We start from the raw sequence: 55,188 nt of genomic DNA on the forward strand, positions 1-55,188 counted from the left end.
CATCTACACCGCGGCGCTCATGGAGCACAATGCGCACCCGGATTACAAATACGACCTGGAAAACGCCACCGACGAGCACGAGGGCGTGAACCCCAGCTGCGGCGACGAGCTCGTCTTGAAGCTGCGCGTGGAAAACGGCGTGATCGAGGAGGCCGCCTTCACGGGCCACGGATGCGCCGTGTCGCAGGCGTCTGCCGACATGATGGCCGACCTCGTGACGGGCGAAACCGTCGAGGAGGCGCGCCGTCTGTGCGGGCTGTTCCTGAAGATGGTGAAGGGCGAGGAGCTCACCGAGGACGAGCGCGAGGACCTCGACGAGGCGGCCGAGCTCGAGAGCATCTCCCGCATGCCCGCCCGTGTGAAGTGCGCCGAGCTTGGTTGGCGCACGCTGTCCGAGATGATCGGGGAATAGCGAGATTTTCCCAGGGGCGCCGGCGGGAGCTTCCGGGCGCCACTAGAGGCTTCCTACTGGAGGCTTCCTGCGGCACCTGCAATCCCTAGCGCCGGCGGGAGCTTCCTGCGGCGCCTGGGCCCCTTCGCGAAATCCGATTGAATAAATAGGGTAGTTTTTCCAAATTCCTAGTTAACAAATAGGCAACAAACCGTTACACTACCACCTTGTCCTAGTTTCGAGCCGCATCCCAACCGGGTGCGGCTCGTTTGTTTTCGCAGGAAAGGTTTGGAAATGAAAGTACTTGAGAAAATCAGCGACTTCGCCGGCAAATGGATGGCCATCATTGCACTGCTGGTCGCCATTATCGCGATGGCTGTCCCCGAACCGGTTCATGCGATCCTGCCTACAAGCTGGGTGAACCCTCTCCTCGGCATCGTCATGTTCGGCATGGGCATGACGCTCAAGCTCTCCGACTTTAAAGTGGTGTTCACCAAGCCGAAGGCCGTGATCACCGGTATCCTGTCGCAATTCATCATCATGCCGCTCATCGCGTGGGTGCTCTGCCTGGTCTTCCAGCTGCCCACCGAGCTCGCTGTGGGCGTTATGCTCGTCGGCTGCTGCCCGGGCGGTACGTCCTCCAACGTCATGACGTACCTGTCCAAGGGTGACGTCGCGCTTTCCGTCGGCATGACCGCGTGCACGACCATCATGGCGCCTGTCGTCACCCCGGCGCTCGTGCTCCTGCTCGCCGGCCAGGCGGTCGATGTGTCCTACGTGAGCATGCTCATGTCCATCGTCCAGGTCGTGCTCGTGCCGATCGCCTTGGGCTTCGTTATCAACGCCGTGGCCTCCAAGGTCGCGCAAGCCTGCTCGAAGGTGCTCCCGCTCGTGTCCGTTATCGCGATTTCCCTCATCATCATGGCAGTCGTGTCCGCTAATGCCGCGAAGCTCATGACAGTCGGCTGGCTGATCATCGTGGTCGTCATGCTGCACAACGTGTGCGGTTACGCGCTCGGCTATGGGGTTGGCCGCGTCCTCGGCCTGTCAAAGGCGCAGATGCGCACCTTGTCCATCGAGGTTGGCATGCAGAATTCCGGTCTTGCAACTTCGCTCGCGACCATGCACTTCGCCACCATGCCGCTTGCCGCCGTACCTGGCGCTGTGTTCAGCGTGTGGCATAACATCTCTGGCGCGGTTTACGCGAACATCCTCGCCCGCACCGCAAGCGACGCCGAGGAAGAAGCGCCTTCCCCGAAAAAAGCCGCTTCTGGCGCAAAAGCGTAAGAGAATTCGCCCCACCCCCACCCCGACAAGCTTCTCCTTCCCTTCTGGACAAAATACGCCGTTTAGGGGGGTGGGAGCCCTTGCGCTCTGGCTTCAGTCGTCGACTTGAGGACATGTTATTCCCCATATTTGAAGTAAATGGGGAATAACACTCCGATAAACCAGCAAAGGGAAACGACCCTAAAGGACCCGACCCCCTCAAACGGCGTTTTGCCCCACTCGGTGATTTGACTGTCGGCCTGCTCACCACGAGGAACCGAGCCTCTTACGACTTTTCTCTGCATCCAAGAAATGGTTGCGCTAGAGTAAGCGGGAACAACAAGGGCATCCGAAAGAAGCATCACCGTGAACAAGGACATGACGATCCTCTACCGCGTGCACCACGGGCTGTACGTGAACCTGACCAATCGCTGCTCATGCGCGTGCACTTTCTGCGTGCGCGGGCTTTCCGACAGCGTCGGCGAGGCGGAGAGCCTCTGGCTTTCCCGCGAGCCGACCTACGAGGAAGTAATTGCGGCATTCGATGGGTTCGACATGAGCCAGTTCACGGAAGTCGTGTTCTGCGGCTTCGGCGAACCGACCGAAGCGTGGGATATGCTCGTACGCGTCGCACGTTACGTGAAGGAAGCGTTTGGCCTGCCCACACGCGTAAACACCAACGGCTTGGGGTCGCTTATCTGCGGACGAGACATCGCGCCGGAGTTCAAGGGGGTCATCGATACGGTATCCATAAGTCTCAACGCCCCCGACGCAGTAACGTATCAAAACATCGTGCGCAGCTCGTTTGGCGAGAAATCGTTCGACGCCGTGATAGATTTTGCACGAGAAGTCAAGCGCTACGTCCCCAACGTCGTCATGACCACCGTCGAGACCACCATCTCGCATGAGGACGAGGAGAAATGCCGCGCCATCTGCGAGAAGCTCGGTGTGCGCTACCGCATCCGCGCCTGGGCAGGATAGCATGCAGGGGAAGAGGGCGCACTAAACCTAGCAGCCCGCAGCTCCGCCAGCCCTCGCGACCTCACCCGTACGCCTCCACCCACCATCGCACGACGGGCGGCTTGCCAAGCGTCGCTTCGAACACGTGCCTCTCGAGGAAAAGATTGGTCACGTGATTCCCGATGCGCACGCGATAACGCGCGGTCGACACACCGCGAAAGGCGGGGCCAAAGCTTCCCCGATCGAGCACTTCGGAAATCGGAAACGCCCGCCCATCAGGCCACATAACGATAAGCGGGTCAAAGCGCCCCTCGTCGGTAAGACGCATGAACACATCGACGTAGCGCTTGTGCGCCCGCCGTCGCCGCCCTTCCCCATCTTTCACCCAATCCTCTTGCATAGTCTGTTATTATCGAACATGGGTTCGAAATTTAACAGCGAACAGACTATGGAGATTGAAGGGGGCGCCTTGAGCGGCAATTCGAAAAGCGAGAGAAAAACCTACCTGTGCATCGACTTGAAGTCGTTCTACGCGTCGGTCGAATGCGCCGACCGCGGGCTTGACCCCTTCACCACCAACCTCGTCGTGGCCGACCCCTCCCGCAGCGCCAACACCATCTGCCTCGCCATCACCCCTGCCTTGAAGGCGCAAGGCGTGAAGAACCGCTGCCGCCTCGGCGACATCCCCGACGGCATCGAATTCACCTGCGCCATTCCGCGCATGAGCCGCTATATGGAGGTGTCCGCCAATATCGTAGGCACCTACCAGCGGTTCGTTTCCGCAGATGACATGCATGTATACTCGATCGACGAGTCATTTGTCGACGCAACGCCGTACCTGAAGCTCTACGGCATGGACGCGAAATCGTTCGCAAGGACGCTTATGAATGCAGCTTTCGAGTGCGCCGGCGTCACCGCCACGGCGGGCATCGGACCGAACCTCCTCATGGCGAAGGTGGCGCTCGACGTGTGCGCAAAGCACGCCCCCGACGGCATCGGCGTACTCGACGACGACTCGTGGAAGCGCGAGATTTGGTTCCATCGCCCCATCACCGACATCTGGGGGATCGGCCCTGGCATCGCGCGGCGGCTCGAGCGGCGCGGCGTTTTCGACCTCGCGGGCATATGCGCCCTGCCGCGAAAATCGATCGTGAAGGAATTCGGCAAGAACGGGTTGTTCCTGCTCGACCACGCATGGGGCCAGGAACCCTGCACGATTTCCCAGGCCAGAAACTACAAACGGCGCGGACATTCCATCTCGAACGGGCAGGTGCTCATGCGCGATTACAGCTTCAGCGAGGCGCAAACGCTCATCCGCGAGATGGCGCTCGTGTCGTGTCTGGAGCTCACCGAGAAGGGGCTCGCCGCGACGGGCGTCGGCCTCTACGTTGGCTATTCGTCGTCGAACTTCAACCACCATGCCTGGGGCGGCGGGCGGGCGCCTTTCCTAGGGGCGGGCGGCAGCGCGAAGCTTCCGAAGCCGACCGACTCCGCGTCGCAGGTCACAAGCGCACTGCTTACGCTGTTCGGGGAACACGTCAACCCTGCGCTCGCCATACGGCGCGTGAACATCTCGCTCGGCGAGCTCGTCGAGAAGGAAGATGTGCAGCCCTCCCTCTTTGACGAGCCGGGGAAAGACGCCAAGGAGACCGCCCTTGCCCAGGCCATGGTAGCCGTGCGCTCGCGCTTCGGGAAGAACGCGGTGCTTGCGGGCACGAGCCTGCTTCCCGAAGCCAACGCACGGGAGCGTAATCTGCAGATCGGAGGTCATCGCGCATGATGAAAGCGACTTCGGATGACGAGCGTCGGGCGGAGGGCCGGACAGCGGCACGGACGGCGCTCCGAACGGCAATCCAGGCGGCAGGAATTCCCTCACCCGATATCTGGGCCGGTATATCCGCTGATGAGCGCGCCTATCGCTCACGCGTGCTCAACGACATCGCGCGAAGGGTGGCCGAGGAAGGCGTCCACACCGCTATCCCCAGCGACGATCGCGGCAGGCAGTTCATGCCGTTCGCCGCGCTCAAAGGCTACGACGACATCGTAAGGGATTCCCAGGAACCTACAAAGTAGATGCGCGCATTCAGCCCAATTTGCAAATCGCCCATTTGCGCAGGCTTTGCGTTGCACTGTTTGATTTTTCTGCAGGTGAGCTGATTTTCGCAGGCACGCAGTAGCGCGCGAGTATAATGGGGCGGTTAGAGCCAACGCGCGCGGTTCGCGCTCTGCGGCCGTGTGTGCAAAGAATAGTGGGAGGAACTGGCAAAGATGGCAATCTCTACCGCCGATTTCAAGAACGGCATGTGCATCGAGTACAACAACAAGCTCTGGACGATCGCTGAATTCCAGCACGTGAAGCCGGGCAAGGGCGGCGCATTCGTGCGCACCAAGCTTCGCGACATCAAGACCGGCCGCGTGGTCGACTACACCTTCAACTCCGGCACGAAGTTCGACTCCGTGCGCCTGGAGACCAAGAAGATGCAGTACCTCTACAACGACGGTGCCGACTTCAACTTCATGGATCCCGTCTCCTTCGAGCAGATGCCCATCTCCGCGGAGACCGTGGGCGATCAGGCCAAATGGCTCAAGGAGAACGACGAGGTCAGCTTGCTGTACGCTGGCGAGGAGCTCATCTCCATCGAGCCGCAGATGTTCGTCGAGCTCGAAGTGACCGAAACCGAGCCGGGCTTCAAGGGCGACACGGTACAGGGTTCCACCAAGCCCGCAACGCTCGAGACCGGCGCCACCATCCAGGTCCCGATGTTCGTGAACATCGGCGATGTCCTGCAGGTGGACACCCGCGACGGCCGCTTCATCAAGCGCATGTAGCCCAAAGCAAGCGAACGTGTTTTCTGGAAAGCCCGACAGCTTGAACGCTGTCGGGCTTTCTTGTTATGTGGCGGCTGCGGTAACGGCGCGTGTGCCAAAGACGCGCGGCGGAATCAGTCTTACAGCACAATCATCTCGTGCGTTGATTGCGTGAACACCTCGTAGCCGTTCTCGGTGATCACGCCGAAATCCTCCAGGCGCATGCCGAAGTCGCCCGCCAAGTACACGCCAGGCTCCACCGTGACGACGTTGCCGGGCGCAAGCGGCGCGCCATTGCGAAGCGAAAGCAGCGGCTCCTCGTGGATGTCGATCCCGACGCCATGTCCCAGGCTGTGACCCATCTTCCCCGAAAACCCGTGCTCGGCAAGCACATGCTCAGCGAGCTCGTGCGCCTCCTTGCCCGTCATCCCCGGGCGAAGCACAGCTTCTACCTGCTCATTTGCATCGCGAATGGCCGCATAGCCCGCGCGAAGCTTCTCCGACGGCTCGCCGATGAACACGGTGCGCGTCATGTCGGAGCAATACCCCTGCGCCCGCGCGCCAAAATCCATCACGACGCACTGCCCCGCCTCGAGCTTCGTAGCTCCGGGGACGGAATGGGGACTTGCGCCATTCGCGCCGCACGCCACGATCGAGGGGAATGCAAGCCCCTCGGCGCCATGGCGTACCATGAAGTCCTCCAGCTCGATCTGTACCTCGCGCTCGGTCATGCCAGGCTTCATGAAGGTGATGATATGGGAAAACGCCGCGTCAGTGATGGCTTGCGCCGCCTTCATGCGGGCGATCTCGTCCGCATCCTTCACACCGCGAAGGCCCACGATGAAGTTCGAGGTCTCACGCAGCTGCACATCGGGCAGCGCCTCGACGAATGCCTTTTCGAGCGCGCGAAAGCCCGAAAGCGCCATTGAGTCCTCGATGCCGAGCGAGTACGATTTGCCTCCCGCAGGTTCGCACGCACCGCCGAGCGCTGCCGCTGCGAACTTCGCATGCGAGACGCGCTCATCGTTCACCTCCACGACGCCGCCATGAGTTCCCGCCGCCTTCTTGCAAGCCTCGGAATAGCGCGAATCGGTATGGAGCATCGTGCCATTGGGCGTGACGAGCATCGCATGCGCGTCTTCCTCGTCGAACACGCCGTCGAAAGCCGAAAGCCACTGGATATTCGACGTCTCGCGCACGAAAAACGCGTCAATCTCCGCATCGGCACACGCTTCACGAAGCTTGTTTACCCTGTTCAAGCTAATGTTCTCCATATTCGAAGCCTCCAATAGAAAGGGACGCCCAAGCGCCCCGTAACACGTTATTTCAGCGGGGCCGCGATGACCTCACCCGCGGGATAGCGCTCTTCGAACCCTTCCCCAAGGCGCTCGCGCGGACCCTCGATCAGGATGTCGACAGCGTCGCAATAGCCCTTGAAGCCTCGCCCCTTCACCTGCGCCACGCACGCCGGCGCGATGACCGAGATATGGCGGAACGCCTCGCGCGCATCCACGTTGGAGATATGCACCTCGACGCACGGCGTGTCGATGCCGCCCACCGCATCGCGCAGCGCGTAGGAATAATGCGTGTGCGCGCCGGGGTTGTAAACGATGCCATCGTAGGCCGTATGCGCCTCGTGAATCTTGTCGATGAGGCAACCTTCGTGGTTCGATTGATAGCACTCTACAGAAACACCTTTGGAAGTGCCGTAGTCGATCACGAGTTTTTCCAGGTCAGCAAGGGTATTGCTACCATACACCGCAGGCTCGCGAACGCCCAGCATATCCAAGTTCGGCCCATTCACCAGAAGAATCTTCATACTCTGCTTCCTTTTTGTCCTTATCCAAAAGCGGAAGACGACGTTGCCGCCCGTCCGTTCCATCCCTCACGCTGCAAGTTGATTGCGGCTCCTTCAGTCGCTCGGCAGTCCTGCTCGCGCAAACAGCCCACTGGGCTGTTTGGCTCGTGCGGAACTCGCTTTGCGAAGGAACCGCAATCAACTTCTCGTGCCAAGAACAAGCCAATCGTTCACGCCCTAACAGCAAGTGGAAGGCGCACGGCGGCGCTCACGAAACGACCCACAGCGCAGCGAGGATCGTCCGAGCGGCCGGGCGCGTTGCCCAGGTTGCCCTAAGCTGCCCCTACCCACCCGACCCCGACGAGCGGAGGACGCGCGGCGGCGCTCACCAAGCGAGTTCTGAGGCGTTGCTAGGACTGTCTTAACGACTGTGCGCTGTCAGGCCGCCCCCGTCCCTCCAACTCCCGACGAGCGGAGAGCGCGCGGCGACGCTCACAAAGCGAGTTCCGCAGCGCAGCGAGGACTGTCTGAGCGACTGAGTGTTGCCGCGTGCTCTCCGCGGACCCGCAGGTCGTGCGTTGCCGCGTGCTCTCCGCGGACTCGCAGGTCGACCGCAACCCCGCTAGCTACTTGCTCCGCGCCCACGCAGCGAGATGCTCGAGAATCACGGCGTCTTCCACTTCCCTCAACTCCCATTGTCCGATATCAATCGGCAGCACAAAATTCACCACGCCGCCGCGCACTTTCTTATCGCGCTTCATCACCGCAAGCATATCCTCTGGCGCCGCCGACCAAGAAAGCGAGGGAAGCCCCAGCTCATCAAGGAGATCGTCCTGCGCGTGCACCACATCGAGCGACGTGCCCGCAATCGCTGCGCCCAAGCGCGCCGCAAAGCGCATGCCTTCCGCAACCGCCGCGCCATGGGAATACGTGCCGTAGCCAGCGAGCGATTCCACCGCGTGCCCCAGCGTGTGTCCATAGTTCAGGCACTCGCGCACGCCGCGGCTTTCCGTCTTATCCTGCGCGACAACGTCGGCCTTAAACACGACGGATCGCGCGATGGCCTCGGCAGTCACGTCGTGGTCGCGCGAAGCGAGCGCCGAGGCATTATCGGTCAGCCAGAAGAAGAACTCGTCGGAATCGATTACCGACGACTTCGCGATTTCCCCGCAGCCGCATGCCCATTCACGCGCGGGCAAGGTGGAGAGCGTCTTGGTCGAGGCGCAGACGTAGGCCGGCTGCGTGAAGGTGCCCACAAGGTTTTTACCTGCGGAAAGATTCACGCCCGTCTTGCCGCCGACGGAGGAGTCGACCATGGCGAGAAGCGATGTTGGCGCCTGCACCACGGTGATGCCGCGCATAAAGGTGGACGCGGTGAATCCGGCAAGATCGCCCACTACCCCGCCGCCAAGCGCTACGACAGCGCAATCGCGGCCGAGCTTCAAGCCCGCCATCGCTTCCCAGATCTCGCCCGCAACCTCGACGGATTTCGATTGCTCACCTGCGGGAACGACAATTTCGCTCACGCGATAGTCCGCCGCTCGAAGCGACGCCTTCGCCTCTTCGAGATACAGCGGGGCCACATTGGTGTCAGACAGAACCAGGATGCGCGGCGCGTTCGCCGTCGCCTCGACGCGACGCAGGTAATTCCCCAGCCCGTCGAGCACGTCGGCGCCGATGCGAACGTCATAAGGCCGCTCACCGGGGATGTTCACGATCACTTTCGTCGCTGGCACAATACGCCTTCTTTCTCGAGTGCGCGCTGAACCTCGCGCGCGATTCGCGGCACGCTCTTGCCCGCCGTGTCGACTTCTATATTCGCCACACTTGAATACAGCGGCGCCCGCGCCAAGCACCGCTCGCGCGCAGCGTCGATATCCTGGAACAGCGGACGACTCGACTTGTCGGAGATGCGGCTCGCCGCCTCGTCCACCGTCACCTGAAGATGCACGACATACCCCGATTGGGCAAGAATCGCGCGGTTTTCCTCGCGCAGGACGACACCGCCGCCACATGAGATGACGAGCGGCTCCTCCTTCGAGGCAAGTTCACGCAGGACATCGGTCTCGATCGCGCGAAAGGCCGTCTCCCCGCCTTCCGCGAAGATGTCCTTCACACGCTTGCCCTCGCGACGCTCAATGTAGGTGTCCATATCGACCGACGAGATGCCGCAAGTACGCGCAAGGCGGCGCGCGACACTCGTTTTCCCCGCGCCCATGAAGCCCACGAAGAACACGGGGCGGGCAAGTTGCATAAGCTCCATCGTCATCGGGACATCGTCCTCAGGCGAGCCTTGTACGACTTGATGTTTGCCTTGATGTCGGCCATGCAGGAGCCGCCGAACATCTCCTGGTAGGCGTTGGCCAGCACAAACGCCATTTCACCTTCGGCCACTACAGCGGCGGCGGGCACGGCGCACACGTCGGAGCGCTCCTTGGATGCGTCGGCAACCTCCAGCGTGTCCATGTTCACCGTGGCAAGCGGGCGCATGAGCGTGGGAATGGGCTTCATCGCGACCGTTGCCACGAGCGGCAGCCCCGTCGTCATGCCGCCCTCAAGGCCGCCCGCGTTGTTCGACGTGCGTGTGAAGCAGTCGCGCTCGCGGTCGAGCACGATGGGGTCGTGAACCTCGCTTCCCAGGCGCCGCGCGACCTCGAATCCCATCCCGAACTCGACGCCCTTCATCGCTTGAATCGAGAAGAGCGCCTGCCCCAAGCGCGCGGTCAGGCGATCATCCGCCGTCGCGTAGCCTCCAAGACCGGGGACAAGGCCCGTCGCCACGACGCGGAACGTGCCGCCGATCGTATCGCGCTCGGCTTTCGCGCGCTCGATTTCCGCGATCATCGCGCGGGTCGCCTGCGCGTTCGGGCAGCGGACCTCGCTCGTCTCGATGTCGAGCGGCGCGTAGTTCACGCAGTCGACAAACGGGTTCTCCTCGCGAAATTCCGCGTTACCGATGCGATTCACGTACGAGAACACCTCGACGCCCAGGTCAGCCAGGAATTCACGCGCAATACCGGCCGCCGCCACGCGAGCAGCGGTCGAGCGGGCGCTCGAGCGCTCGAGGATGTTGCGGCAATCGTCGGTGTTCGTCTTCAGAGCGCCCACCAAATCGGCGTGTCCCGGACGCGGCGTCACCTCACGCACTAGTCCTTCAGGTTCCTCACCGAACACGGCCATGCGGTCGGTCCAGTTTTCCCAATCGCGATTGCGCACCGTGAGCGTCACCGGCGATCCGATGGTCTTGCCGAAGCGCACCCCCGACGTGACCTGCACGGTATCACGCTCGATGGATTGCCGCCCTCCGCGGCCGTAGCCCGATTGGCGGCGAGCCAGGTCGGTGTTGATCTGGGATTCGGAAATCCGCAAGCCCGCAGGCACGTCCTCAACGATAGCGGTGAGGCACGGGCCGTGGCTTTCCCCGGCAAAGACGTAACGCATAGAGAGTCGCTTTCCTATCGAGTTCGTATAGTTTCTGGCACATTGTAGCGCATGAGAACACGAGCGCCCTGTTCAGGCGCATTTGCGCAGGATGATTCCCATATGGAAAACGCGAGCGGCTCGCTCCTACTTCACGCCAAGCTGCTGGGCAAGTCGACTCGAGGCTCCCGTGATCTCACTTGCGTCGTCACCCGCCTCAATGGTCTGCATCATCGTCGCGAGGGCATCTTCGTCGCAGAACACATACGACGCGCTCTTGTACATGCCGGTAATCGACGGCACCATGCACGACGTCATCGAAAGCTCGCCGCCATCCTGGAACTGTGTGGCAAGGCTATACAGGTCGGTCACGGACATATCGGTGGTGATGCTGCCCGCCGCCGTCTGCACGATGCCCGGAAGCTTCGCAAGCGGCATCGAGAGAATCTTCTGCGCGAGCGCCGCGATAAGCTTGCGCTGGTTCGCCGTGCGCGTGAAGTCGCCATCAACATAGGCGCGGCTGCGCGCGAACACGAGGGCCGTCTCGCCGTCCATGTGCTGCTCGCCGGCCTCGATGATGATCTTCTTCTGGCCGATGACCGACCCGTCGGCATCGGGGTCGTTGATGCGCTGGTCAACCGTCACATCGACCCCGCCCACCGTATCGACCAGGCCGATCAGGCTGTCGAAATCGACCTCGGCGTAATGCGAGATGTTCACGCCGAGAAGCTCGCTCGCCTCCTTGATGGCAAGCGCGGCGCCTCCGTAGGAATACGCGGCGTTGAACTTGCAGTAGCCGTAACCGTCGATGTTGATCATCGTGTCGCGGGGAATCGAGACGAGTGTCGCAGAATTGGTCGTCGGGTCCACACGCACGACGATGTTCGTGTCGGAGCGAGCGCCCATCGATTCATCGTCCGCACGGGCATCCGAGCCGATGAGCATCATGTAGAAGGGCTCGTCGAAGCTCGTCGTCTTGACGAGCACGTCGTTGATCTCGTCGAGCTCGGTCGCGCTTTTCTGCCCCTTGGTGAGCGTCTCGTTCACATTGTTTACCCAAAGAGCAGCCGCCGTGCCCGCCCCAACGAACACCACGAGCACAGCGAGAACCACCGCAATCGCGATTTTCTTGCCGCGCGGGCCCTTTCGATTCTTCTTCTGATAGTTAGGGTTCGAACGGGAGTATTGCGAGGTGGTCGGAGGGTTCTGACGCTGGTCTCGACGCTGCGACCCACTGGACGGAACAATCGTGCGAACAACAGGAGAACCCTGTTCGGGAACGCGACGCACCTGACCCGCACCGTGCACCCGCGACCCGCCGCGCGCCTGGCCTGCACTTTGAGCCTGGCTCGACCCGCGCGCGCCACTTGTCCGACTCGTCCCACGAGCTCCGTTCACTTTGCCTGCTCCGTTTGCCGCCTGCGACCCGCGCGGAGTCTTTCCCTGGGGGCTGGGCCCTCGGTAGTGCTGTGGCATTTCTTCTCCTTACATCCAGTCCCCAGAATTATTCTTCTATACGTTGAAATTGGCGGCGTTCGCCATGATCTCGAACAGCTCATCGAACGAAAGCTCGCAATCGATGCCCGACACGTCGCAAACGGCCTGCACCGTGGCAACCGCCTGCGCAACGAGCATTCCACCCCCATCCGAGAAGGTGCATCCCGCTGCCTTGGCTCCCGCTGCAAAGGCGGTTTCGCCATGCGCGTAAACGACGTCGAAGGCACGCTGACCCTCGCGAAAGAGCGCAACATCGAACGGTGCCGGATCACCCTCGCGCATCCCGAGCGGCGTCGCGTTGATAATCAGGTCGGCCGCAGCGATAGCCTGGGTCGACGTGGTGTAGCTGCCGAACTTGAACATGGTCTGCTCATAGGCGGTGAGAAAACTCCTATGCCCATCGACGGCGGCTTGCAAGTCGACCGTCGCATGAGCGAGTGCCCCAAATTCGTCCACATAGCGATCGAGCACCTCGCGCGCGCGCTCCTTGTCGCGCGAAAGTAGCAGCACCTCGGAAGCGCCCGCAATCGCCGCCGCATGAAGAATGGCAAGCGCCGTGGGACCCGTGCCGCAGATAGCCACCTTCGCATCGGAGAACGAGAACCCTGTGCGCTCCAGATACCCCACGCAGCCTCGGCCGTCGGTGTTGAAGGCGATAAGCGCGTCACCCTTCTTCACGAGGATATTCGCCCCATGCGCGAGCTTTGCCGACGCCGCACGCGCCGTGGCAGCTGCAAGCGCCTCGGGCTTGTACGGCGTGGTGATGTTGATGGAAAGAAAGTCGCGCTCTTCGAGAAACGCCTTCGCCTCGGCGGGCGTCGCGCAATCCATCAGGCGATATTCCCAAGGGAAACCGAGCTTCCCGTAAACCGCGTTGTACATCACAGGCGACTTCGAGTGAGCCACCGGATGCCCCAGAACGTAAAGCTTCTGCGGAGTGTTCAAAACGTCGTTTTCCATAGTTAATGCGTCTCTTTCCCCTGTTCACAGGCTATGGGAGCCTCTGGCTGAGCGTCACCCATCAGCACGCGCTCGAACTGGCGCAGGAAAAGCGTATGGGGCAGATCCTGTTCGACGAGCGGCTGGATGAGATACGCCTTGATTCCCACCGTATGGGCGCCGAGCACGTCGGTCATAAGCTGGTCGCCGATCGCCACCGTGTTCTTGCGCTTCGCCCCGATCTTGCGCATCGCGGCGAAATACGCGGGAGGACACGGCTTCATCGCCTTGGCGACGATGGGCAGCCCCACCTCGTCCGCGAAATCGTAGACCACTTTATGCCAGTTGTTGGAAAGCAGGCAAATTGTCACACCCGCCTCTCGCGCGCAACCGAGCCACACGCGAGCATCGCGCGGAATCACCTGCGTGTCGCGAGGGACGAAAGTGTTATCGATGTCGAGCAGCACGTTTTCAAACCCGCACGCAAGAATGTCCTTCTCGATGGAGATCCGGGAAAGACGGGAAAAATATCGCTCGGGTTTGAAATATGCCATGGGCTTCCTTTACGCGAACTGCCGCAACAGCGCCTACGAGTGCGCGGCGATGGTCGCCTGATGCTCGTCGTAGGTCTTGTCGAAGAAGTAGTCGATCATGCCCTGATCATTCGGCCAGAACGAGAAGAAATAGTAGTCGTCGAAATCGGATGCTGGGTTGCAAGCCGCCTGAAGGCTGCCAATGCTCGGGGAACAGATGGGCGTCGGGGGCAGGCCCGCATGGCGGCGCGTGTTGTAGGCGCTGTCTGTGGTCCAGTCGTAGTTGTCGGGGTCGCCACCGATTTCGTAGGCGGTCGTGGCGTCCGAACCCAGAAGGCCATACGTCGGCGCACCGGTGTTGAGCAGGCGGTTGTAGAAGACCGCAGACACCTTCGCGCGGATATCGGCATCCTCGCTCGCTTCCTTCTCGATAATCGAAGCGAGGATAAGCGTTTGATACGCGTTGAAGTTCTTGCTGGTGGGGTACGAATAATCGAGCGTCGCCACCTCGGTCTGATACTGCGAGAGCATGGTGCGGATAAGCGAATCCGCCGTGTCGGAGGAGCTCACCGCATACGTTTTCGGGAAGAGGAAGCCCTCGAGCGAGTTTGTGCCCGCATCCTTCAGGAAGGGGAAGTCGGTCGCGTAAACGCTCGCATCCGATGCCTGCGCCTTGAAGTCGTCGGCCGAGATGCGGCCGTTCGTGGCGGAGCTCACGCGGTCGGCGATATTTGCCAAAGTAAGGCCCTCGGGGATAGTGACGGAAGGACCCGTCAAGCCAGGACCTGCGGAAAGCATCTTCGCGAGGTCCTCAAGCGACGTGCCGCCCGTCAGCGTGTACGTGCCCGGCTGCAGCGAGCCGTCGAGGCCAAGGTCGGACACCTTCTTCGTGAAATCGCCCGCGGACGAGACAAGGCCCGCGTCCTGCAGCGATTGCGCGATGGAAGACGTCGACGCGCCCTCGGCAACTTCAACGGTGACCTGCTGGCCATCGGCGACGAGGTTGCCGGACGTGCAGCCGCGAACAAGCGTGGACACGCCGAGGATAAGAAGGAGCGCCACAACGACGATGACCGCAATGAAGGCGATCATCGGCCCCTTCGAACGCTTCGGCTGCAGCGCACTCGTGTCGTAGGTGCGGAATTGGCGATCGCCCATAGAATGCGCAACGCGCGCCCGATGATTCGGACGCGAAGAATACGTGATTTGGCGTTTGAATGGAGCCATCGGTTACCTTTCGAGATTGCTGGCAGCGCGTTCATCGAGCCATGCCTGCAAAAAAAGACTTGCAGCTATCATATCCACTTTGCCGCGCATGTCCTTCTCGCTTAATCCCTTTTCACGCAAACTGCGCTTGGCTTCGCGCGAACTAAGGCGCTCATCTGCGAATTCGTGGGGAATGCCGCAGTTTTTCGAGATGGTGTCGGCCACTTTGCGGATACGCTTCGCCTGCGGGCCTTCCTCGCCGGCAAGCGTTTTGGGAAGCCCGCACAAAAGCAGCTCGGGCTCCCAGTCCTCGAGCACGCGTTTGAACGGCTTCGCGTTGTCCGTCACTTCCCGAGCAGGAAGAACGCAAACGGGGGAAGCCACGCGCTCGCCGGGATCGCACACGGCGACCCCCACGCGGACTTCCCCGATATCGAGAGCAAGAATACGCACAGCTTAGAGCAGCATCTTTCTGGCCGACTCGAGCGCGGCGTCGATACCTGCCGCGTCCTTGCCGCCTGCCTGGGCCATCGTAGGCTTTCCGCCACCGCCGCCCTTGACGCACGGAGCGATTTCCTTGATCACTGCGCCGGCGTTGAACCCTGCAGCTACGGCCTCGTCGGTGCCCGCAGCCAAAAGCGTGGCCTTGCCCTCGTTCTCGGCAATGAGCACGACAGCGCCCGGCGTTTCCATGCGAGCGCGAACGACGTCCCACATGTTGCGCATCGCGCCCGGTTGCGCGATCTTCACGCGGCTGATGATGACGGGATAGCCGCCCTGCGCCTGCTTGGCAGCGGAAAGGAGCATGTTCACGCCGTCGTCGGAGATGGCGGTCTTCGCAGCCTTGCGGGTCTTCTGGAATTCCTTCAGCACCTTCATGTTAGCGGCCGTGCGCTCGGAAACGTCGAACAGCGGAACGCGCAGCTCAGCAGCGGTTTCCTTCAGTTCGGCCTCGATCTTGTTCACATACTCGAGCGCACCGAAACTCGTCACGGCCTCGATGCGGCGCAGGTTCGCGCCAACGCCGGTCTCGGAGGTGATCTTCACCAGGCCGATCTCGGCGGTGTTGGCCACATGGCAGCCGCCGCACAGCTCGCGAGAGAACCCGCCGCACTCAACGACGCGCACAACGTCGCCGTACTTCTCGCCGAAGAGCGCCGTCACACCGGATTCGCGGGCGGCGTCAAGGGAAGTCTCGTAGATGTTGGTAGCTACGGCGGACATGATCCCCTCGTTCGCCACGCGCTCCACTTCGGCCAGTTGCTCGGGCGCGGTTGCCTCGAAGTGCGTGAAGTCGAAGCGAAGGCGGTCGGGCCCAACGTAGGAACCTGCCTGCTTCACGTGATCGCCCAGCACGCGGCGAAGCGCCGCATGCAAGATATGCGTTGCGGTGTGGTTGCGGGTGATGCGAGCACGGCGCGCACCGTCGACTGCGGCACTAACCTCATCGTCCACAGCGATGGTACCGGATGCGACCTTCGCCTTGTGGCACACAAGACCCTTCTCGGGGGCCTTCGTGTCGAGCACGTCGACCTCGGCGTTAGCGCTGCGAAGCGTGCCGGTATCGCCGACCTCGCCGCCCATCTCGGCGTAGAACGTGGTCGTATCGAGTACGATTTCGCCTTCTTCACCTGCGGAAAGCTTGTCGGTACGCTCGCCATTTGCGATGATGGCGACCACCTTTGCCGCGCATTCCAGCTCGCTGTAGCCCACGAACTTCGTGGCGCCGACTTCCTTCAGCACGTCGGCGTGGATGCCGCCGTAGGTGCTCCAAGCGGCTTCGGCATCCTTCGTGTTGGCGGCACGGGCGCGCTCGCGCTGCTCGTCCATGCAGCGCTCGAAGCCCTCCATGTCGACCTTCACGTTGCGATCGGCGCACATTTCCTCGGTGACCTCGACGGGGAACCCGTAAGTGTCATGCAGGGTGAAGGCTTCCTCGCCCGAAAGCGTGTCGCCCTCGAGCTTGTCGAGCGCCTCGGCGAGAAAGACCTGGCCCTGGCGCAGCGTAGCACCGAAGCGCTCCTCCTCAGAGAGGATCACACGGCGAATGAGCTCGCGGTTTTCCACGACCTCGGGGTAGACCGAGCCCATAAGCTCGACGATCTCGTCGACGTAGTCGTTCAGGAACGGCCCCTCGATGCCGATCATGTGCGCCTTCTGGATGGCGCGGCGGAGCAGGCGGCGCAGCACGTAGCCGCGGCCCTCGTTGGAGGGCAGGATGCCGTCGGCGATCATGAAGGTGACCGAGCGGCTGTGGTCGGCGATGATGCGCAGCGATTTGTCCACCGCCGCGTCCTGCTTGTAGGTCTTACCCGCCAAGCGCTCGCCCACGCCGACGAGGCTGCGAAGCACGTCAGTGTCGTAGTTGTTGGTCACGCCCTGCATGATGGCGGCCATGCGCTCAAGGCCCATGCCGGTGTCGATGTTCTTGGTGAGCAGCGGTGCGAGCGTGCCGTCTTCCTGCCCGTCGAACTGGGTGAACACGCAGTTCCAGAACTCGAGGTAACGGTCGCAGTCGCAGCCGGGCTTGCAGTCGGGGCTGCCGCAGCCAACCTCAGGACCCTGATCGAAGTAGATTTCGGAGCAGGGGCCGCAGGGGCCGGTGGGGCCAGCGCGCCAGAAGTTGTCGTCCTCGCCGAGGCGCGAGATGTGGTCCTCGGGAACACCGAGCGACTTCCAGATCTCGATCGTCTCGTCATCGTCCTCGAACACCGTGAAGTAAAGCTTTTCCGCCGGCAGGCCGAGCACCTCGGTAGAGAACTCGAAGGCCCAGGCGCACATCTCGTTCTTGAAGTACTTGCCGAAGCTGAAGTTGCCCAGCATCTCGAAGAACGACAGGTGACGGGCGTCGCCGATGTTGTCGATGTCGTTGGTGCGCACGCACTTCTGCGCGGTCGTGGTGCCGATGTAGGCCGGATCGAGCTCCTTCTGGTGAAGGAAGTAGGGCTTGAACTGCACCATGCCAGCGCTCGTCAGAAGCAGCGACGGGTCGTCGGGGATGAGCGAGGAAGACGGCATGCGCTTGCATCCCTTCTCCTCGAAGAAGGCGAGGTACTTCTCGCGGATTTCTGCGGTGGTCATGTACTTCATGGTGGTTGTTCTTCCCTTATCACTCAAGAGCGCGTTGCGGTATTGCAGAAGCGCTCGCTTTCACGTTCTCAACAGCGCGAGGGCGCCGCTATTTCTTATCTTCCCTCCCACGCAGGCGCTCTCTGATCTTGCGCCTGTTCTCGGCATTTTCGGCGCGTTTCTTCTCGGCGCGCGCGAATTCCGCCGATCCGTCGGGGTGCGGGGACGTAGCATCGGCGATAGGATTCGGGGCGTCGCCGTCTTCGCTTGGCGAAGGCGTGCCCAAGAAGAACACGCCGTCCTTCGAGACGAGACGTCTGCCCGTTCGCTTCTCGAAATAATACACGAAAACGGATTTCGCGACGGCAACAGCGGGAATAGAGGCCAGCATGCCCACAAGCGAGCCCGAAAGCCCGCCCATCGCGCCGCCGAGCGCCGAGCCCGCCATGAGGGCGATGAGCGTGAGCGCCGGATGGATATCAACCGAGTCAGACATGATCTTAGGCGAGATGAAGGTATAGACGAACTGCTGGATCACGATGGTGCCGAGGATGGCGATGACGGCGACGAGCGGGCTCACGAAGATGCCGACGATCGCAGCGAGGCCGCCGCCCAGCCAGGGGCCGATGATCGGGATGATGTTCAAGATGCCCGTGATGCCGCCCAAGGCCATCGAGTTGGGAATGCCGAGCACAGCAAAGAGGATTCCGCAGGCCACACCGATGATCGCGCACTGTAGAAGCGTTCCCTTGATGTAGCCGCCCATCACACGCGTGAACGTGATGTGGAGCATTTCGAGGTCCTCGGCATGCGCGTCGCCCACGAGGCGCTTGCATTCGCGCCCGAGCTGGGGCAGCTGCATGAGGATCCAAAAAGCAACCACAAGGGCGAAGCCGATGGCCATAAGCGCGTTGGCAAGTCCCGTGCCGAATGCGATGGCGCCCGAAGCGCTATTCTTCGCAAAGTCGCCCGCCCAATCCATGGCGGAGGCCTGCACGTCGGTGACGAATGCGCGGACCGATTCATCCTCGAGCATGTAGGCGTAGCGCGCGTACATGTCGTTCGCCCAGTCGGAGAGGCCCTGCACGTAGACGGGAACGTTCTCGATCAAGTTCGCGAACTGGGTGTTCATGCCGACGCCAGGCGAGAACAGAAGGAACGCCACAAGCGCCAGCACCGCGAACATGATCACGTAGCCGATAGCCGTGCCCACCGTTCGGTTGATGCCGATTTCCTCGAGCTTGTTCACCGTGCCGCGCAGGACGAACACGATGATGGTCGTCCAGATGACGATGGCGACGGGCACCGAGAGGATGTTCAAAAGCTGCACAACGACCCAGGTGAGCGCGATGGCGCCCACGATGGTCCAAACGTTTAGGAAACGCCTGCGAGCCTTGTCCGTCTTATCCAATTGCTTGTTCTGCGCCGCGTCGCTCAATGCCTATTCCTCCGAAGGCGCTGCTTTTCCAGCATCGGACGAGACAGCTACACCCGCATCGGGAGCATAGGTGAAGTACTTGCCTTCATCGGAAGAGGCGGGCTCGATCACAGGCGAAGGGTCGGGCACAGGCTGCGCAGCTGCGGCGGAGGTTGCAGCAGGTTCAGCGGTCGTGGCTGCGGCGGATTCGGCGGTTGCGGTTGCAGTTGCGGCAGCAACAAAAGCCCCTTCGCCGGAGGCCTTCCCAGCAACACGATCCTTACCAGCGGCGACAGCAGCAGCGGCGGCGTCGGCGGTCGCATCGACCAGGTCGCTCACGGGATTGGGCTCGTCGGGCGCGCCCTGTCCAAGTGCGACGGACTCGTCAGAGGCCTTCTTCGTGGTGAACTTGCGGCGGACCTTCTTGGTGACGGAGTTAACAAGCTCGATCGGCGCGTTGGTCACCGTATCGACAGCGTTGACCGCGCTCGATGCCGAGCTGGTGATTTCTCCCACGTCCTCGAGAATCTGATCGAGGCGCATGACTTCCAAATTCGCGGCGTCGACCGTAAGGGAAACGCGATCGACCAAGGGATCGATCTTGTCGCACACGGGCTCGAGTGATGCCGTGATCTTCTCCACGTGCTCGAGCGTGGGCTCGAGTTGCTTCTGCACACTCGTCACCGTTTCGCGAGTCTTGCGAATCGTCATGACAAGCTCGATTACAAACCACACCAAAACGATGCCGACCAGCACATATACCACTGGCAAAGCAACGTTCATCACGCCGAAGAAATCCATCTGCGCCTCCTTTGTTCCGAAGCCCTAACTATAGCACTTCGCTTGTCCCATCAGGCTCTTTCCGCGGTGTTTTCACCTGCTGTTCATAGGCTCCAGAAGCGGGTTGATTCGCGGAAGCGCCGGCGGGGACATCCGCCTGGCGATCGAGCACCGCCGCGCGATCGCGGGCGGCGGCGTCTGCCCGATAGGCTTCCCAGCCCCGCTCGCTCGGGTGGTAGAAACAGCCGCGCTCTAAGCCATCAGGAAGATAACGCTGGTCAACCCACCCTTCCGGATAATCGTGGGGATATTTGTAGGTGCCGTAGTTCTCAGAGCCAGGGCGGTGACGATCGCGCAGATAGTCGGGGACCTTGCGCGCCAGCCCATGGCGAACCTCTGCAAGCGCCGCGTCGATGCCCGCCTCCGCGGCGTTGCTCTTCGGAGCGAGCGCTATGTATATCGCCGCCTGCGCCAGGTTGATCCGGCATTCCGGATACCCGATGACCTCGGCAGACTTGAACGCAGCCTCGGCGATGAGAAACGCCTGCGGGTCGGCATTGCCCACGTCCTCCGACGCCTGGATCATCATGCGGCGCGCGATGAACTTCGGGTCTTCCCCACCGTCGATCATGCGCGCGAGCCAATAGAGCGCAGCGTCAGGGTCGCTCCCGCGCATCGATTTGATGAACGCGGAGATGACGTCGTAGTGCATGTCCTTGTTCTTGTCGTAGGCAAGCGCGCGATGGGGAGTTGCGCGACGCACAACATCGGCGCTGATGAGCGCAGGTTTTTCAGGCGTGCCAGGCGTCACCATCTGCGAGGCAAGCTCGAGTGTGGTGAGCGAGGCGCGACCATCGCCCCCCGCGAGCAACACGATTGCCGAAAGGGCATCGTCGGCAAGCGCGTATTTTCCAGCGAGCCCGCGTTCGTCGGTGAGCGCACGGCGAACGAGCTGCGCGATTTCCCCATCGGTGAGCGAGTGAAGCTCGACCACACGGGAGCGGCTGATGAGCGCGGAGTTCACCTCGAAGAATGGGTTTTCCGTAGTCGCCCCCACCAGCACAAGCACGCGGTTTTCGACTGCATGAAGCAGCGCGTCTTGCTGGCTGCGGTTGAAACGGTGGATCTCGTCGACGAAGAGAATAGTTCGAAGACACTGCATCGTCAGGCGCTTTTCGGCAGCGCTGATTTCGCGGCGCAGGTCGGACACGGTGCCGCCGATGGCGGACACCTCCACGAAGGTTGCCCTCGTGTGCTCGGCGATGACGTGCGCGAGCGAAGTCTTCCCCGTGCCCGCCGGCCCGAAAAGGATGACTGAGCTTAGGCTGTCGCCCTCGATCGCGCTGCGCAACCAGCTGCCGGGACCGACCGCGTCGGACTGCCCCACGACTTCATCGAGCGTTCGCGGACGCATGCGCACTGCAAGCGGCGCCACTTCCGCGCGACGCTCGTTTTCCATTGCTGTAAATAAGGTTTCCATGGCGCGTATCATAACATGCGAACGTTTGTTTGCCTAGAGGCGACGGGAGAAAAGAAATGGCCCGCTGGAAAGGGAGGTCCAGCGGGCCCAAGGAGGGGATTAGACGGTCGGGGTTAGGACCGTCTGCTGCTTTCGAAAGAAGGCAACTGCGGGGTTCTCGAAGGAGGGGGGACCTTCTCACCCGCTGCTTGCAGTATAGCAACCACCCTTGAACCCCTTGTGATTGGCTCGTGGGCATCTTATGAATCAACCTGGGCTTTTGTTACGCTTTCGTTTCTTTTAGCTTCCCTGAGGCAACACGGGTCGCTCAGGGGGTCGGGGCTGCGTCATTCGTGGCTGAGGCCACCGGGCAAGCACTGGGCGCGCGAAAGCTCCCAGTTGCGCATATGTCACCCTCGCCGCTGGGCGGAGTGGGCACAGCGCGGGGCCCATTCGTAAACCTCCTCGTTGGGAAACAATCTCAAGTGATAGAATGCTGGTACTTGCCTATCGAAAGGAAGCTCATGGCTGAAAAGAGCGGTTGCACCCAAATCATCATCATTGCCCTTGGAATCTGCCTCGGCCTCGCACTTTTTGCTACCTGTGGCTAGGCAGCTTCGGTTCATGATGAGGCGACTCGGGCCGGCGCTGTTCTCGTGGAGCAACCTGCTCCCCCTGCTTGCCACCCTTGTTTACCTTATCAACAGGTTCGTCTTCCCGCTGGATTGCGTTCTGCCGTACGAGTTTGCCAACTATCATCTCGCCGATCTCTGCGGCGGCATCGTTTTCCCTGCTTATGTAAACGTCCTGACCAAGGTTGTGTCAGGCAGGGAGATCATCAGCAGCTTGGCGGCGTCCCTTCTTCTCTCCGCGTTGTGCACATTCTGCTGGGAATTCGTCGCTTCGTGCGTCCTCCATTTCGGCACCGCCGATCCCATCGACGCCCTCATGTACTTCATCGGCGGCCTTGTCTATCTCGCTTTCTACAAGATCCTCCCGAGGGAGGGAAAGGCAACCTAGCTTCGCGCGCCACGCCCCGCACCCTACCCCTCGGCAGCGTATACCACTTTTCGAGAGGGAGTGTTCATCGAGAGCGCATCGCCTCAACGGGGGCAGGCAGACAGCCGCGAGCTTGGCGAGACCGTCGAGTCGTCGCATAGCGCATTCGGCGCGGAACAACGAATTGCAGCTTTTGAAGGAGGCTGTTTTGGACAACTTCAACGAGGACGAAAGGCTGGAAGAACTGCTCGGGGGCGTCGTTGACCAGGATGATCGGTTTCTCTCCGTCGCCTTCATGGTGGCAGACGACAACTGGATTCGCGAGGGACTCGCGGCTTTCCTCTCCAGCGGGGCGAGGTCCCAGGAAGAAGTTTGGCTGGAGGTGGCGTCTCTGTGCCAGCTGAGGGTGTATAAGATGAAGAACGGCTCTTCGCTTATCTATCCGCGAGTCAAGAACGTCCGGTTCTGCGTGGACATTCGGCGGGGGCCAATCGGAAGCGGGTCGCTTAAGCGCTTCTCGTCGACGGAAGCCTGCCTAATCGTGCATCTTGACTGCGACGACCCTTGCGCTTGGGGGCCGCTTTTCGATTACCTTGAAGCCGATGCCGTCAACAGCCGTTACGAGTCCGTGTTCGTCCTTGCGGCCGATGACGGAACTCCCGACAAAGGCATCTGCCTGGCTAGGGGCTATACCCCTTCAAGCGGAAAAGACAAGGGCGAGCTTTGCGGATGCCTGGGAGCCCGCGCCGTTTACGATGAGGTCCTCAGCAAGAAGCTGTGATATCGGAGCCACCGCCTTCGCCTTGGGGTTAGCGCGTTTTCGGCCCGCGCAGGACACCCATAGCGCAAATCGCCCGATCCGCCCTCGAATCAAGGGGCTGCTTTCCCAGACTCTTCAACCGCGGAAGCTGCGTCCTCAACTTCACAACGAATTCCTTCTCAATGCAGGCCTGCCCGCTGGTGATACAGTAAAGCGCATCCTCGGCAGCCTCGGCAACATCGCTGGCGGCATTGCCGTGCTGCGCAGCCCGTATGGCACGGGGCACGGCAAGCGGATGCGGCAAACCGGCTAATGCACGGCCTGTGGGATCATCCCGTTGCGCACCGGTTTTCGACTCGCGGTCTTCTCAAGCAACGCTTGCACCAGATTGAAGCGTCGCCTAACGCGCTGGACACCACCGAGACGTTTCTTGCCCCTGGCACCAGTCGTGTTGTTAGTCGATATCCTGCACCTCTATCTCAGCATGAAGCTTCTCAATGTTGTCGAACAGTTCTGACGGCTTCTCGACACCGTCCTCGAACTGCCTCACGACGACGCCAAGCTTCTCCATCTCGCGTTTCATCTTGTTGATGAGCTTAAGCCCAGCGTCGTCAACATAATCGCAGATGAAAATATACTCGTCCTTTGCTGCTCTAGTTTTGATGTCCGCCAAAGAGAGCCCCGTCATCTTCTTGATAATCACGCATGCCTTGGCCGACACATCGCCTACGGGTAGCTTGACAGCGAGCGTGTTGCCCATCACAGAAGCCTCCTAGAATTCAGTAATGGGCCGCCGGCTCAGCTTGGAAATAACGCTTAGGACGATTTTCGCCAAATCCTATTTGAAAAGGCTGCGCCTTCTCGGGACGCTTGCCGCCACCCGAGAAGGCAGCTGCCACTCGCGGACGCCTGCCTCACCTGGGGAGGTTGCCCCCACCCGCAAACGCTTACCCTTGCTTGCGCTCGAAGAGTACGTTGTTGGTGTGCAGCCAGCTTTCCACCGTGCCGGTGTCGAAGCCGTCTTCGAGGTCGATCACGAGCGCGTACATTTCCTCCTCGCGCAGTACCTCGTCGAGCGCGTCGGTCAGCTGGATCTCGCCACCCACGCCAGGCTTCACGTCGGCCAGAAGCTCCATGACGCGCGGGCTCAGCAGGTAGCGCCCAAACACCGCCAGGTTCGACGGAGCATCCTCAAGCGCCGGCTTCTCCACGAGCGAATCGACCCTCCACACGTCGTCGGAAAGCTTCTCGCCAGCGATAATCCCGAAACGATGCACCTGGTCATCGGGCACGGGCATAACCGCAATCACGCTCGCCCTGCCATGCTCGTCGGACACCTTCTGCATCGCGGGCAGCATCTGGTTGTCGGGCACGATCACATCGCCCAGAAGCACGTAGAACGGCTCGCCCGCCGTCTTCTCGTGCGCGCACCAGATGGCATGCCCCAGCCCGAGCGGCTCTTCCTGGTACACGTAGCTCACGTTGTAGTTGCCCACGCGCTCCACCTCGTCGGCGTAAGCATCCTTGCCGCGCTCGCGCAGCGTGGCGACCAGGTCGGGGTCGGGCGTGAAGTGATCCTCAATCGCCTTCTTCGAGCGGCTGTTCACGATGACGACCTCGTCGGCCTTCGACGCCAAGCCCTCCTCAACCACGTACTGGATGACGGGGCGATCGACCACGAGCAGCATCTCTTTCGGCTGCGCCTTCGTGGCGGGAAGGAAGCGCGTGCCCAAACCGGCGGCAGGAATAAGTGCCTTCATAGGAAACCTTTCTTCGCGAGGCAACATACAAGGAAAGCGCCCGCTCGGCGCTTTCCGGAAACTCACGGGACAGATTGTAGCACGGGGCAATTGCGCTACCCGCGACGGCGGCAAATGCGACTCGAAGGCCACAAAGCACCAACGCGAACCGGCCCGCATCGGCACCTTGCAGCCGATGGCCGACTGCCGCCGCCCGCAGTGGCGGTCGACCTTGGAAACTTGACCACCGCGCACCCGGCATCACCACAGGTCGCAAAGCTTTCGCGGTAGCGTATCTCGCCCGTCAGGCTCACAAAATAGGGCAACGGCATCACGCGCATGAAATGGAAGCCGAAGCGCCCGTCGAACTCTAGTAAAGAATGCTGCCCCGATAACGCCTGCGCCGAAGGCTTCTTCGGAGCGCTGAAGGAGGGGCTCTACAACGAGCAATGGCCTATGCTTCCATCTCGCGGAAAAGCGACATGAGATCCTTCTGCGAGTGGACCCCCGCCTTCTTGTAAATGCTGTAGATATGGCTTTTCACCGTTGCCGTTCCAACGGAAAGTTCCTCGGCAATCGGTCGCGCCGTCTTGCCGGCAAGAAGCGGCACCAGAATCTCACCCTCACGCTGGGAAAGCTTGTACTTGCCGCAAAAACGTTTGCACAGCGAATCCATTGTCGAAGCGGAACGCGCCTCTTCAGCGCTCACCGACGTGATCTCGCTCGGCACAAGCGAGATATAGGGGGATGAGGCGAATTTCGAATAATAGGCATTCAACTGCGCAAACAGCCTCTTTACCACAGGGCTTTCCATCACATCGCGCTTGGCGACGAACCCGACTTCGAGATAGTACGGTTCCTTCATCGGCACGATAACCGTCCCTTGCGCGCCGCTATCGACGATATGGTGGAACGCAGGAACGACCGTGATCGCCTGCCCCTTTTGGACAACCTGATAGCGAAAGAGGCTGTCCGCCGTCACCATGTAAATCGACGCCTTGCCGAACACCTTCTCGCACACGCGTTGGATATCGCCGCCCGAAACAACAAGGGGATATGACAAGATATCCGACTTGCTCAGAGAGGTCTTGCCCGCGAGGTCGGAGTCCGCAGGAACCATAACTTCGTCGTAGCTTTCAAGATACGGCTGGAACACGAATCCCCTCGCGTACAATCGCTCGAGCAGCTCCGAATTGCGCTTTGTTTCCGTGCTAAAAAGGCACAGTAAGCCCAATGCGAGGGCATCTTGCTGTGCCTCGTCGGCGGCAAGGAGGGAATCGGCTATCTCCTCGTTGTCGCACTGGAAGAAACGCGCGCTGGTGAACGCTTCCTCGATGCTGTCCGTCAAAGGCGAAAAGAGCGCCGCATCGAAGGCGATGTTGTTCAGATAGAGAAGGAGGAGATCGCTCGTGCCGTTTTCGATATCGCTCGACTGAATCCTCGCAACACGCGCCTTCATCTCCTGCTCAAGCGCGAGAATCTCCTTGGCGTCGTCGAGAAGCGCCTCGCCGAAACGCGTCAGGGCCATACCGTTAGGCTTCTTAGAGAACAGCGTGCAACCCAGCTCCGATTCGAGAACGGAAATCGAGCGGCTCATTCCCTGCGGGGAAATGAAATCAGCAGCAGCGGCGGCCCCGATCGATCCCTTTTCCGCAACGTCAACGAAATGCTTCAGATAGGTTGTCTGCATAGCTCCCCCTCAGTAAAAAGCCCAAAGGCCATCATACTATGAAAGCAAAGACGAGCGACAAAAACGGGTCAGGGCACAGCTCGCATTCGAACTGCGCCCTTAATCCAGATTAGGTTGAAGCAACGTGGGCCAAGCCAGACCGACCCGTGAGAATGCCAAGGCAGATTGAGAAAGCCAAGCTCAAATCAAGCCAATCAAAAGCTGGCCGAATCGCTAGGCGAGACCCATCAAAGCGGCCGTCGCGGGGGTGAGCGTGACCGTGATGATCACCATCACCAAGCTCGGTGCCCAACCAACCTTCACCATGTCGCCGAAGGAGAAGTACTTGCGGTTGCTGGAGTAGGACAAAAGCGGCACGCCATCGAGCGGAAGCATGAGGGCGATTGCCGACCACCAAGCCACCATCGCGCAAGTTGCGGCAATCGAGCCACCCATCCCGCCGATAATGGTCGCGAACGGAACGGCGATCAGGCCAGCACACGCGGGACCTGCGGGAATAACGTTGTGCAAGATGCAGCCGATTACGGACAGGACAATCATGGTCACCACGAGCGGCCATGCGGTCATCGGCGCCATCACGGTGCTCACGACCCATTCCATAGCACCCGTGATGGAAAGCGCCGCCACAAGAACGTTCACCGCCATCATGAGCAGCATCATGCCCCAAGGACTGTCGGTCAGGAAGTCGTCGAAGCGAATGGCCTCGATGCCGGGGAAGAACATGAAGCCGAGGGCGATAAGGCTCACGACCGTGATGTTGATCTCGGGAATCCAGGAGCTTGCAATCCACACGACAAGCGTGATCAGCATGACAGCGATGCCGCCGACCTCGTGGCGGGGAAGCTTCGGCAGCTCCTCGGCGCGCTTGACGCCGGAATCAACTGCGCTTTGGGAGAGCGCTTCGGGCTTGAAGATCTTGATAAGCGCAAACCAGCCCGCGGGAATGGTGATCACGGCCAGAGGCACGCCGAATGCCATCCACTGGATGAAGCTGATGGACACGCCGAAGTTCTGCTCGATGAGCGTCATAGCGAGCACGTTGATAATGCAGCCCGAAGGCGTCATGGCACCGCCGATTGCCGCCGCCCACGGAATGCCGATGGCGATGCACTTCGCGAACGCCGACTTGCCTCCAGTCGGCGTGTTGTTCGCGTCAAGCACGCCGTAAGCGATCGGCAGCATAACGGCGCACAGCGGCAGGTTGTCCATAAGCGTCGAGATCAGCGCGGTGACCACCATGAAACCAAGCAGCACGCGAGAAGAGTTCGTGCCCGCCCACTTCAAGATCATGCCCGTGAGGCGCGTCGCGATGGACGAACGACCCACAAAGCACGCAAACGCGAAGCAGCACAGGTAGAAGATGATCGCGTTGTTAATCGACGCCGACCACGTTTGGTCGGGCGTCAATATTCCGAGCAACGGCAGCAAGCCGACCATCGCCCAGCCGGTAATCGCAATCGGCATGACCTCGGTGACCCAGAAGATGATGGACACGAGGAAGATGACGAGAGCGAGTTTCCCCTGGCCGGTAAGGCCATCAGGCGTTGGCGCCACAGCGACCAGCCCGATAGCGATCAATCCCGCAAGCACAATCAGGAAGCGAACGAGAGCGCTTTTCTGCTTCATCGCGCACCGCCCCCCATCGTCTGCGAAACCCGATTAACCCCTTTGCACATAACTATCCTCCTTATTCAACCAATTGGTTCTACGCCAGTGATTTCATGAACACGTCGTCGAACACGACATCATCTGCAGTGGTGTCGGCATCAAGGGCAACCGGCTCGTAGCCTTCGGCCTCGATGCTCACCTTGCATTGGGACTTCGCCGACCCCTCGTACTTGAAGTCACCGAACTCGTCAGTCTCAAGCGAGGCGACCTGGTTGCCCGACTTGTCGATGATCTGCACCTTCGCACCAATGAGAACCTCGTTCGCCTCGCGATCGGCGACCGTTCCGGCAATAAAGCGCTCGGCTGGGCGGTTGACGTAGAGCACATGCGAGCCCTTGCCTTCAAGCGCCTCGGCAACCTGCGCATCGTCGAGCTCGTCGGCGAAGTCTTCCACGTCGCCATAACGCAGGGCGCCTGTCGCGCACGCATCGACGCAGCGCGGGGCCTCCCAGCCATCGTCGAGCAGATGCGCACAGCCCGTGCACTTCTGCGGCAAATCGAGCGCCTCGTTGTAGTAAATCATCCCAAGCGGGCACGCATCGACCAGCTCGCGATGCCCGCGGGCCTTCTCGGGATCGATGAGGACGATGCCGTCATCGCGGCGATATACCGACCCGTCCGATACGGCGTTCATGCACTCAGCGTTGTCGCACATGCCGCAAAACGTCGGCGTGTAGTCGACCGAGACAACGGGCACCCGCCCGCGTTCCTTCTGGTCAACCTTGCACCAGAGCTGCCCCGTCATTGGTTGCGGCGCGGCAATCGGGCGCCAATCGTTATCGCAGTGTTCGTCCTTGCAGGCGATCTGGCAGTTGAAACACCCGTTGCAGCGGTCCAGATCGACAATGATCGATTTCATATGGTTCACTCCCCCATCCTTTACTGAGCCACGATGTAGTCGCGCACGTCAGCGCCATATTCCGGCTGGTAATTGCTGCGATTGAAGGCTTCGGGATACTTCTTGGCAAGCTCGAACACGTCGACTTTTTTCACGCCCGCCAAGTAACCGCTCGTGACCTCGCCGCTCGCGTTCTTCGACGTGGTATGCGTCGGGCAGATAAGGTTGATGTCGCCGCCGCGGTCAAGGCCGCCGATCCCGGCAACAATAACGTCGCTGTTGGCGCCATGATCCATGTACACCACGCTCTCGCGCACGCGCTCGGTCACACGCGCGCCGCCCAAAACCTCGCCGCGCTCGTTGAACACGCTCACGACATCGCCCGACTTCACGCCAAGGCGCTCGGCGTCGCGAGGGTTCAACCACACGGGTTCGTACGCATAGCCATCAGGGCCGATGACCTTGCAAGTCTCAATCTCGCGGAACCACTCCACGTCATCGAACTCGGCATGCACGCGCCAACGCGGATGGTTCGACTCCACGAGGAAGGGGTACTTCTTCGCGCGCTCGCTCGACAAGCGGTCGTCGTGCCCGTCTCCCGACTCGATCCAATGGGCAACCGGCCCGCGCATCTTGTCGTCGGGGAAATGCTCGGCCAGGCCGGTCGAATAAAACTCGATCTTGCCGGAAGGCGTCGTCATGGGGAACATCTCGGGCGACGACGCGAAGCCGGAAAGCCCCGTCATCATGCCTTCCCAATTCTCGACCGTCGGGATGAGCTGGTATTTGCGCTCCTTGAACGCCTCCCAGTCGCGCTCCTCTTCGGCGATGCCGCACGCCTCGTAACCTTCGCGGATCTGGTCCTCGGTGCTTTTGCCCTTGGTGAGTCGCTGCCAAAGGTTCTCGTAGCGCCCGCCGTACACTTCGAGTGCGCGAGCAACGCCCTGCACCGCTTCCCAGTCGGTCCGCGCCTCGCCAACGTGCTCGATGGCCTGCTCCTCGTAGATGACCGAGTTCCATTGCCCGCTATCGGCGTCGGTGCCGAAGTCGGACGACTCGAATTTCGTGGTGATGGGCAGCACGATATCGGCGAAACGGGCGTCGTCTTCGAACCACGGCGCCTGCACGACGTAGCATTCCAGGTTGTCGCTGCGCAACGCGTCGTAGTACTCGTTTCCACCATTCAGGCTGGTGGAGAAGGCGGGGTTGTCCGACCAGAGCATCTTGATGCCGGGCACGCCATCGGGCGGGAACTCAAGCTTCTCGAACTGGTCGGGGCGATCGTTTGATGCAGTGCCGTGCCCGTACCAGCTGAACTTCTCGCCGCGAAGCGCTTTGTGGATGTGGCACTTCGCGATCTGATGATCGGGGTTCGAGCCGATTACCCATCCGTTGAAGCAGGCGCCCGTCGACGGAGCGACCTTCGAGGGAGGAATCGGGCTGCAGGACTGCATACCGAAAAGCGTCCACTCGATGAACTTGATCGTCGTGCGGCCGGGCAGGCCGATTCCCTGCATGCACATGAGGTACACTTCAAGACGCGCAGGCTCGGTCGCGAAAGCGGCGCGGATGAACGAGCCGCCGTTGCAGTGGCCGATCGAGACGTTGTGGCGCGCCCAATAGCGAGCGAGCGCCTTGATCTTGTACGCCGGAACGCCGCAGATAGGCTCCGCCCATTCGGGGGATTTCGCAACTCCGTCTTCTTTCCCCAGCACGTAGTACTCGAACCAGTCGAAGCCGATGGAGTGGGTGTCGACGTATTCCTTCTCGTAGGTTCCTTCCGTTATCCACACGTATGCAATAGCGAGCTGGAGCGCCGCGTCGGTGTTCGGCAAGACGGGAATCCACTTGTCGGCATGCACGACCGCCGTGTAGTTCGCATCAGGGGCGATCGCGATATGCTTCACGCCGCAATCGTCGAACCAGAAGGCAAGCTTGCTCGCCAACTGGCCGCCCCAAGCAGACGTGGTCGTCTCGAGGTCACAGCCCCAGTACAGCATGGCGTCTGCGTTCTGGGCGATATCCTGCGCCGTGTTGGTCGAGAACGTGTTCTGCCCAACCGGGTCCATACCCCACGCGTGCTTAGCGCCCCAGTACCAGCCTTCCCAGCTGTCAGGGTTGCGCGCTTGCACGGTGTAGCCGCCGCACAAATCGAGCATCGTGGTCTGGCAGCCATGGCAGCAGTGCACCGCCTTGCTTTCCCCATGGCCGTCGGCCTGGCAGAGAATCGCATAGGGACCATACTCATCGTGAACGCGCTTCACTTCCGCAGCGATGAGCTCGCACGCCTCGTCCCAGCTGATGCGGACGTACTTGCTCGTACCGCGGTTCTGCGTGTTCCGCTCGCCTTCCGGGTCCCAGTCGATTCGCTTCATAGGGAACGGGATGCGGTTCTTGGAATACGTGCGGCGCTTGTAGACAAGCGGGAACGGCGGCGTCGGGGTCTTCATGCCCGGCTCGAACGTCTTGCCGCCCCTTCCCTCGAGAACCCAGTAGTTCAACTCTTCCTTGGTGTAATCGTTTTCGAAGCTCATGGGGCGAATGCGGACGAGCTTGCCGTCTTTCACATCCGCGGCGACCATGTTCGCACCGCCACCGCATGCCTCAAGGCCGAGGTTGTGGACGACGGTTTTGTCTGAAGTCTTCATACGATTCGATACCTCCTCAATTTCCTCACTCATTGTTATCGGCAGCGCGCTTCGTCAAGTCGCGTGCCTGTTCACAGCTATGCGCATATTGGCTTGATGGAATCTTTGTTTCGGCCCGACGCAGGGGAAGGCCGGGCCGATGTGTGGAGTCGCCTCTTCTGGAGGGATAGCAGCCTGGGACTACGCGTTGGCTTCCGCTTCCGCCGCATCCTGAGCCGCGCGCTCGGCAACGCGCACCTCATAGGTTTTGCGGTCGGACTTCACGAACACGATCACCAGCACTGCCGCAAGAAGGGCAAGCGGGGTTAGCACGAACTGGGCATTCGCCTGATAGCCGATGGAGGTGACGATAGGCGAAACGATGTAGCCGCCAACGACCTGGGCAACACCGGTCGCGAATGCCATGGTGGCGAGCACGAGGTCGGTCTTTTTCGGCTCGGGGACCAAGACGGGCGCGATTGCGCGGGTGCCCGTCGGGACGAGGGCTCCGGCAATACCCATGAGGATGCAGGCGATCCAGGGGCCGGTCATGTCGGCGCCGTCGGTGTAGAAGAAGAAGAACACGCACACCGCCACGATGAGGTAGCCGCCCGCAACCATCCATTTGCGGAAGTTGAACTTGTCAGCGACGATACCGAAGATGATGCCAAGCGGAATGGTGATGATGGCCGTCCAGTTAGGCAGCATGGACGAGTCGAAAACGCTCAGGCCCTTCATGTTCTGCAGGAACGTCGGGTACAGCGTGTTGATGTTTGCCACGTAGACGAACACCCACACGAAGAAGCACGCGCAGACCATGAAGCCGGCGAGCATGAAGTTCTTGCCAGGGCGCTTGCGACGAGCGGGGTCGCCGTCGACGAGCTCGTTTTCCGGAATTGCCGGCATTTTGCAGCTCACGAGCAGCCAGACAATCGAGATGATTTCCATCGCGATGGACACGTACCAAATGGGCTGCCAGGAGAACGCGATCGCCGCGCCGCCCGCTGCCTCGTAAATCATCGGAGCGGTGAAAAATGCGATGACGACGCCCATGGGGGTCCACTGGGACCAAATGCCCATCACGACGCCTTGATCCTTCAACGGGAAAAGTCGCGGCATGATATTCGGACCGATGACGCAAATGAGGCCGTATGCCACGCCCTCAAGCGTTCGCCCTACCAGAAAAATCGCCGTGTCGCCGGAGAAAGCGCAGATGAGCGAGCCTATGAGCTGGATGACCGAGGTGACGACGATCGAGAACTTCACGCCGAAGCGCTGCATGACGAGCATACCCGGAAACGCAAGGAGCATACCCGCAATAGAGAAAACGCCCATGATCTGGGACAGCATATCCACCGACATTCCCAGGTCGGCGCCGATGTATTGAATTGCCGGTGCAGCCTTGAACTGGTTGAACGTCGCCGTGAAGCCCAAGAAGAACAGCGCAGCGAAGCATATCCATCGCTCGCTCGGTTTCAGCTGGCGGCTTTGCACGCCAAATGTTGATACTGATGACATGATTCCCCCTCAAAACAAAAATCGAATCCCCTTTTTGCCTTATCGCCCCTGTGCGATTCGGCTTCTTGATTGTTGCAGGGATAGGCTGGGGAATCCATAAATGAAGGTTGAGGTTCCGTCTCAACAAATGTTGCGACCTCATACTCGCTGGGAGAAAAGCGCGCGGGATGAGGGAAAACGAGCGGCCTTGATATGAGGAGAGGAGACGGACGGGAAGGAGCGCGGGCGCGGTGGGGTAGGCGGGAGGGAGCGCGGGCGCTGCGAGAGGGCGAGATGGAGGCGGGCGCCGCGGGATGGGATGGAAGTGGGGCGCCGCGAAATGGGGGCTGGACGCCGCAGGATAGCGTGCGGGGACTGGCGACAAAGTGGGGCGAATCACCCGACTCCTGTCACATCCACAACCCCTGAACGCATTTTCCGCCAGAAACTCCCGTCAGCGCCGCCTTCTCCTTATATCACCAGAACAATCGATCGCGGTTATGCATCAACAGGCTTTCCACGCCCCATTCTGAGCAACACCGCACGCGCGCCATACGTCATGCGGGACATCCGAGCGAAATGAGACTTGGAATCGGGGACGAAACGAGCAGAACCATGGGTTCATGGTCATTTGAGCGAGTTGTGCGACGTTTTTTCGCCCGATTCACCTCCCCATGGTGGCTTGGAGTGCCCTCCTGAGATAAAACCCCAGGTCAATTTCAAGCAAGTCAAATTATCCTAAAATATGATAGCGCACAACTCGTTCTTTTGACCACCAACTAAGGGGTGTGCTCCCGAAAGGTCGCTCGAGGGTAGCATTCGAGCACTCGAAGGGTCGGAGGGACGCACCCGATCACGCCCCGATTCGGGATGCACCGATGGCCGTCGCCGGAACCTTCTTTGCTCCCCCGTTCGTGATGCATCAAGTGCCGTCGCCGGAACCTTCCGATCGCGTCCCGATTTGTGGTGCATCAAGGGTCATCGCCACCCCTTCTCGCTCTCCGGTTCGCGGTGTATCGGGGACCATCGCTGGAGTCCCTCCCCGCCTCGTCAACAATTTTTGCTCGATGTGCGCAGGTTTTGCCGGAACCTGCCCGCCCATCGCCGATACGAGAGCAGGCACTGCCCCATAGCGCCAGGTCAGAAAGGTGCGACTTTCCCTGGCTTTTTCGTCTTCGGCCGCCCGTCGAAAAAACCTGCGCACTCCCCTCGAGCAAATAGTTAATTGGGGGATGGATCCCCCTCGAGCTTTTTCCCCAGGATGCCTTCTTTCTTGAAATCCGCCCGTCGCGGACAAAAATTGTCGATATGCGAGGAGTTTGCTATGGGAAACTTGACTTCAAAAAAATGACCTGGGCAAACGAGGAGCCTCACAGAGCCAACATCCCTCGACGCCCTTTTCAGACTCACATATCGACGATTTCTGTCCCCCATGCAGAGTTTTCATCAAAGAAAGGAGTGACTTGGGTAGCGTCCCGCCCCACTAAGCGACAGTATCACGAGCGGCATTTCACGATTGACGAAAACGCTCCGTCAAGATCTTCACGCATCCCATGATGCGGACAGGGGGAAGAGAAGCCTGCGAAGAGTCATCTTTCTGATGGCGGGACTTAGGACATGTACAATATAAAAAACAGGTCGGAATGTTTTCCGACCTGCTTGAGTTCCCATGGTGGAGATGAAGGGATTCGAACCCTCGGCCCCCACGTTGCGAACGTGATGCTCTCCCAGCTGAGCTACATCCCCACGGGTTTTGCGCTCTTGGCGCGTCGATAAATAATGACGGATGATGCGCGGATTGTCAAATCAAATCCCGAGATGCTCAAATCGTCCACACAATACCGAAGCGAGCGGACAAGCAGGTAATGAGAGGTCGAGCGCAGATAATGTCAGCCGCATCTCGTAGAAAAAGACCGCCGACGCTCCAATCATGCAAATCGTCGCCATATGCGAACCATCGCTTCATTCGCCAACAGATCGCTCGACTGGTCTTACCGGAAACTGAACTCGCGAATCTCGAACTTCGTGCTTGCTTCAGCCCCGCTCAAGAAAATCAGCATAGTACTTAGACAGAAGCCTTGGCGGTGTACCTTTATAGCGAATGTAGAGCCGCTTTCTTGCTCTAGTGAAGTGAACATACCGGAGGCGCTTTTCTTCTTCCTCGTCCTCGCTAATCTCCCTCGAGTAGTCAACGATAACATTGTCGAACTCGAGGCCTTTGCCCGCTAAATTCCCAAGAAGATAAAGCCCAGGCCTGGTTATTCCCTTTGAATCGTCATCGACTATTGCCACTTTTTCCTCATCGAGAACGCACTTCCATCTTTCCTTGTTACCTATCAAAACAGTGGTTTCATCTTTTTTGAGATCCGTGAGCCTCTTTAACAGATCGACAACCCCATCATCTTCGTCATTTTTTATATGAACGCGATTCATTGCATCCTCGTAAGAGCAATCCACACCCAAAAGCCTATCGCTAAAACTCCTGATGGCGGGGGTATTGCGCATATTTTTACTCAACGTGATCGTGTGGCCCGTAAGACCCTTATCGAGCTCCTTCCATGTAAAATCACGCTGGTAAATCTTCTGGTTCTCGTCGCCCGATATAAAAACCCGAGTGTTCGCGCTCCGTCGGAATCGGAGCAGCAGCTTAATCGAAAGCAAGGAGAAATCCTGCACTTCATCTATCGCGATGGCATCGTATGCTGGAAGCTGGCTCGACTTCATGAGCCGCTTAGTCGCCTGCTCAATGGTGTATCTTCCCTTCGCTTCCAACATCTTATTTAGCTCAACCCAAATCTCGAGGATAATCCGCCTCACGACCTCGCGAGGAACGTGCTTCGTCCCTCGGCCAACACGCACTGCATTGGGGTATTTTTGCACTGCATCGCGCTCATCTTCAAATCTAGCCTCTATCCAGAGAAGTTCGTCCTTGAGCCAATCGAGTTCGGCCTTATCAGAAGTGTTGAAATAGTATTCATTAGCCCGGTCCGGATAACGCTTTGCCACCGTTGCCTACGCCATCTTCAGCATGTTTTTGTACTCTTCGTCAAAACCGTAGATTATTCTGGCTCCTACGTACCTTACATCCTGAACATACGGCTCAAGGTATGCGAATTCTTCCCTTGGCTTCGAGCGCACAAGTTGGTTAACGAAAAGGTCGTAATGAACTACCTCAATATCTGGCAAGGAATCTTCGTAATTCGATAAGATGCCCTTTACATACTTAGCTAGCCCCTTGTTGAAGCAAATAAACAGCGCTTTCTTCTTAGGAGCCTCAAAAAGAGAGCCTTGACCTTGATCGTCAATCTCGGAAATAATCTTCGCCAACAGGCAAAGGGTCTTTCCCGTTCCAGCTCCTCCGGCAATTTGCAAAATGTTCGTAGTCGAATGAGCACCCTTCGGAAATGCCATGACCTCCAACTGCTTTTCGGTAGCCTGACTACCGCCGCGCAATAGCTTCTGGATAAAGTCATGTTCGCTCAAGATTTCTCTAACTTCAGAATCAACGTCGTCAAAAGTTGAGCTAGCCGACTGCTTCCTAGACTTGAGCAAGTCAATCTGTTTTTGCAAGCCGTCGAATAGCCTGCTCTGTGCTGCAAGCGTCGCTTCGTCTTGTCGAGCAGAGGCGGATGCTCCTATTTCTTCCGCCTGCTTGATGAGCTCTTCCATTTTCTGCAAATCGGACTTAGCAGAATTTTCGAAAGCTTCAATCTGAGATTTTGCCTCCTGAGCTTTCCTCTCGATATCCCTATTGTCGCTGAGCTTGGAAGCTAACTTCGCTCGGCGAGCCATACCCTGCACTTCACTGGCAGGCTTTACAACAAATATCGAATCACCCTCACAAGCATCGCGATTCGAGAGAGGTGGGATTATCTGCTTTTCCTCGGCGCACCATCGCAGAAAATCATCAAGGAGATTGAGGGTCATCTGGGCATCGATGGCGGGAACCGACATTTCATGGGCGCCCTCGTTTCCCTTCCTTCTTATCTCATGGCATTTCAGAGCCATAGACCTATCGAGAAGGCCCTCGTCTTCTGCATAATCGATAACTTCGAGGAACTTCATCTGATCGTACGGAAGCGGATCCGCAAGCTTCCTAAGCGCTGTCTCAACAATCTTTCGACAACCGACCAAAGCTTCTCCAGGATACTCCATCCCGGAGCATCTCCAGCGATTGATGCTTTTCGATAAACCAACGAGCCCCAGGGCGCTTTCTAATTCCGCATCGTGATCCATCAGGTAATCGAAGTGCTTAAACGTCGAACCGCTCATAATCGCATCATCAATTCAGAATACCAATTGCCGTCAAATAACCGCGCTTGTACTCATTATAGTTCATAAGCGAGATAGTCCCCCGCTTGGTAAGCGGACAACCCGACTAATTCAGTCATCCATTCGCAATCAATTGTTTCAAGAAGTGACCAGCTATTCAACCCAGCTTGACGCCCATCTTGCGAGAGGCTCGCAATGGGGACAAACGAACGGGCAAGCAGCCAGCAAGCCGCGCGCCCTAAAACAAGTATGCCCCGAGCGAGTCGGGGCATACCTCCTTGCACCATGCGGCTGGTTTTAGGAGAGAACTTTTTCCTCGAGAACGACTTCAGTCTTCTCGGGAATAGCGTTGGGGTTTTCAATCTCGAACGGCTCGAACAGCGGCTCACCGTTCTGGGACAGCTCGACCATGCCCGTCAGGACATCGACATACTGGTAGGACTGGCGCGCCGTGCGACCGCGCTTACGATCGACCTCCATGATGAACAGCTGCGGATGAACCTGGGTAAGGACACCCTCGCTCTCAACGATTTTGGAACGACCCATGTTCGCGCGCACCTTCAGGCGCTGACCCACGAAATCATGCAGCGTGTCATGAATCGAGTCGACGATTTTTGCTTGCTGTGCTAAATCCATGCTGGCTCTTTCTCCCGCATATATAGTTATCTCGGTTGCGCATTGTATCACGGACGTCAATTTTCATGCGAAATCTCGCGATAAACGGTACAATAACCGCTATAATGGGTTAGATTCCCTCCGTAAATAAGCCTTGCCCAGCGCAATGAACTCGTCAAGCGAGAGCGTCTCGCCGCGGCGTTTGGCATCGATTCCGCATTCATCAAGCAAATCGGGAATACACCCGACGAAGGCCTTGCCGGCGTTACCCCTGCTCGCAAAATACGTTTTAAACGAATTGGAAATGGTCTTGCGACGGCTCGCGAAGGCGGCGTCGGCCATGACGCACGTCGCCTTGAGAAGCGCGTCGTCGAGCGGCACACCGTCGGCGTCGAACACGGGTCTGCGATCGAGGCGCAAAACCGACGAGTCGACATGCGGCGGCGGGAAGAAATTGTTGGGGCTCACCAGGAATCGACCCGCAGGCTCGGCGTACAGGCGCAGCTTAACCGTGTAGGCACCATAGTTCTTCGAGCCCGGCTCGGCGCACATGCGGTCAGCGACTTCCTTTTGAACCATCACCGTCGCGCTCTCAAGCTGAGAAAACTTCTGGAAGAAATCAAGCACGAGCGTGGCTGCCACCGCATAGGGCAGATTGGCCACGAACTTGTTGGGGAAAGAGTGGCGAGTACCATTCCCAGACCCAAGAGGGCGAGGGGCATACTTCGCGCTCAAACAGTCCTGCTTTGGCGAACAGTCCACTGGACTGTTCGCGTCGCGCGGAACTGCGCGCGAAGCACGCCCCTCGCCCTCGCTCGGAACAGCGCACTTCGCCAACGCAAGACACACTTCTTCCTCAGTCAATTCAAGCGCATCCTTCGAGATGAGAGCGAAGCGATCGGCCCACGGCTCGAGCGTGTCCTCAAGCACCGCGGGCAAATCGGCATCGCGCTCAACCGACACCACGCGCCCAGCGCACTTCAGAAGCGCGATGGTAAGCGTCCCGATTCCAGGACCAACCTCGAGCACGTCGTCGGTCGCATCGAGTCGCGCAAGCTCGACGATCTTTTGCAGAATTGCATCGTTGACCAGGAAGTTCTGGCCGAGCGCATGCTTTGTCGACAGGCCGTGCTCCTCCAGAACGTCGCGCGTTACCGCAGGAGTCGCCAAAGGGGAAAGCATACTAGCCACGGCCGTTGCCCTTCTTCGAGTTACCCTTCTTCGCGGCGCCCTTTGTCCGCGCACCACCCTGCTGGCTGCCTCGTTTTCCCTGAGCACCGCGGGATTTCTGTGAGCCTTCAGATTTGCGCGAGCCGCCGCCCGGATGCGACCCCTTCGGCTTGCCGTTCGCGCTCGCGGGCTTCTTGCCGCCGCCCTGACGCGACGCGCTCTTCGCATGGGGCGATTTCGCACCTCCCGCATCGTCGAGCGAAAGCCTCGTGCGCGCGCCACCACGAGGGCCGCGCGATGATCCAGGCTCGGGGGAATTCTCCTCACCCGAGCTCGGAGCCCCTTCGGCTTGGGGAAACTCGATAATCGCAGCCCCGTCGCCTTCTGCACCCTGAACAGGCGTTACAGCGGAATCGACAGCTGCGAAGAAATCCTCGATCGAGTACACCTCGGCCTCGGCCGTGATCTCGCCATCATTGTCGATCTTCCCCACCCAGTCGAACACAGTTTCCAGACGGAACCCTGCAACGGCGAGCGCCGAACGAACGATAGTCACGAGCGCAGAAAAACCGTGCGGATCGCCGCCCTCGCCCACCGCGTGCAACACAGCCGGGCGCTTTTCCTCGGCGCGCGCATTCGTCCAATAGTAAGGTTGCAAACGGTCGAGCAGAGCCTTCAGCTGCGACGGAGGGCCCGCGAAATACACGGGACTCACCACGGTAATCTCGTCCGCCGAATCGATGAGCTCGTAGATTTCCTGCATGTCGTCGTCAATGACACAGGGGGCGAAATCGTCTTCAAGGGCTTCCTCGCCAAGCTCGACAAGCTTCGCGATATTGTCGCGGCACGCATCGCAGCCCATGCATCCCGCCACCGAAAGCGTGGAAACCGGCGCAAGCGCGAGCTCGTCATCGGGGCATTCCTCGATGCAAGTCTCGAAAAGCATATTGGCCAGATGCGCGCTCCTGCCGTCCGTGCGCGGCGAGCCGACGATGATAAGACGATTCAAGAATTCCCCTCTCAAGCGCAAAAACCTGTGCGCATTGTACTACGGCTGCACGAAACGGCAGTCTATTTCCCCAGCTGCCATGCGGTCGGCGGACGATTCAGCATGCTTTCCGCGTTCGTGAGCACACGGCGGAACAACGCCAGGCGCTCCTCGCCCTCCGCACCGTGCACATCGGCGAGCGCACTCTCGGTGAACACCACCATGGCGGGCTCGCACACCTCGCCGCGCAACGGCTTGGGCGCCATATACGGGGAGTCGGTCTCCACCATGAGCTGCATCTCGGGCACGCGCGCCGCTGCCGCACGGATGTCGTCGCCGTTGTTGAAGGTGAGCGCACCGCCGAACGTGACCGAGCAACCCGCCTCGATCCACGGCCTAAGCGTTTCCCAATCGTCCGTGAAGCAGTGCAGGATGCACCCCGCCTCAGGCCATCCCTCGTCACGCATGATGGCGAGCGCGTCGTCGTGCGCCTCGCGAACGTGCAGCATCACGGGCAACCCTGCCTCTTTCGCGATGCGCACCTGTGCGCGGAATGCCCGCTCTTGGTCCTCGCGCGGCGAAAGGTCGTAGTGGTAGTCCAGCCCGATTTCCCCCAAGCACGACGTGCGCTTGTCGTGCAGCAGCGCGCGCAGGCGCTCCTCGATTTCGGGGCCCCAGTGCTTCGCGTTATGAGGGTGAAGGCCAGCTGCAATGCGCATCCGCGGCACGCGCGGAGACGGCTGGCCTCAACAGCGGGAGAAGAGCCGCTGCATGGAAAGCGCGGCTTCGTGGTTCCATTTCGAAAGGTTGTCATAAGTGGTCGTGCCGTCCTCGAAAACATCGACCACCGTGCACATGAAACCGACCCCGTGAAGGCCCGCGCGGGCGAGCGCGAGCCCGGGGTTTTTCTGGTACTGCAGATGACAATGGGCATCGACCGCTAAAACGCTCAGGTCAGGCGCTTCCACAATCTTCCATTCCCCGTGCTTTTTCCGTTTGCGGAACAAGCTGTCGAAGAACTCGGGCTCCGTCAGCTCGTCCGTCGTGTTCGGCTCAGGTGCACCGGCAGCCGCGGCCGCCTCGGGTGCGCCGGCAGCCGCGGCCGCCTCGCCGGCCATCGTGGCCTCCTTGGCAACAGCAGCCTCGCCAACCACGCCACTCGCGCCAGACATCTCGAACGTCGACACCTCAGGTGCGGTCATGCCCATGTCGCTCATCTCCAAAATCACGAACCCGATGCGCTACTCGGCGTCGAGGTCGATCTCGTCCATGTTCAGGCGCGGGAACAGCGGGTCGCCCACAGTGACGGCGTTGCCAGCAGGCAGCTGGCCCCACTTGGTAGCCGCTTCGATGCCGGTGCAAGCGGCGATATCGCCCAGTCCAAGACGAGAGAAGACCTCGGCCGACGTGTTCGGCATGAACGGCGCCATGTAGAGCGCGATGATGCGGATCGCCTCGAGCGAATTGTAGATGACGGCAGCCAGGTCGCCCGCCGTCTCCTCTTTCTTCGCCAGGTTCCACGGGGCGCTTTCCTCCACGTAGAGGTTCACACGGCCCGCAAGCTCCTGCACCGCGGCGGCGGCACCGGTGAAGTCGACCTGCCCCAGGCACGCGTCGTACTTCGCGTAAAGCCCCTCGGCGATCGGCAGCATCGGGTTCGCCACGCGCACGGCAGCGTCGGCGGGAACCTCAGGAACCTTACCATCGAAGTACTTCTTCGTCATATTGAAAACGCGGCTGCACAGGTTTCCCCAGGTGTTCGCCAAATCGGCGTTGTACACCTGCACCATGCGCTCCATCGAGATGTTGCCGTCATGGCCGAACTGCACGTCGCTCATGAAGTAGTAGCGGTACGCGTCAACACCGAAGATCTTCACGAGGTCGGCGGGCTTCATGCCGTTGCCCTTCGACTTCGACATCTTCTCGCCCTTGGTGAGCAGGAAGCCGTGGCCGAACACGGTGTGCGTGACGGGCAACCCCGCCGCCATGAGCATTGCCGGCCAGATCACGCAGTGGAAGCGCGTGATGTCCTTGCCGACAAAGTGGTACTGCATGGGCCAACGGGCTTCGAACTCGCCTTCGCGGGACTCGTCGCCGTAACCGATGCCGGTGAGGTACGCGAGCAGCGCGTCGGCCCACACGTAGGCGACATGGCCCTCGTCAAACGGCATGGGCACGCCCCAATCGAACGTGGAACGGCTGATGGAGAGGTCCTTAAGCCCGCTCTTCACGAAGGAGACGATCTCGTTGCGACGGGTTTCCGGGCGGATGAAGTCGGGGTGCTCGTCGTAGAACTTGAGCAGCGGCTCCTGGAACTCGGACAGCTTGAAAAACCAGTTCTCCTCGCCGCCTGCCTTCTGCACCGGGCGCTTGCAATCGGGGCAGACGAACTCGCCGTCCTCGTTCTTCTCGAGGTCGGACTCGGCGTAGTAGGTTTCCTCGTGCACGCAGTACCAGCCCTCGTAGCTGCCCTTATAGCAATAGCCCTTGTCGTAGAGGTCCTGCCAGAACTTCTGCACGGTGCGGGCATGGCGCGGCTCGGTCGTGCGCACGAAATCGGTGTAGGTGATGTCGAGAAGATCCCACACGTCGCGGAAAGCCGGCTCCATGGAGTCGCACCATTCCTGCGGCGTCATGCCCTTCGAGGCGGCCGTGTCGGCGACCTTCTGACCATGCTCGTCCATGCCGGTGACGAACGCCACGTCGTAGCCGTTCATGCGCTGGTAGCGCGCAACCGTGTCGGCCGCGACGGTGGTGTACGCCGTGCCCAGGTGGGGTGCGGCATTCACGTAATAGATCGGTGTGGTGAACGAATAGGTTCCCTTTGACATCATGTGTTCCTTTGCATCGTGGCAGGTCAGGCGAATGATGCCCTCATGCCGAATTCATACCGCCCGCGCGTTCCAAAACGCCTTGCGGGCAAGCAGACATTTTAACACGCGCAAAGGAGCGCACAGGAAGTTACCCGTAGAACTTCACGTCAGGGAAGGGAGAAGAAAAGAGAGAGGGGGTCCTGCCAGAAATCGGGCAGTTTTCATCATCACGAGAAGGAACCTCGGAAAGAAGATAAGGGTCGCCTATCAACCGCAAGACGATGACCTGGCATTATGCCCACACGCCGATTGCGGCTACTCGTCCCAAAGAACGGTTATCGCTCTCTAGATGCCTTCCTTTGATGAAAACCACCCGATTTCTGGCAGGTTGGGGCGCTTTCCCGGACAAAACGCGACACCGAAGCGCTCTACGCCCCTTCCCGCCAGCAAAAACGAAAACGACGCAAAGCGCATCGGAGCATGCGCCATGGGACCTCGCCTCGGGTAACCGCCCAGGTAACACCATCGCCGATATGTCACCCCGCGTTTAACATGCCCCGCCTTTCGGTAGATGCACCCGCAGCGAGACCCCTGTAGAGTTGTTGGGAGGAGAACGGACCCAAGCAAAGGAGGCATTCATGCTGGAAAGAGGACAAAAAGTGGCGATCAACTACGCAGGATGGTTGGAAGACGGCACGGAATTTGTGAACACCTGGCTGGTACCCGACAGCGTCACCGTCACTATCGGAGCAAGCGGGCTCCTTCCAGCCTTCGAAGAACAGCTCTTGACGATGGAAAACGGCACGCGCCGCACCTTCTCCATCCCCTGCGAGAAGGCTTACGGAACCTACGACCCCACAGGGGTTATCCCCGTCGCAGCCGATACGTTTCCCCATGCGAACGAGCTGCCAATTGGACAATATATCGAGTTTTCCATACCTGGCGGCAAGGCGCGCGCGAAAGTCCTCGCCATCGAAGGCGGACAGGTTCTCTTCGATACGAACCACGAGCTTGCGGGACACGACTTATCCTTCGAAGTGGAACTCGTCGACGACGGCACGACCACGGCGCTCGAAGCCGAAGGCAGCTCAACCGGCTGCGGATGCAATCGCCTGCGCGAATCCCTTGGAAAATGCGACTGCGATCACGAGCACGCACATCACTGAAACCCGATACAATGGAATAGCACGCAATTCGCGGAACGCGCACGCCAATAGCCAGGGGGAGCAATGGGGGCAAGGGAAGCTTTTGAGAGGTGCTTTAGAGAACTCGTGATGGAGATGCCGTATTCTAAGATCACGGTCACAGAGATTTGCCGCAAGGCACATCTTTCCAGGAAGACGTTCTACGACAACTTCCAGGACAAAGAAGATATTCTCCAGGCCATCTTCGAAGATGACGTCGTAAAACCCATCCACACGATGAACACGCTGCTCTCCACAAGGCAGTCGCGCGACCTGCAGGGAATCTACATGCAAAACGTTTACGTCCCCATCTACGAAGACAAGGAATTCTACCAGAAGCTCATCCGCCCAATGAAGGGGGTTGACGACACTTTCATCCGCGTCGTCACGCACTCCCTCGAGCGCCTCAATCTTGAAATCATGAGCGATTCAGATATTTCAAGCGGCATCGAGCGTGAATACATAGCCTATTATTTCGCATCGTCCCAAGCGATGTTCATGCAGAAGTGGATCTTCGACGGGATGCTCTTCACACCGCAGGAACTGGGAACCCTGTACGAGAAGATGACAGGTTTCTACTGGCTCGACAATTCGAAAGACGTCTAGCTCCTTAACACATTCGAGATTGTGCAACCCTTTCCCTCTCGAAACCCTCGCTTTGCCTGTCAAAGCATTGGAAGAGCCGCAATTTCATCAATTGCGGCTCTTTTTGCGCGCCTTGTAACCTGAATCCAGGGGATGACGGGCCTAGTAAGCCCGCCTGAGAACCCAAGGGCAGAACGGCCCAAACAGGTGAGAGAGGAAGGAGCGAGGATGAGCGAGAAGGAAGTCTACACCACAACGGTGCAGAGCATCGCGAGCGGCGGCACGGGCGGTGAGCCCACCGCAGTCGACAGCAAAGACGGGAAGATTGTTCGAATCCGCCCCCTGCACATCGATGAGAAGTATACTCACGAGGAACTTGCCGACTCCATGTGGGAGCTCGACGTCGACGGCAAGAAATTCCGCCCCGAGTACAAGGCAGCCCCCAACTACATGGCGCTCGCCTACAAGGAGCGCGTCTATTCCAAGAACCGCGTGATGAAACCGCTCAAGCGCGTCGACTGGGAGCCAGGCGGCGACCCTGCGACCATGAACGCGGCCAACCGTGGTAAATCGAAGTTCGTCGAGATTTCTTGGGACGAAGCGCTCGATATCATGGAATCCGAAATCAAGCGCGTCATCGACCAGTACGGTCCCTACAGTGTGCTCTGCATCGGCGAAGACGGCCATCGCGAGTCGAAGGACCTGCACGCGGGCGGCGGCATGCACATGACCGCCATGAACCTTTTGGGCGGTTACACTCGCGAGACGCGCACGCCCGACTCCGTCGAGGGCTGGTACTGGGGCGCCAAGCATTTCTGGGGTGCCGGCTTCAACCGCGGCGGCGGCATGATCGCGCCCCCGCAGAACGGCTACAGCAACTACAACGTCGTCAAGGACGTCAGCGAGAACGCTGATTTGCTCGTCTTCGACGCAGGCGACTGGGAGCTCACGCAGAACTATGCGTCCATGTTCTTCTCCCGCCTGCTGAAGTACTGGGAAGAGCTCGGCAAGGAATTCGTGTCCGTCGACCCGTTCTGCAACTACACGGCCGTTTGCCACAAGACCTTCAAGTGGATCCCCATCCTGCCGAACACCGACGCCGCACTCGACTTCGGCGCGATGTACGTCATGATCACCGAGGGCATCTACGACAAGGAATACATCGACACGCACTCCATCGGCTTCGACAAGGTCGTCGACTACGTCCTCGGCAAAGAAGACGGCATTCCGAAGACCCCCGAATGGGCGAGCGAGCGCTGCGGCATCCCCCCGCACACCATCAAGGCCTATGCGCGCAACCTGTGCAAGAAGCGCGCGTCGCACGTGCACTACAGCTCCGGCTCCATCAAGACCCCCTATTCCCATGAACCGGGCCGCACGCAGGCGTATCTGCTCGCCATGCAGGGCATGGGCAAGCCCGGCGTCCAGCAGCTGCACCTCGAGGCCACCCTGGTCGCCAAGGAGAAGCTGGCCGAATCCTCCACCCGCCCGTTCTCCCTGCTGAACCACTGCCGCATGTTCTACCCCTCCGCGCAGAGCCTGCCCCGCACCGCCATCGCCGAGGCCATCCGCAACGGCCATGTTGAATGGTATGGCAGCCCCTGCATCGTCTACGTGCCAACCGACGAGCAGTTCAAGAAGTTCACCTACCCCGGCGACCCCAAGATGGGCCTCATGATGGCTCAGGCCATGGCGCAGCGCGCGGGTCTGCCCGTTCCCACCGAGGAACCGCGCATCAACCCTGTGCACATGCTCTGGTCCGAGAAACCCTGCAACATGAACTGCTGGAACGGCGGCTTCGAGTTCCAGGACGCCATCCGCAGCAACGAGGTGGAGTTCTTCGTCACCAACCATCAGTGGATGGAGAACGACTCGCTCTTCGCTGACCTGGTGCTTCCCGTCACCACGTGCCTCGAAGACGATGACACTATGGGCGCATCGATGACCGTCGGCATGCGTTGGGCCGGCTACACCCCGCACGCATGCGACCGCGTAGGCGTCTCCAAGTCTGACTGGGAAATCGCCCTCGAAGTGCTCGACCGCTTCGGCAAGCGCGAAGAGCTCGACCTCGGCATGACCACCGATCAGTGGCTCGAGTACGGCTTCACCAATTCCCACCTCGCCACCGAGATCGATTGGGACACCCTCGTCGAAAAGGGCCTCTACTATCCCAAGCTCGAGGAGAACTGGCGCGACGAGCTGCCTGGCATGCGCGGCTTCTACGAGGACCCGGAGAACTTCCCGCTCGACACGCCCTCCGGCAAGCTCGAGTTCTACTCCCAGGCACTCGCAGACAACTTCCCCGACGACAAGGAGCGTCAGCCCATCGCCAAGTGGATCACGGGCGGCCCGGCCGAGGAAGGCTGGACGCACGACGAGTCGCTCTGGGGCGAGCGCTGCAAGAAATACCCGCTGCTCGTCACGGCGAACCCCGCGCGTTTCCGCGTGCACGTCCAGGGCGACGACATCGCCTGGTACCGCGAAATCGAGACGACCAAGGTGAAGGGTTCCGACGGCTATCTGTACGAGCCCGTCTGGATGGCCCCCGAGGACGCCGAGGCCCGCGGCATCAAGAGCGGCGATATCGTCAAGGTCTACAACGAGCGCGGCATCATCCTCACAGGCGCCCGCGTCTCCCAGCGCATCGCGCCAGGCTCGGTGGTCGTAGCTAAGGGTTCGCGCGTCGACCCGATCGCCCCGCACATCGACCGCGGCGGCGCCATCAACCTGATCAGCCCCGAAGCAACCGTATCCAAGAACTGCAAGGGCTTCGCGGTCACCGGCTACCTGATCGAAGCTGAGAAGCTGACCCAGGAAGAATACGACAGCTGGAAGAAGGACTACCCCGAGGCATTCGACCGTGCCTACGACGCTGGTCAGGGCATCACCCGCGATGCCTGGGTCGTCGAGGCGTAGGAAGGAAGGACAACAAGATGAAAGGCTTCGTGATTCACGCCGAAAAATGCATGGGCTGCCACGCCTGCCAGATCGGCTGCAAGGACGAGCATTGCGGAAACTGCTGGATGCCGTACACCCAGGAACAACCGGAATCCGGCCAGTTCTGGATGAAGGTCGACCAGAAAGAGCGCGGCCAGCGCCCCCAGGTCAAAGTGAGCTACATTCCCGTGCCTTGCCAGCACTGCGAAAACGCTCCCTGCATCGCTGCGGGCAAGGACGGCGCCGTTTATCGCCGCGACGATGGCCTCGTGATCATCGACCCCGTTAAGTCCAAGGGTCAAAAGCAAATCGTCAAGTCCTGCCCCTATGGCAAGATCTTCTGGAACGAAGAGCTCGACATTCCGCAGAAGTGCACGGGATGCGCTCATATCCTCGACGGCGACGAGCCGCTCAAGGTCCCGCGCTGCATGGACAACTGCCCGGTGCATGTCATCGAATTCGGCGAGCTCGACGAGCTTGACCTCGAAGGTGCGGAAGTCCTGCATCCGGAATACGGCACCAAGCCGCACGTGTACTACACAGGCCTGCCGAAGCGCTTCATCGCAGGCACGGTGTTCACGCCCGAAGACGAGGAAATCGTCGAAGGCGCAACAGTCACCGTCACCAACGGGACCGACACCTACACCGACACCACCAACAGCTGGGGCGACTTCTGGGTTGACGAGCTGGCAGAAGACGAGTGGACGGTTACCATCGAGGGCGCCGGCAAAGAAAAGACCCTGAAGGTGAGCACGGTCGAGGAAGACCGCGGCTTGGGCGACATCGCACTGGTGTAGCAATGGCAGTCGAGCGCACGACAAGCACCGAGCAGCCGCCCGTAGGCGAAACCGACTCCCGACAGGGCTGGGTGCGCATCGTGCGCGTCGACTACGAAAAAAACGAGCTCTACGACGAGACTGGCCGCGGTTACTACGAACTGCCTGGAAGCCTTTGGACGGAGTTCGGCCCGGTGCATGGGGGAAGCATCCGCTATTGGGGAAGCGGATCTCATGCAGGACACATCAACCTGCTGCCCGCCTTGATTTTCTCGGACGGGCAGTGGGTGAGCCTCATCGGCAAGAGCATCTAAAAGACTTCGGGCTTCATCTGTTTTCGCACATTCTCTGTTTTCTAGCAAAGCTTCATCCATTAATTATGCAGGCGAGATGACCTTTTCAGGCAACCTCGCCGAAAGGGAGCAAGAGATGAAAGATTTACTCGGAAAGTACGGAATCAAGCAAATCGGCTTTTACGTCGAAAATCTGGAAAAGGCCGCCGAGATGTTCAGCAAGCTAATCGGCGCCGGTCCATTCGTCGACTTGGGCGTGTCCGAACCAGCCTCGCTTAAGTACCACGGCAAGGACTCCGGCATGCGCAGCCGCTGCGCGCTGGGCCACATCAAAGACGTGCAAATCGAGCTCATCGAGGTTGTCACAGACGAACCCGACGTGTACAAGGATAACGGCTTCGGCGTGCACCACCTCTGCATTTGGTCAGACGACGTTGACGCGGTGGCCGAAGAATTCAAGGCCGCAGGTGTTGAAGTTGCCATGGAAATGGTTTCCGGCCAGGGGCTTAAGGTCGTGTACATGGACGCACGCGACCAGCTGGGCTGCTTTATCGAGTGCAACGCGCCGATCGAGCAGCTCTGGCAAGGCGTAAAGGCCCTCCACGAGAACGCTCAGGAAGGCACGCCGGCGCTCATTCCCATGTCCGCGCTTATGGGAGGCAAGTAGGGATCAAGGCTTTCCCAACAAAATCGAACAATGGTGGGTTTTGGGCCCGTCTGCATAAAGCGGGCGGGCCTTTGTGCATACCGAAAAGAGAGGGGAAATGATGGAGAGGGATTACTACGACCTGAGCGGACGCGTGGCGCTTGTCACTGGCGCGAGCTCGCACGGCATCGGCAATCAGAGCGCTAAGGTGCTTGCCGCGCACGGGGCCAAGGTGTTCTTGGTGGCCCGCCGCGAGGAGAAGCTCAAAGACGCCGTCGCCGAAATCGAAGCGGCCGGCGGCGAAGCATCGTATTTCGCGGGCGACGCCTCGAGCGAGGAAGTCTGCAAGGCGGCGGTCGAGAAGTGCGTCGCCGACTTCGGGCGCTTGGACATCATGGTCTTGGCTGCGGGGACCTCGGGCCTTTCCGAGCGCAGCATGGAAGATGCCTTCAACACGGAGAACTGGCGCAACATCATGGCCGTGAACCTGGACAGCATCTTCTTCATGGTGAAATACGGCTGGGAGGAGTGCTCCAAAAACGGCGTGGGCGCCATCATCCCGATCGGCTCGCTTGCTTCCTGGCATGCGGCCGGTTCCACCGCCTACACCGCCACGAAGGGCGCCGTCCGCGCGCTCACGCAGAAGTGGGGCAAGCTACTCGGTCCGAAGGGCGTGCGCGTGAACACGCTGTACCCGGGCTTCATCGACACCGACATGACCCATGGCGCCACCAAGATGGAGGCCTACATCAACTCCGTCATCGGCAAGATTCCCCTGGGCCGCTACGGCAACGTCGACGACTGTGCCAACGGGGTGCTCTTCCTTGCAAGCGACGCCTCGAGCTTCATGAACGGGCAGCACCTCGTCATCGACGGCGGTGAGCTCGCCTAGCGACAGCAAAAAGGCGGGACCCTGCCGCTAAACGAGGTCCCGCCCAGATAGCCTCATTCACAAGGCTTCCTGTACAGTAGCACACTCCGTGCGCAGTCGGGAGTCGTAAACTCCAAGGAGCGACAATGTCTGACAACACTCAGGCCGAGGCCCCCAAGGCCAACGCCTTCATGAACGCGCCCGAAAGCAAGAAGCTTCTGACGGTGATCGGCGTGTATTGCGGAATCATCGCCAATCTGCTTATCTCCACATCGAATGCCACCGTTCTACCCGCCGCCGCGGCGGATATCGGCGGCATGGACATCTACGGCCTGGCGCAGAGCATTTCGAGCGTGCTTTCCGTTGCCCTGATGCCCGTGTTCGGCTTCATCGCCGCGCGCAACCCGCACCTCAAGCGCATCCTGTGCACGATCGGCCTCGCCGGCGGCGCCTGCGTCCTTCTGGTGCGCGCCGTTGCCACGAACATGATGATGATCGTGGTTGCGAACATCTTCTGGGGCATGGTGTCCGCCGCCGTCTTCGGCGTGGGCTTCACCATCATCCGCGACGTTTATGACCGCAAGAAAGCGGGTTTCTACCTGGGTCTCGTGGGCACGGTCATGTCCGCCGCAACGCTCATCGGCCCCATCGTCGCCGGCTTCGTCATCGACTCGCTGGGTTGGCGCGTGTGGACGTGGGTCTGCGTCGCCGTCCTCGTCATTGGCGCACTCGTCACGTTCTTCGGCGTGAAGGTGAAAAAGGAAGAAGTCGCCGACCTGGCTTCTGCGGGCAAGAGCTTTGACGGCGTCGGCGCCGTCTGCGTCATGATCGCCTTCGCAGCGCTCATCGTCGGCCTGTCTATGGGTACGAGCTACGTGAAATTCGGCACGCCGCTCAACACGGCGCTGCTCGTCATTGCAATCGTGTTCCTCATCCTTCTGGCAATCAACATCAAGAAGAAGGGCAACGACGCCATCATCCCGATCGCGACGCTCAAGAACCGCAACGTGCTGGTGCTCACCGCTTCCAACTTCCTGCATAACTTCGGTTCGATGACCATCGTCTTCTTCATTGCCGGCTTTATCATGCGCACCCTAACGAACGACCCCATCTGCCAGACCATAGGCTCTGCAACCGCCGCTGGCCTCGCATCCGCACTCATGGCAGTGCTCGGATTGGTGCTCGGCCCGATCTTCGGCAAGATGGTTGCCAAGGCCGGCACCGCCAAGACCGTCATGACCATCGGCAACGTCGTCCGCGTCGTCGTCATGGCGTGCTTCGTGTTCTTCCTCGTGCCCGGTGTGCCCGTGTGGGTCATCTACGTGCTCATGTTCCTGGCGGGCATCTTCAACTCGCAGCAGCAGGTCACGCAGTCCGCGGCACCCCAGATCATGCTCACCGCCAAAGAGCGCACCATCGGCAACTCCACCATCCAGCTCGGCCAGAACCTGGGCGCCGGCATCGGCATGGCTGTGTTCACGCTGATTCTGGCCGTCGACCCCGCTGGCGGCATGCGCATCTGCATGGTCGTGGCGCTCGTCGCCTGGATCATCCTGCTCTTCATCACTTTCCTGCTGAAGAAGCCTGCGCCGGAGGACATGGAGAGTTAAGGGGCCTCGTCGATTGACGGCTACTTCGTCCAGCCCACCCCCGAGGAAAAGGAACTGTGGGACAGCCCGAACGACCCCGAGTTCTTCACCAAGATCAAAGTGGCCATCCAGAACCGCGAAGTTCCAGAGGCGATGCGCCACATGGGTGAGGACTACCTTTACTACCCCATCTCCAAAACCTTCACCCAGTACTACACTCGCGCCAACACCCTGCGCTTCGGGCGCAAGGGCTGTCAGATCTTCTCGATCGCCCCAGGCGCGTTCGACACCCCCATGCTGCGCGAATCCCCTGATGAGATCATTGCCGGCATCGCAAAAGGCACCGCACTCGGCCGCTTGGGCGAACCAGAAGAGATGGCCGATTTCATCGTGCGCCTGCTTGAGCCAGGACACGACTACTTAACCGGCGTCGACCTTATTTTGGATGGCGGTAAATTCGGCATGACCACTGCCAAGCAGCTGGATTAACGGCAAGCGCGCCTGCGGCGCCTCCCCCGTCCGCAGGCGCCTTCAAGAGAGGATAATTCCCATGAGCAACGTTATCTCGAAAGACTACACCGACTACTTCAAGGGCCGTGACTGGGTCCATATGCTGGGCTTTTACGCGCAGGATTGGCGTAAGTTCATGACCGACCACAACCGCATCTTCGGCTCCGGTCCATTCTTCTACACCACCAACACCTTCTCGCGCCTGCTCTTCCATGGCGACGAAGTCGACTGCACAGGCCTGGAGTTCCATGCCGCCTACGGCGCTTGGGGGAGCCACACTATCGAGGTTGTTGAACCCGTTCCCTTCAGCGTTCCCACGATGTTCAGCGAGATTAATACCGAAGGCGAACCTGGCTTCAACCACCTGCATATCTTCGTTGAGGATTTGGAAGAAGCGCAGGACGCATGCGAATTCCTCAAGATCCCGGTTATCACGGTGGGATACCCCGACATGGCGAACGCGATCGAAAAGGCGAAAGCGACCGGAGCGGATGTTGAAGCAATCAAGAAGAACACTGGCAAGGCATCCTTCATGGTGTGCGATATGCGCAAGGAACTTGGCTTCGCCGTGCAATTGATCACCCCACGAGCCCAAGCACTCCACAACGCCATCATCGACGCCAAGGACAAATGGGACGGCAGCGCGGAAACCATGTTCATCCCCCTCGGCGGAAAATAGCCCTCCGAACGGATGGCCTCCCATTATTCCAGGAGGCCATCCGCCCCAATACCAATTCCCTCGCAGGCGGCGCACGGAAGTTATCGCAGACTTCCGTGCGCCGCCGATTTTTCAGCGTTACCCGTAGAACTTCACGTCGGGAAAGGGAGGGAGGGAGGGAGGGAGGGAGGGGTCCTTGCCGGATATCGCGAATACGCCTCAGAGATCACGAAGCTTTTCCAGCTCACTTCAAGCTCAACTAAAGCAGCGCATGGTTCAAAAGTCGCTTGGAAAAGTTGCTCAATCTACGAAAAGTCGCTTGAAAAAGTTGCAGTCTCCGTTAAAAAGTCCCTTGGAAAAGTTTATTTGCCCAGCTCAGGAAGATCCAAATCAAGCGCATACTTTGGCTCTTCCTGAGCGTTTTGACCCAGGGATCACGACCCTCATTCTCGATCAATAACGATCGTCCCAGACTCGAACTCGATTATGTGATTCGCTATCGGGGCAAATGCGTACCCGTTGAGGTGAAAGCGCGCGATGGCAACGCGAAAAGCGTGAAAACCGTGCTCAAACACCCGGAAAAATACCGTGTCGATTCAGCGATAAAACTCGCAGACTTGAACATCGGCCGTACAGGCGCGATTCTGACCCTGCCGCTCTACATGGCTTTCTTGCTCACGGAAAGATAGCGTTACCCGTAGAACTTCACGTCGGGAAAGGGAGGCTCTTGGGCGCGCTTGAACGCGTAGGAGTCCGCTCGTGCGAGCAGGCCTGTCGCCTGCATGAGGTCGAAGCCCATCGCGTCGCACGCGTCCTCGACCGACTGTCCCTGTTCGAGTACGGCAATCAGCAGCTTGTCGAGCGTCTCATAGTCGATGCCCATGGAGGCCTCGTCCTTCTGGCCGGGAGCGAGCTCGGCGCTCGGCGGCTTCACAAACACGTTCTCGGGAATGGGCTCGACGTCGCCCGCCGCGCGCGCCTGTTCGTTGCGCCAACGGCCCACCTCGTAGACATCGGTCTTGTACAAGCCGCCAAGCGGGGCGAATGCGCCGGCCGTGTCGCCGTAGAGTGTGGAGTAGCCCATGGCGGCCTCGGACTTGTTACCGGTGTTCACGAGCATCCAGCGATTCGCATTCGAAAGGGCCATGAGAATCACCATGCGGCAACGCGCCTGCGTGTTCTCGGAAGCCAAACCCTCGAGCTTTTCCTTATAGGACTTGCGGATGACCTGCTCAAATGCCTCGAACGGCTCGCAGATCGACACCGTATGGCTCTCGATGCCGAGGTTTTCCGCCAAGGCGAGGGCATCATCGATGGAGTGACCAGTCGAGTAGGGACCGGGAAGAAGCACACCGTGCACGTTCTTGGCGCCGAACGCGTCAACCGCCATGACCGCCGTCACCGACGAGTCGATACCGCCCGAAAGCCCGATAACGACCTGCGAGAAACCGGCACCCTTCGCGTACGCCGCGAGCGCGTCGACACATGCTTGATACTTGTCCCCAGCTTTCATGGAGCCTCCTTGCGCAATAATCCGCGTGATGCGCTTTAGTATGCCAGCCAATTGTTTCAGACGCGTTGCAACCTCAAGTCTCGCAGGCTGGACCACGCGAATAAGTAGAACGCCTTGTCCGCTCCTGAATGCGGGCGGGGAAACTCGTGCTCAGACAGTCCTCGCTGCGCTGCGGAACTGCGCGCGAGCTCCCCCGCCCGTATTCAGGAGCTACGTCATAGCAATAACTCAGGATGAGGAACTACGACGAAGGGTTTTGCACAGAAACCCGTGCAATCCGGGTGCGCCAGTGACTCCTGCGCGCGAACAAAACCGTCCAAACACGAAATCCCAACTTGCAACCCGCAGATCGAACCCGCCTTCGACTCGAAAGGCCGCGGGCGGGGGTCCCGCGCGCAGTTCCGCAG

At 59.9% G+C, this 55,188-nt stretch carries 51 protein-coding genes and 1 tRNA gene; 20 read left to right on the forward strand and 32 right to left on the reverse strand.

Going from position 1 to position 55,188, the window contains the following annotated elements; genetic code table 11:
• Position 1: 1 nt before the first annotated feature.
• The 3 genes from sufU (at position 2) to Q0G85_RS03475 (ending at position 2,638) form a co-directional block, all read left to right on the forward strand.
• Positions 2-412, forward strand: coding sequence for a Fe-S cluster assembly sulfur transfer protein SufU (gene sufU / locus Q0G85_RS03465; protein WP_297154748.1), 411 nt, complete (start codon positions 2-4; stop codon positions 410-412).
• A 273-nt stretch (positions 413-685) separates the two neighbouring features.
• Positions 686-1,678, forward strand: a complete 993-nt coding sequence (locus tag Q0G85_RS03470; protein WP_297154750.1) for a bile acid:sodium symporter family protein — start codon at positions 686-688, stop codon at positions 1,676-1,678.
• Between the two features lie 345 nt (positions 1,679-2,023).
• Positions 2,024-2,638, forward strand: a complete 615-nt coding sequence (locus Q0G85_RS03475; protein WP_297154752.1) for a TIGR04100 family radical SAM protein — start codon at positions 2,024-2,026, stop codon at positions 2,636-2,638.
• A gap of 61 nt (positions 2,639-2,699) precedes the next feature.
• On the opposite strand, the gene Q0G85_RS03480 is transcribed toward Q0G85_RS03475, so the two are convergent.
• Complete coding sequence (locus Q0G85_RS03480; RefSeq protein WP_297154754.1) at positions 2,700-3,017, reverse strand: hypothetical protein; 318 nt, start codon at positions 3,015-3,017, stop codon at positions 2,700-2,702.
• A gap of 69 nt (positions 3,018-3,086) precedes the next feature.
• Here Q0G85_RS03480 and Q0G85_RS03485 point away from each other — a divergent pair, with 69 nt between their 5' ends.
• The 3 genes from Q0G85_RS03485 to efp all read left to right on the forward strand — a co-directional run bounded on the left by Q0G85_RS03485 (position 3,087) and on the right by efp (position 5,446).
• Positions 3,087-4,397, forward strand: coding sequence for a DNA repair protein (locus Q0G85_RS03485; RefSeq protein ID WP_297154756.1), 1,311 nt, complete (start codon positions 3,087-3,089; stop codon positions 4,395-4,397).
• Positions 4,394-4,690 (forward strand): hypothetical protein, encoded by a 297-nt coding sequence (locus Q0G85_RS03490; protein ID WP_297154758.1) that lies wholly within the window; start codon positions 4,394-4,396, stop codon positions 4,688-4,690. Before Q0G85_RS03485 ends, Q0G85_RS03490 begins: the two co-directional genes overlap by 4 nt.
• Before the next feature lie 195 nt (positions 4,691-4,885).
• Positions 4,886-5,446 carry an elongation factor P gene (gene efp / locus Q0G85_RS03495; protein ID WP_297154760.1) on the forward strand — a complete coding sequence of 187 codons (561 nt, stop codon included), beginning with the start codon at positions 4,886-4,888 and terminating at the stop codon, positions 5,444-5,446.
• A gap of 119 nt (positions 5,447-5,565) precedes the next feature.
• Here the strand turns inward: efp and Q0G85_RS03500 are convergent, their stop codons facing one another.
• From Q0G85_RS03500 to Q0G85_RS03565, 14 genes are all read right to left on the reverse strand, one after another.
• Positions 5,566-6,699, reverse strand: coding sequence for a Xaa-Pro peptidase family protein (locus Q0G85_RS03500; RefSeq protein WP_297154764.1), 1,134 nt, complete (start codon positions 6,697-6,699; stop codon positions 5,566-5,568).
• Positions 6,700-6,746: 47 nt separating this feature from the next.
• The gene (aroQ, locus tag Q0G85_RS03505; protein WP_297154766.1) at positions 6,747-7,244 is read right to left on the reverse strand and encodes a type II 3-dehydroquinate dehydratase; all 498 of its coding nucleotides are present in this window, start codon (positions 7,242-7,244) and stop codon (positions 6,747-6,749) included.
• A 605-nt stretch (positions 7,245-7,849) separates the two neighbouring features.
• Positions 7,850-8,959, reverse strand: a complete 1,110-nt coding sequence (gene aroB / locus Q0G85_RS03510; RefSeq protein WP_297154769.1) for a 3-dehydroquinate synthase — start codon at positions 8,957-8,959, stop codon at positions 7,850-7,852.
• Complete coding sequence (locus Q0G85_RS03515; protein WP_297154771.1) at positions 8,941-9,486, reverse strand: shikimate kinase; 546 nt, start codon at positions 9,484-9,486, stop codon at positions 8,941-8,943. The genes aroB and Q0G85_RS03515 overlap by 19 nt, the downstream gene beginning before the upstream one ends.
• Positions 9,487-9,488: 2 nt before the next feature.
• The gene (gene aroC, locus Q0G85_RS03520; RefSeq protein ID WP_297154773.1) at positions 9,489-10,664 is read right to left on the reverse strand and encodes a chorismate synthase; all 1,176 of its coding nucleotides are present in this window, start codon (positions 10,662-10,664) and stop codon (positions 9,489-9,491) included.
• Positions 10,665-10,790: 126 nt separating this feature from the next.
• The gene (locus Q0G85_RS03525; protein WP_297154775.1) at positions 10,791-12,119 is read right to left on the reverse strand and encodes an LCP family protein; all 1,329 of its coding nucleotides are present in this window, start codon (positions 12,117-12,119) and stop codon (positions 10,791-10,793) included.
• Between the two features lie 36 nt (positions 12,120-12,155).
• Positions 12,156-13,100, reverse strand: coding sequence for a shikimate dehydrogenase (locus Q0G85_RS03530; RefSeq protein WP_297154777.1), 945 nt, complete (start codon positions 13,098-13,100; stop codon positions 12,156-12,158).
• A 2-nt stretch (positions 13,101-13,102) separates the two neighbouring features.
• A complete protein-coding gene (locus tag Q0G85_RS03535) occupies positions 13,103-13,633 on the reverse strand; it encodes a YqeG family HAD IIIA-type phosphatase (RefSeq protein ID WP_297154780.1) in 531 nt (176 codons plus the stop codon).
• A gap of 33 nt (positions 13,634-13,666) precedes the next feature.
• A complete protein-coding gene (gene mltG / locus Q0G85_RS03540) occupies positions 13,667-14,770 on the reverse strand; it encodes an endolytic transglycosylase MltG (protein ID WP_367116861.1) in 1,104 nt (367 codons plus the stop codon).
• 72 nt (positions 14,771-14,842) lie between these two features.
• Positions 14,843-15,271 carry a Holliday junction resolvase RuvX gene (gene ruvX, locus Q0G85_RS03545; protein ID WP_297154784.1) on the reverse strand — a complete coding sequence of 143 codons (429 nt, stop codon included), beginning with the start codon at positions 15,269-15,271 and terminating at the stop codon, positions 14,843-14,845.
• Positions 15,272-15,274: 3 nt separating this feature from the next.
• Positions 15,275-17,908, reverse strand: coding sequence for an alanine--tRNA ligase (gene alaS, locus Q0G85_RS03550; RefSeq protein WP_297154786.1), 2,634 nt, complete (start codon positions 17,906-17,908; stop codon positions 15,275-15,277).
• Between the two features lie 88 nt (positions 17,909-17,996).
• A complete protein-coding gene (locus Q0G85_RS03555) occupies positions 17,997-19,325 on the reverse strand; it encodes an AI-2E family transporter (protein ID WP_297154788.1) in 1,329 nt (442 codons plus the stop codon).
• A 3-nt stretch (positions 19,326-19,328) separates the two neighbouring features.
• Complete coding sequence (locus Q0G85_RS03560; RefSeq protein ID WP_297154791.1) at positions 19,329-20,105, reverse strand: DUF948 domain-containing protein; 777 nt, start codon at positions 20,103-20,105, stop codon at positions 19,329-19,331.
• A 28-nt stretch (positions 20,106-20,133) separates the two neighbouring features.
• A complete protein-coding gene (locus tag Q0G85_RS03565) occupies positions 20,134-21,564 on the reverse strand; it encodes a replication-associated recombination protein A (RefSeq protein ID WP_297154793.1) in 1,431 nt (476 codons plus the stop codon).
• A 603-nt stretch (positions 21,565-22,167) separates the two neighbouring features.
• Between Q0G85_RS03565 and Q0G85_RS03570 the strand changes: the two genes are divergently transcribed.
• From Q0G85_RS03570 to Q0G85_RS03580, 3 genes are all read left to right on the forward strand, one after another.
• Positions 22,168-22,563 carry a hypothetical protein gene (locus tag Q0G85_RS03570; protein ID WP_297154796.1) on the forward strand — a complete coding sequence of 132 codons (396 nt, stop codon included), beginning with the start codon at positions 22,168-22,170 and terminating at the stop codon, positions 22,561-22,563.
• 187 nt (positions 22,564-22,750) lie between these two features.
• Positions 22,751-23,323: a hypothetical protein gene (locus tag Q0G85_RS03575; protein WP_297154798.1), complete on the forward strand. Its 573-nt coding sequence runs from the start codon at positions 22,751-22,753 to the stop codon at positions 23,321-23,323.
• Between the two features lie 22 nt (positions 23,324-23,345).
• Entirely contained in the window at positions 23,346-23,615 is a 270-nt protein-coding gene (locus tag Q0G85_RS03580) for an abortive infection family protein (protein WP_297154800.1), read from the forward strand.
• 141 nt (positions 23,616-23,756) lie between these two features.
• Here Q0G85_RS03580 and Q0G85_RS03585 read toward each other — a convergent pair whose 3' ends face one another.
• From Q0G85_RS03585 to metG, 16 genes are all read right to left on the reverse strand, one after another.
• Complete coding sequence (locus tag Q0G85_RS03585; RefSeq protein WP_297154802.1) at positions 23,757-24,065, reverse strand: hypothetical protein; 309 nt, start codon at positions 24,063-24,065, stop codon at positions 23,757-23,759.
• Between the two features lie 184 nt (positions 24,066-24,249).
• Positions 24,250-25,062, reverse strand: coding sequence for a UTP--glucose-1-phosphate uridylyltransferase (locus Q0G85_RS03590; RefSeq protein WP_297154804.1), 813 nt, complete (start codon positions 25,060-25,062; stop codon positions 24,250-24,252).
• A gap of 433 nt (positions 25,063-25,495) precedes the next feature.
• Positions 25,496-26,731 carry a LysR family transcriptional regulator gene (locus Q0G85_RS03595; RefSeq protein ID WP_297154806.1) on the reverse strand — a complete coding sequence of 412 codons (1,236 nt, stop codon included), beginning with the start codon at positions 26,729-26,731 and terminating at the stop codon, positions 25,496-25,498.
• A gap of 213 nt (positions 26,732-26,944) precedes the next feature.
• Positions 26,945-28,357 carry an SLC13 family permease gene (locus Q0G85_RS03600; RefSeq protein ID WP_297154808.1) on the reverse strand — a complete coding sequence of 471 codons (1,413 nt, stop codon included), beginning with the start codon at positions 28,355-28,357 and terminating at the stop codon, positions 26,945-26,947.
• Positions 28,358-28,436: 79 nt separating this feature from the next.
• On the reverse strand, positions 28,437-29,258 hold the full coding sequence (locus Q0G85_RS03605; RefSeq protein WP_297154810.1) for a 4Fe-4S dicluster domain-containing protein: 822 nt from the start codon (positions 29,256-29,258) through the stop codon (positions 28,437-28,439).
• 20 nt (positions 29,259-29,278) lie between these two features.
• Positions 29,279-31,885, reverse strand: coding sequence for a molybdopterin-dependent oxidoreductase (locus Q0G85_RS03610; RefSeq protein ID WP_297154812.1), 2,607 nt, complete (start codon positions 31,883-31,885; stop codon positions 29,279-29,281).
• 180 nt (positions 31,886-32,065) lie between these two features.
• On the reverse strand, positions 32,066-33,382 hold the full coding sequence (locus Q0G85_RS03615) for an MFS transporter (RefSeq protein ID WP_297154814.1): 1,317 nt from the start codon (positions 33,380-33,382) through the stop codon (positions 32,066-32,068).
• Between the two features lie 1,649 nt (positions 33,383-35,031).
• A tRNA-Ala gene (locus Q0G85_RS03620) sits at positions 35,032-35,107 on the reverse strand.
• Between the two features lie 288 nt (positions 35,108-35,395).
• On the reverse strand, positions 35,396-36,367 hold the full coding sequence (locus Q0G85_RS03625; RefSeq protein ID WP_297154816.1) for a 3'-5' exonuclease: 972 nt from the start codon (positions 36,365-36,367) through the stop codon (positions 35,396-35,398).
• Positions 36,368-36,373: 6 nt separating this feature from the next.
• Entirely contained in the window at positions 36,374-37,633 is a 1,260-nt protein-coding gene (locus tag Q0G85_RS03630) for a DUF4145 domain-containing protein (protein WP_297154818.1), read from the reverse strand.
• A gap of 297 nt (positions 37,634-37,930) precedes the next feature.
• Positions 37,931-38,269, reverse strand: a complete 339-nt coding sequence (locus tag Q0G85_RS03635; protein ID WP_158050452.1) for a Veg family protein — start codon at positions 38,267-38,269, stop codon at positions 37,931-37,933.
• Between the two features lie 99 nt (positions 38,270-38,368).
• Positions 38,369-39,430 (reverse strand): rRNA adenine dimethyltransferase family protein, encoded by a 1,062-nt coding sequence (locus tag Q0G85_RS03640; protein ID WP_297154843.1) that lies wholly within the window; start codon positions 39,428-39,430, stop codon positions 38,369-38,371.
• 1 nt (position 39,431) lies between these two features.
• Positions 39,432-40,427, reverse strand: coding sequence for a flavodoxin family protein (locus tag Q0G85_RS03645; RefSeq protein WP_297154819.1), 996 nt, complete (start codon positions 40,425-40,427; stop codon positions 39,432-39,434).
• Between the two features lie 62 nt (positions 40,428-40,489).
• The gene (locus Q0G85_RS03650) at positions 40,490-41,125 is read right to left on the reverse strand and encodes a TatD family hydrolase (RefSeq protein WP_297154821.1); all 636 of its coding nucleotides are present in this window, start codon (positions 41,123-41,125) and stop codon (positions 40,490-40,492) included.
• A gap of 27 nt (positions 41,126-41,152) precedes the next feature.
• Complete coding sequence (locus tag Q0G85_RS03655; protein ID WP_297154822.1) at positions 41,153-41,635, reverse strand: hypothetical protein; 483 nt, start codon at positions 41,633-41,635, stop codon at positions 41,153-41,155.
• Positions 41,636-41,647: 12 nt separating this feature from the next.
• Positions 41,648-43,237: a methionine--tRNA ligase gene (metG, locus tag Q0G85_RS03660; protein WP_297154845.1), complete on the reverse strand. Its 1,590-nt coding sequence runs from the start codon at positions 43,235-43,237 to the stop codon at positions 41,648-41,650.
• A gap of 620 nt (positions 43,238-43,857) precedes the next feature.
• Between metG and Q0G85_RS03665 the strand changes: the two genes are divergently transcribed.
• The 11 genes from Q0G85_RS03665 (at position 43,858) to Q0G85_RS03715 (ending at position 53,957) form a co-directional block, all read left to right on the forward strand.
• Complete coding sequence (locus Q0G85_RS03665) at positions 43,858-44,385, forward strand: peptidylprolyl isomerase (protein ID WP_297154824.1); 528 nt, start codon at positions 43,858-43,860, stop codon at positions 44,383-44,385.
• Between the two features lie 108 nt (positions 44,386-44,493).
• On the forward strand, positions 44,494-45,009 hold the full coding sequence (locus Q0G85_RS03670) for a TetR/AcrR family transcriptional regulator (protein WP_297154847.1): 516 nt from the start codon (positions 44,494-44,496) through the stop codon (positions 45,007-45,009).
• A 207-nt stretch (positions 45,010-45,216) separates the two neighbouring features.
• Complete coding sequence (locus Q0G85_RS03675; protein ID WP_297154825.1) at positions 45,217-47,904, forward strand: molybdopterin-dependent oxidoreductase; 2,688 nt, start codon at positions 45,217-45,219, stop codon at positions 47,902-47,904.
• A gap of 17 nt (positions 47,905-47,921) precedes the next feature.
• Positions 47,922-48,722 carry a 4Fe-4S dicluster domain-containing protein gene (locus Q0G85_RS03680; protein ID WP_297154827.1) on the forward strand — a complete coding sequence of 267 codons (801 nt, stop codon included), beginning with the start codon at positions 47,922-47,924 and terminating at the stop codon, positions 48,720-48,722.
• Between the two features lie 2 nt (positions 48,723-48,724).
• Positions 48,725-49,015: a hypothetical protein gene (locus tag Q0G85_RS03685; protein WP_297154828.1), complete on the forward strand. Its 291-nt coding sequence runs from the start codon at positions 48,725-48,727 to the stop codon at positions 49,013-49,015.
• A 115-nt stretch (positions 49,016-49,130) separates the two neighbouring features.
• Positions 49,131-49,661 carry a VOC family protein gene (locus Q0G85_RS03690; protein ID WP_297154830.1) on the forward strand — a complete coding sequence of 177 codons (531 nt, stop codon included), beginning with the start codon at positions 49,131-49,133 and terminating at the stop codon, positions 49,659-49,661.
• 97 nt (positions 49,662-49,758) lie between these two features.
• On the forward strand, positions 49,759-50,532 hold the full coding sequence (locus Q0G85_RS03695) for an SDR family NAD(P)-dependent oxidoreductase (protein ID WP_297154831.1): 774 nt from the start codon (positions 49,759-49,761) through the stop codon (positions 50,530-50,532).
• A gap of 125 nt (positions 50,533-50,657) precedes the next feature.
• Complete coding sequence (locus Q0G85_RS03700) at positions 50,658-52,121, forward strand: MFS transporter (protein WP_297154833.1); 1,464 nt, start codon at positions 50,658-50,660, stop codon at positions 52,119-52,121.
• 99 nt (positions 52,122-52,220) lie between these two features.
• The gene (locus Q0G85_RS03705) at positions 52,221-52,589 is read left to right on the forward strand and encodes an SDR family oxidoreductase (RefSeq protein WP_297154835.1); all 369 of its coding nucleotides are present in this window, start codon (positions 52,221-52,223) and stop codon (positions 52,587-52,589) included.
• Positions 52,590-52,650: 61 nt separating this feature from the next.
• Positions 52,651-53,289, forward strand: a complete 639-nt coding sequence (locus tag Q0G85_RS03710; protein WP_297154837.1) for a hypothetical protein — start codon at positions 52,651-52,653, stop codon at positions 53,287-53,289.
• Between the two features lie 401 nt (positions 53,290-53,690).
• The gene (locus Q0G85_RS03715; RefSeq protein WP_297154839.1) at positions 53,691-53,957 is read left to right on the forward strand and encodes a hypothetical protein; all 267 of its coding nucleotides are present in this window, start codon (positions 53,691-53,693) and stop codon (positions 53,955-53,957) included.
• 2 nt (positions 53,958-53,959) lie between these two features.
• On the opposite strand, the gene nadE is transcribed toward Q0G85_RS03715, so the two are convergent.
• A complete protein-coding gene (nadE, locus tag Q0G85_RS03720) occupies positions 53,960-54,781 on the reverse strand; it encodes an NAD(+) synthase (protein WP_297154841.1) in 822 nt (273 codons plus the stop codon).
• Between the last annotated feature and the right edge of the window lie 407 nt (positions 54,782-55,188).

Source organism: uncultured Ellagibacter sp., from assembly GCF_934617235.1.
In the GTDB taxonomy this organism is placed as follows: Bacteria; Actinomycetota; Coriobacteriia; order Coriobacteriales; family Eggerthellaceae; genus Ellagibacter.

Coding starts and splice junctions, on each gene's coding strand:
- Q0G85_RS03525 (WP_297154775.1), bottom strand. CDS start 12,119: ATGCCACAGCACTACCGAGGGCCCAGCCCCCAGGGAAAGACTCCGCGC.
- nadE (WP_297154841.1), bottom strand. CDS start 54,781: ATGAAAGCTGGGGACAAGTATCAAGCATGTGTCGACGCGCTCGCGGCG.
- Q0G85_RS03635 (WP_158050452.1), bottom strand. CDS start 38,269: ATGGATTTAGCACAGCAAGCAAAAATCGTCGACTCGATTCATGACACG.
- Q0G85_RS03560 (WP_297154791.1), bottom strand. CDS start 20,105: ATGGATTTCTTCGGCGTGATGAACGTTGCTTTGCCAGTGGTATATGTG.
- Q0G85_RS03650 (WP_297154821.1), bottom strand. CDS start 41,125: ATGCGCATTGCAGCTGGCCTTCACCCTCATAACGCGAAGCACTGGGGC.
- Q0G85_RS03610 (WP_297154812.1), bottom strand. CDS start 31,885: ATGAAGACTTCAGACAAAACCGTCGTCCACAACCTCGGCCTTGAGGCA.
- Q0G85_RS03515 (WP_297154771.1), bottom strand. CDS start 9,486: ATGGAGCTTATGCAACTTGCCCGCCCCGTGTTCTTCGTGGGCTTCATG.
- Q0G85_RS03690 (WP_297154830.1), top strand. CDS start 49,131: ATGAAAGATTTACTCGGAAAGTACGGAATCAAGCAAATCGGCTTTTAC.
- Q0G85_RS03670 (WP_297154847.1), top strand. CDS start 44,494: ATGGAGATGCCGTATTCTAAGATCACGGTCACAGAGATTTGCCGCAAG.
- aroC (WP_297154773.1), bottom strand. CDS start 10,664: ATGCGTTACGTCTTTGCCGGGGAAAGCCACGGCCCGTGCCTCACCGCT.
- Q0G85_RS03470 (WP_297154750.1), top strand. CDS start 686: ATGAAAGTACTTGAGAAAATCAGCGACTTCGCCGGCAAATGGATGGCC.
- Q0G85_RS03530 (WP_297154777.1), bottom strand. CDS start 13,100: ATGGAAAACGACGTTTTGAACACTCCGCAGAAGCTTTACGTTCTGGGG.
- Q0G85_RS03630 (WP_297154818.1), bottom strand. CDS start 37,633: ATGAGCGGTTCGACGTTTAAGCACTTCGATTACCTGATGGATCACGAT.
- aroQ (WP_297154766.1), bottom strand. CDS start 7,244: ATGAAGATTCTTCTGGTGAATGGGCCGAACTTGGATATGCTGGGCGTT.
- efp (WP_297154760.1), top strand. CDS start 4,886: ATGGCAATCTCTACCGCCGATTTCAAGAACGGCATGTGCATCGAGTAC.
- Q0G85_RS03605 (WP_297154810.1), bottom strand. CDS start 29,258: ATGAAATCGATCATTGTCGATCTGGACCGCTGCAACGGGTGTTTCAAC.
- Q0G85_RS03695 (WP_297154831.1), top strand. CDS start 49,759: ATGATGGAGAGGGATTACTACGACCTGAGCGGACGCGTGGCGCTTGTC.
- Q0G85_RS03700 (WP_297154833.1), top strand. CDS start 50,658: ATGTCTGACAACACTCAGGCCGAGGCCCCCAAGGCCAACGCCTTCATG.
- Q0G85_RS03570 (WP_297154796.1), top strand. CDS start 22,168: ATGATGAGGCGACTCGGGCCGGCGCTGTTCTCGTGGAGCAACCTGCTC.
- Q0G85_RS03480 (WP_297154754.1), bottom strand. CDS start 3,017: ATGCAAGAGGATTGGGTGAAAGATGGGGAAGGGCGGCGACGGCGGGCG.
- metG (WP_297154845.1), bottom strand. CDS start 43,237: ATGTCAAAGGGAACCTATTCGTTCACCACACCGATCTATTACGTGAAT.
- Q0G85_RS03640 (WP_297154843.1), bottom strand. CDS start 39,430: ATGCTTTCCCCTTTGGCGACTCCTGCGGTAACGCGCGACGTTCTGGAG.
- alaS (WP_297154786.1), bottom strand. CDS start 17,908: ATGAAGTACATGACCACCGCAGAAATCCGCGAGAAGTACCTCGCCTTC.
- Q0G85_RS03535 (WP_297154780.1), bottom strand. CDS start 13,633: ATGGCATATTTCAAACCCGAGCGATATTTTTCCCGTCTTTCCCGGATC.
- Q0G85_RS03680 (WP_297154827.1), top strand. CDS start 47,922: ATGAAAGGCTTCGTGATTCACGCCGAAAAATGCATGGGCTGCCACGCC.
- Q0G85_RS03595 (WP_297154806.1), bottom strand. CDS start 26,731: ATGCAGACAACCTATCTGAAGCATTTCGTTGACGTTGCGGAAAAGGGA.
- Q0G85_RS03665 (WP_297154824.1), top strand. CDS start 43,858: ATGCTGGAAAGAGGACAAAAAGTGGCGATCAACTACGCAGGATGGTTG.
- Q0G85_RS03500 (WP_297154764.1), bottom strand. CDS start 6,699: ATGGAGAACATTAGCTTGAACAGGGTAAACAAGCTTCGTGAAGCGTGT.
- Q0G85_RS03600 (WP_297154808.1), bottom strand. CDS start 28,357: ATGAAGCAGAAAAGCGCTCTCGTTCGCTTCCTGATTGTGCTTGCGGGA.
- Q0G85_RS03685 (WP_297154828.1), top strand. CDS start 48,725: ATGGCAGTCGAGCGCACGACAAGCACCGAGCAGCCGCCCGTAGGCGAA.
- mltG (WP_367116861.1), bottom strand. CDS start 14,770: ATGGGCGATCGCCAATTCCGCACCTACGACACGAGTGCGCTGCAGCCG.
- Q0G85_RS03590 (WP_297154804.1), bottom strand. CDS start 25,062: ATGAAGGCACTTATTCCTGCCGCCGGTTTGGGCACGCGCTTCCTTCCC.
- Q0G85_RS03490 (WP_297154758.1), top strand. CDS start 4,394: ATGATGAAAGCGACTTCGGATGACGAGCGTCGGGCGGAGGGCCGGACA.
- Q0G85_RS03710 (WP_297154837.1), top strand. CDS start 52,651: ATGAGCAACGTTATCTCGAAAGACTACACCGACTACTTCAAGGGCCGT.
- Q0G85_RS03675 (WP_297154825.1), top strand. CDS start 45,217: ATGAGCGAGAAGGAAGTCTACACCACAACGGTGCAGAGCATCGCGAGC.
- Q0G85_RS03615 (WP_297154814.1), bottom strand. CDS start 33,382: ATGTCATCAGTATCAACATTTGGCGTGCAAAGCCGCCAGCTGAAACCG.
- Q0G85_RS03565 (WP_297154793.1), bottom strand. CDS start 21,564: ATGGAAACCTTATTTACAGCAATGGAAAACGAGCGTCGCGCGGAAGTG.